Annotated in this window: 46 protein-coding genes and 3 pseudogenes (1 of these 49 cut by a window edge); 43 read left to right on the top strand and 6 right to left on the bottom strand. The window is 47.8% G+C overall.

All coding sequences use genetic code 11. From position 1 onward, the window contains the following. From DW205_RS02640 to DW205_RS02500, 29 genes and pseudogenes are all read left to right on the top strand, one after another. The coding region (locus tag DW205_RS02640; RefSeq protein ID WP_121963050.1) for a transcription termination/antitermination protein NusG at positions 1–765 on the top strand (765 nt) is incomplete at its 5' end. 54 nt (positions 766–819) lie between these two features. Then, positions 820–1,209: a hypothetical protein gene (locus DW205_RS02635; RefSeq protein ID WP_005868272.1), complete on the top strand. Its 390-nt coding sequence runs from the start codon at positions 820–822 to the stop codon at positions 1,207–1,209. Positions 1,210–1,752: 543 nt separating this feature from the next. After that, on the top strand, positions 1,753–1,899 hold the full coding sequence (locus DW205_RS22225) for a hypothetical protein (RefSeq protein WP_005856415.1): 147 nt from the start codon (positions 1,753–1,755) through the stop codon (positions 1,897–1,899). Positions 1,900–2,067: 168 nt separating this feature from the next. Next, positions 2,068–2,331 (top strand): annotated as a pseudogene (locus DW205_RS02625) (sugar transferase); the annotation flags it as partial. Positions 2,332–2,381: 50 nt separating this feature from the next. Further along, positions 2,382–2,492, top strand: a pseudogene (locus DW205_RS22755) (DNA-binding domain-containing protein); the annotation flags it as partial. 300 nt (positions 2,493–2,792) lie between these two features. Next, positions 2,793–4,232: a lipopolysaccharide biosynthesis protein gene (locus tag DW205_RS02615; RefSeq protein WP_005868276.1), complete on the top strand. Its 1,440-nt coding sequence runs from the start codon at positions 2,793–2,795 to the stop codon at positions 4,230–4,232. Positions 4,233–4,274: 42 nt separating this feature from the next. Next, entirely contained in the window at positions 4,275–6,203 is a 1,929-nt protein-coding gene (locus tag DW205_RS02610; protein ID WP_005868277.1) for a hypothetical protein, read from the top strand. Between the two features lie 38 nt (positions 6,204–6,241). Next, positions 6,242–7,063 carry a glycosyltransferase family 2 protein gene (locus DW205_RS02605; protein WP_005868278.1) on the top strand — a complete coding sequence of 274 codons (822 nt, stop codon included), beginning with the start codon at positions 6,242–6,244 and terminating at the stop codon, positions 7,061–7,063. Further along, positions 7,063–8,094: an EpsG family protein gene (locus tag DW205_RS02600; RefSeq protein ID WP_005868281.1), complete on the top strand. Its 1,032-nt coding sequence runs from the start codon at positions 7,063–7,065 to the stop codon at positions 8,092–8,094. Before DW205_RS02605 ends, DW205_RS02600 begins: the two co-directional genes overlap by 1 nt. 13 nt (positions 8,095–8,107) lie before the next feature. After that, positions 8,108–9,226, top strand: a complete 1,119-nt coding sequence (locus DW205_RS02595; protein ID WP_005868283.1) for a glycosyltransferase family 1 protein — start codon at positions 8,108–8,110, stop codon at positions 9,224–9,226. Between the two features lie 33 nt (positions 9,227–9,259). Beyond that, positions 9,260–10,717, top strand: coding sequence for a radical SAM protein (locus DW205_RS02590; protein WP_005868285.1), 1,458 nt, complete (start codon positions 9,260–9,262; stop codon positions 10,715–10,717). Positions 10,718–10,732: 15 nt separating this feature from the next. Beyond that, a complete protein-coding gene (locus tag DW205_RS02585; RefSeq protein WP_005868286.1) occupies positions 10,733–11,485 on the top strand; it encodes a glycosyltransferase family 2 protein in 753 nt (250 codons plus the stop codon). A gap of 230 nt (positions 11,486–11,715) precedes the next feature. Next, positions 11,716–11,895, top strand: a pseudogene (locus DW205_RS02580) (AAA family ATPase); the annotation flags it as partial. 185 nt (positions 11,896–12,080) lie between these two features. Next, entirely contained in the window at positions 12,081–13,199 is a 1,119-nt protein-coding gene (locus tag DW205_RS02575) for an acyltransferase family protein (protein WP_005868291.1), read from the top strand. Positions 13,200–13,206: 7 nt separating this feature from the next. Continuing rightward, positions 13,207–14,343, top strand: a complete 1,137-nt coding sequence (locus tag DW205_RS02570) for an acyltransferase family protein (RefSeq protein WP_005868292.1) — start codon at positions 13,207–13,209, stop codon at positions 14,341–14,343. Between the two features lie 27 nt (positions 14,344–14,370). Next, positions 14,371–15,582 carry an L-serine ammonia-lyase gene (locus DW205_RS02565; RefSeq protein WP_008771936.1) on the top strand — a complete coding sequence of 404 codons (1,212 nt, stop codon included), beginning with the start codon at positions 14,371–14,373 and terminating at the stop codon, positions 15,580–15,582. A gap of 39 nt (positions 15,583–15,621) precedes the next feature. After that, positions 15,622–16,626, top strand: a complete 1,005-nt coding sequence (locus tag DW205_RS02560) for a glycoside hydrolase family 43 protein (protein WP_005868294.1) — start codon at positions 15,622–15,624, stop codon at positions 16,624–16,626. A gap of 132 nt (positions 16,627–16,758) precedes the next feature. After that, positions 16,759–17,388, top strand: coding sequence for a TetR/AcrR family transcriptional regulator (locus DW205_RS02555; RefSeq protein ID WP_005856435.1), 630 nt, complete (start codon positions 16,759–16,761; stop codon positions 17,386–17,388). Positions 17,389–17,425: 37 nt separating this feature from the next. Continuing rightward, positions 17,426–18,712 carry a TolC family protein gene (locus DW205_RS02550; protein ID WP_005868296.1) on the top strand — a complete coding sequence of 429 codons (1,287 nt, stop codon included), beginning with the start codon at positions 17,426–17,428 and terminating at the stop codon, positions 18,710–18,712. Positions 18,713–18,739: 27 nt separating this feature from the next. Continuing rightward, the gene (locus tag DW205_RS02545) at positions 18,740–19,630 is read left to right on the top strand and encodes an HlyD family secretion protein (RefSeq protein ID WP_005856439.1); all 891 of its coding nucleotides are present in this window, start codon (positions 18,740–18,742) and stop codon (positions 19,628–19,630) included. Further along, the gene (locus DW205_RS02540; protein ID WP_008778292.1) at positions 19,608–20,528 is read left to right on the top strand and encodes an ABC transporter ATP-binding protein; all 921 of its coding nucleotides are present in this window, start codon (positions 19,608–19,610) and stop codon (positions 20,526–20,528) included. The genes DW205_RS02545 and DW205_RS02540 overlap by 23 nt, the downstream gene beginning before the upstream one ends. A gap of 268 nt (positions 20,529–20,796) precedes the next feature. Further along, a complete protein-coding gene (locus tag DW205_RS02535; RefSeq protein WP_005868299.1) occupies positions 20,797–21,531 on the top strand; it encodes an ABC transporter ATP-binding protein in 735 nt (244 codons plus the stop codon). A gap of 3 nt (positions 21,532–21,534) precedes the next feature. Beyond that, the gene (locus DW205_RS02530) at positions 21,535–22,620 is read left to right on the top strand and encodes an ABC transporter permease (protein WP_005868300.1); all 1,086 of its coding nucleotides are present in this window, start codon (positions 21,535–21,537) and stop codon (positions 22,618–22,620) included. Between the two features lie 3 nt (positions 22,621–22,623). After that, on the top strand, positions 22,624–23,715 hold the full coding sequence (locus tag DW205_RS02525) for an ABC transporter permease (protein WP_005868301.1): 1,092 nt from the start codon (positions 22,624–22,626) through the stop codon (positions 23,713–23,715). Between the two features lie 63 nt (positions 23,716–23,778). Beyond that, a complete protein-coding gene (locus DW205_RS02520) occupies positions 23,779–25,098 on the top strand; it encodes a gluconate:H+ symporter (protein ID WP_005868302.1) in 1,320 nt (439 codons plus the stop codon). Positions 25,099–25,116: 18 nt separating this feature from the next. Further along, entirely contained in the window at positions 25,117–25,638 is a 522-nt protein-coding gene (locus DW205_RS02515; RefSeq protein ID WP_005856451.1) for a DUF4833 domain-containing protein, read from the top strand. Between the two features lie 40 nt (positions 25,639–25,678). Continuing rightward, positions 25,679–26,152, top strand: coding sequence for a RidA family protein (locus DW205_RS02510; protein ID WP_005868303.1), 474 nt, complete (start codon positions 25,679–25,681; stop codon positions 26,150–26,152). Positions 26,153–26,155: 3 nt separating this feature from the next. Then, complete coding sequence (locus DW205_RS02505; protein WP_005868304.1) at positions 26,156–27,259, top strand: D-TA family PLP-dependent enzyme; 1,104 nt, start codon at positions 26,156–26,158, stop codon at positions 27,257–27,259. A gap of 47 nt (positions 27,260–27,306) precedes the next feature. Continuing rightward, complete coding sequence (locus tag DW205_RS02500) at positions 27,307–28,389, top strand: dipeptidase (RefSeq protein ID WP_005868306.1); 1,083 nt, start codon at positions 27,307–27,309, stop codon at positions 28,387–28,389. Between the two features lie 116 nt (positions 28,390–28,505). On the opposite strand, the gene DW205_RS02495 is transcribed toward DW205_RS02500, so the two are convergent. After that, positions 28,506–30,050: a HAMP domain-containing sensor histidine kinase gene (locus tag DW205_RS02495; protein WP_005868308.1), complete on the bottom strand. Its 1,545-nt coding sequence runs from the start codon at positions 30,048–30,050 to the stop codon at positions 28,506–28,508. A gap of 196 nt (positions 30,051–30,246) precedes the next feature. On the opposite strand from DW205_RS02495, the gene DW205_RS02490 reads away from it, so the two are divergent. After that, positions 30,247–32,118 carry a glycoside hydrolase family 127 protein gene (locus DW205_RS02490; RefSeq protein WP_005868312.1) on the top strand — a complete coding sequence of 624 codons (1,872 nt, stop codon included), beginning with the start codon at positions 30,247–30,249 and terminating at the stop codon, positions 32,116–32,118. A gap of 15 nt (positions 32,119–32,133) precedes the next feature. On the opposite strand, the gene DW205_RS02485 is transcribed toward DW205_RS02490, so the two are convergent. Then, positions 32,134–33,021 (bottom strand): AraC family transcriptional regulator, encoded by an 888-nt coding sequence (locus DW205_RS02485; RefSeq protein ID WP_005856470.1) that lies wholly within the window; start codon positions 33,019–33,021, stop codon positions 32,134–32,136. A 94-nt stretch (positions 33,022–33,115) separates the two neighbouring features. On the opposite strand from DW205_RS02485, the gene DW205_RS02480 reads away from it, so the two are divergent. The 7 genes from DW205_RS02480 (at position 33,116) to DW205_RS02450 (ending at position 44,404) form a co-directional block, all read left to right on the top strand. Beyond that, positions 33,116–34,537, top strand: coding sequence for a rhamnulokinase family protein (locus DW205_RS02480; RefSeq protein WP_005868314.1), 1,422 nt, complete (start codon positions 33,116–33,118; stop codon positions 34,535–34,537). Positions 34,538–34,575: 38 nt separating this feature from the next. Continuing rightward, positions 34,576–35,835: an L-rhamnose isomerase gene (locus DW205_RS02475; protein WP_005868316.1), complete on the top strand. Its 1,260-nt coding sequence runs from the start codon at positions 34,576–34,578 to the stop codon at positions 35,833–35,835. Then, positions 35,835–36,860, top strand: a complete 1,026-nt coding sequence (rhaT, locus tag DW205_RS02470) for an L-rhamnose/proton symporter RhaT (RefSeq protein ID WP_085931216.1) — start codon at positions 35,835–35,837, stop codon at positions 36,858–36,860. The genes DW205_RS02475 and rhaT overlap by 1 nt, the downstream gene beginning before the upstream one ends. Positions 36,861–36,871: 11 nt before the next feature. Next, positions 36,872–37,672, top strand: a complete 801-nt coding sequence (gene rhaD / locus DW205_RS02465) for a rhamnulose-1-phosphate aldolase (RefSeq protein WP_005868318.1) — start codon at positions 36,872–36,874, stop codon at positions 37,670–37,672. 3 nt (positions 37,673–37,675) lie between these two features. After that, positions 37,676–39,424 carry an alpha-L-rhamnosidase C-terminal domain-containing protein gene (locus DW205_RS02460; protein WP_005868321.1) on the top strand — a complete coding sequence of 583 codons (1,749 nt, stop codon included), beginning with the start codon at positions 37,676–37,678 and terminating at the stop codon, positions 39,422–39,424. Positions 39,425–39,444: 20 nt separating this feature from the next. Further along, positions 39,445–42,042 carry a family 78 glycoside hydrolase catalytic domain gene (locus DW205_RS02455; protein WP_008778319.1) on the top strand — a complete coding sequence of 866 codons (2,598 nt, stop codon included), beginning with the start codon at positions 39,445–39,447 and terminating at the stop codon, positions 42,040–42,042. Positions 42,043–42,184: 142 nt separating this feature from the next. Then, positions 42,185–44,404, top strand: a complete 2,220-nt coding sequence (locus DW205_RS02450) for an alpha-L-rhamnosidase C-terminal domain-containing protein (protein ID WP_005868324.1) — start codon at positions 42,185–42,187, stop codon at positions 44,402–44,404. Here the strand turns inward: DW205_RS02450 and DW205_RS02445 are convergent. The 3 genes from DW205_RS02445 to DW205_RS02435 all read right to left on the bottom strand — a co-directional run bounded on the left by DW205_RS02445 (position 44,401) and on the right by DW205_RS02435 (position 46,030). Then, entirely contained in the window at positions 44,401–45,042 is a 642-nt protein-coding gene (locus DW205_RS02445) for an HU family DNA-binding protein (RefSeq protein ID WP_005868326.1), read from the bottom strand. The genes DW205_RS02450 and DW205_RS02445 overlap by 4 nt on opposite strands. 239 nt (positions 45,043–45,281) lie before the next feature. Further along, a complete protein-coding gene (locus DW205_RS22435) occupies positions 45,282–45,488 on the bottom strand; it encodes a cyclophilin-like fold protein (protein ID WP_008778320.1) in 207 nt (68 codons plus the stop codon). A gap of 5 nt (positions 45,489–45,493) precedes the next feature. Further along, positions 45,494–46,030, bottom strand: a complete 537-nt coding sequence (locus DW205_RS02435; RefSeq protein WP_005868328.1) for a flavodoxin family protein — start codon at positions 46,028–46,030, stop codon at positions 45,494–45,496. Between the two features lie 122 nt (positions 46,031–46,152). On the opposite strand from DW205_RS02435, the gene DW205_RS02430 reads away from it, so the two are divergent. The 6 genes from DW205_RS02430 to DW205_RS02405 all read left to right on the top strand — a co-directional run bounded on the left by DW205_RS02430 (position 46,153) and on the right by DW205_RS02405 (position 55,333). Continuing rightward, positions 46,153–47,190 (top strand): DUF1848 domain-containing protein, encoded by a 1,038-nt coding sequence (locus DW205_RS02430; RefSeq protein ID WP_005868330.1) that lies wholly within the window; start codon positions 46,153–46,155, stop codon positions 47,188–47,190. Positions 47,191–47,344: 154 nt separating this feature from the next. Beyond that, on the top strand, positions 47,345–48,358 hold the full coding sequence (locus tag DW205_RS02425) for a DNA/RNA non-specific endonuclease (protein WP_121963049.1): 1,014 nt from the start codon (positions 47,345–47,347) through the stop codon (positions 48,356–48,358). A gap of 93 nt (positions 48,359–48,451) precedes the next feature. Continuing rightward, positions 48,452–49,501, top strand: coding sequence for an efflux RND transporter periplasmic adaptor subunit (locus tag DW205_RS02420; protein ID WP_008778321.1), 1,050 nt, complete (start codon positions 48,452–48,454; stop codon positions 49,499–49,501). 10 nt (positions 49,502–49,511) lie between these two features. Next, entirely contained in the window at positions 49,512–52,556 is a 3,045-nt protein-coding gene (locus DW205_RS02415) for an efflux RND transporter permease subunit (protein WP_005868335.1), read from the top strand. A 5-nt stretch (positions 52,557–52,561) separates the two neighbouring features. Beyond that, positions 52,562–53,854 carry a TolC family protein gene (locus DW205_RS02410; RefSeq protein WP_005856505.1) on the top strand — a complete coding sequence of 431 codons (1,293 nt, stop codon included), beginning with the start codon at positions 52,562–52,564 and terminating at the stop codon, positions 53,852–53,854. A gap of 189 nt (positions 53,855–54,043) precedes the next feature. Continuing rightward, positions 54,044–55,333, top strand: a complete 1,290-nt coding sequence (locus DW205_RS02405) for a nucleotide sugar dehydrogenase (RefSeq protein WP_005868338.1) — start codon at positions 54,044–54,046, stop codon at positions 55,331–55,333. A gap of 211 nt (positions 55,334–55,544) precedes the next feature. Here the strand turns inward: DW205_RS02405 and DW205_RS02400 are convergent, their stop codons facing one another. After that, positions 55,545–56,107 carry the 3' portion of an STN and carboxypeptidase regulatory-like domain-containing protein gene (locus DW205_RS02400; protein ID WP_005868340.1) on the bottom strand. 994 nt of this gene lie beyond the right edge of the window, so 563 of the gene's 1,557 nt are visible here — the last part of the coding sequence; its start codon lies off the right edge, out of view; the stop codon is at positions 55,545–55,547.

Genomic DNA, 56,107 nt, shown 5'->3' with positions numbered 1-56,107 from the left:
CCCCGGGTCTCTTCCGGAGGCATGACTCATTTCCCTTATCTGTCGGATGACGAGATGGGGAATTTACGTTGGGTGGCGGAATCTTATTCCAACGAGCTTCCGGTGTACGTACCGGACAGCGACCGCTTGCTGAAGGGAGACCGTGTGCGTATCACGTCCGGTTATTTTACCGGTATGGAGGCGGAGGTGGTGATCCAGCCGGGTGGCGGTCATAAAGATGTGATGGCTCGTATCCTCGATTGCATGTGGGTCCCCTTGTTGGAGGTGAAGCCGGGCGAGTATGAGCTGATCGAGCTGAACACAAAGGGTAAGCACGTCTATACCCATCTGGATAACGACCGTCTGCGGGAGGGTTTGCACGATGCCTTGGGACGTTACCATGCCTCCGGCAGCGTATCAGAGGAGGATACCCGCTTGGCCCTTGAGGTGTTGAGATCCTACGGTTCGCTCCGTGCGGAGACGGACGTGATGCGTTGCAAGATCTACTCATTGCTTCTTTCTGCCTACAAGTTGTTGGGCGATGAGGAGGAGTTCACACGTTTGCATGACACGATGCGTGGTATGCTCCCGGTGTTGAAAGCTCCGCAATCCCGTGCTTTGTTGCTTGTGACGCTCTACGGTTGCACGGACAGCGCCCTTTACCGGCAGATGGCGCATGAGGTGGTGGATCCTTGGCGGGGTGAGTCCTCGCCCAAGAAAAGCAAGTTATCCTTGATCCGCCGGCTGGACGATTGCGATCGCTGGCTGAAACACGAAATCAGTTGACAGTTGACAAGTGACAGTTGACAGTTTAAATCAAAAATCATAAATCAAAAAGAAATGTCTTCCCTTCCTTCTGGCGTTCGTTTGGTGGCGTTGCTGAACGAGCATTTGAGTGATATCATGAGCCGCGAGCGAACGAACACTGCTTCCATCCATTTGTATTGCACGGGTCCTTACTGGGTGGCGTTCGAGTACTCAGCCTATCAGTTGCGCCGTGCGTTCCCGGACAGCGAGGTTACGCCGATGCGCTTGCTCGGCTACCCGTTTCCTGTGGTGATGGTATCCGTGACGGATCGTTCGCTCCGCTCGTATGCCCGCAAGCACATCTTGCGAAGAGACGATAAGGATTACAAGCAATTGACCGTCCCCGGTTTTTCCCTGTCTGATTACCAAGGCTGGCATAAGAGAGAGGTGGAGGGATTGCCATTGCTAAGCGAGACCGTATGAGTGTGGCATACGTATAAGGGCATCGTTTTACACATATATCGACGTCGCCCCACACGTATATCGGTGTAGGCCTATACGAACGTAGGCGTGAGTCGATGCCGATATACGTGCGGGATGGAACCGATGCCGGGGAAAACAGGTGCAAGTAATGCAAGTAATGCAGCACCTTTTTCCCACACACGCACGTGTACATTATATATGTCGAATCAAACTTTCATACGGCTATCCAGCGTTTCTCATCCGGATCGTTCCATGCCTTGTTTGTGATCGTTTAGTGTAAAATTCTTGTTCTATATAACGTACGCACGTGTGTGGGAAAAAGGTGCTGCATTACTTGCATTATTTGCATTACTAGGGCCTATCCATAAGGACATAGATGTATAAAAATAATAACAAACCAGACATGTATCACAGACAATCATTTCCCCGTTTGGGCGATTACATCGCCACGGTTTTACAAGTCACCAGACTGACCAAGTCCATTATCCGCGTAAGCGGAGGCATTGGCAGTGACACTTACAATTCTTTTAAAAAGGCAAGGACATGCACTTTAGCGTTTACTATCGTTTGGTAGATCTCCTTTGGGACCATCTGTCGGACGAGGAACTTTTCCGCCGTCTGGCACGTGAGGCCTTGGAGCGGTATATCGATTATAAGAAAGAGGAGGAAATGAACGGAGGAAAGAAATAATTTAAGGATGGGCTATGCAAATGAGATTAAGTTTTAACCTCGTGCCTGCCTTCATCGACTAATTAACTAGCCATGATTTTAGAAGAGAGTTTTGGAAAATCTACTGATTTTATCTCAGATGGGATGAACGCCTTCGAGCGTAACGTGAAGCGTATAGGGGACTGCCTTTTGGCCTTCATCGGCCCCCGTCCGGAGCGCAAGTTCTACATTGACCAGATCATGGAACGCGATCCCCGCTATCGTTTCTTGTACCAGATCCGTCCGGGGGTGACCTCGTATGCCACGCTCTACAACGGCTATACGGATACGCTGGAGAAGATGCTTCGTCGATTACGCTATGACTTGTTCTATCTGGAGCACCGCTCGTGGTGGTTCGATTTCAAGATATTGGTGAAGACGTTCTTGAACATTGCGTTCGGGAAGAAATTCTAGACAAAGAAAGCAGGGAATGGTGATTTCGCCCCCCTTTAAGTCAAAATACCATGAAGAAAGTATTGAAAGGCTGGCTCATCGACAATTCGGTGACCACCGACAACAAGACAGACAAGATCTTGTTACTGGCTTCGGCTGGAAGTTTAACTTTGGATGACGTGCCGGTGTCTTGCTTTTGCGTGTTGCAAGCCCAATACAACTTCATGCGAGGATCTAAAGCTATGGTTAATAGCGTTTAAAAGAGAAATATCTGTTTTAAATGAATTGACAGTTTGATTGCGGAAGGTCGAAGGGATTATGAACTCATGACACAAGAAATTTTGTGTTAAAATCAAATAATTTACAAATTAATCCAATCTTATGGTACTTCTCAACCCCCAGTGAACACTGGGGCTAAGAGGTATGGCCATAGGGGTTGGATGCTTGCTTTTAGAATTCTATTAATTGTCAAAACATAATATATGTCGGAATCCATAAAAAATAAGGCGATACGAGGTGTTGCATGGAGTGCGGTTGAGAAGTTCGCCCGCCAGGGCCTCATGGTCTTTTTCTCCATATTGATCGCTAGGCAGTTGTCGCCGGCCGACTATGGGCTGGTGGCGATGCTGACGATCTTTCTCGTGGTGGCGCAGATCTTCGTGGACTCCGGCTTCGTGGAAGCTCTGATCCAGAAACGGGATCGGACGGAGGTGGATTTCTCGACCACCTTCTGGTTCAACATCGGAGTGGCGGCGGCGATCTATGGCGTGTTGTTCTTACTGTCTCCGCTGATCGCTGGGTTCTATGGGGAGCCGTTACTGGAGGAGCTGACAGTATGGATGGGCTTGATCTTCGTGATCAACTCGTTCCGGACGGTGCAACAGGCGAAACTGAACATCGCAATGGATTTCCATCGGCAGGCGTGGATCTCGTTAGTAGCCATCTCGGTGAGCGGCGGGACGGGTGTCTGGATGGCCTATCGGGGATTCGGGGTGTGGACGTTGGTCTGGCAGGCCTTGCTGCAAAACCTGCTCAACGTGGCGTTACTTTGGGTATCGGCGGGCTGGATGCCCTCGCTCGTGTTCTCCCGCCGCTCGTTCCGGTATTTCTTTAATTTTGGCTCGAAAATCCTGATAACACGAGTCTTGCATACGTTGTATATGAATGGGAGTTATTTGTTGGTCGGTAAGTTTTACTCACCGGCCTTGACGGGATTATATAGTCAGGCGGTCCAGATGACGAGCTTACTACCTAATTCGATCGATGAGACGCTTTCTCGCGTGGCCTATCCTATTGAGTGTGAGTTGCAGAACGACAACGAGGCGTTACGGCATACCTTTTATCGGTTTGTCCGTCTCAATGCCTTCATTGTTTTTCCGCTGATGACGGGACTCGCCGCGTTAGCCGAACCGTTAGTGAGATTGCTGTTGATGGAGAAATGGCTGGATGTGGTCCCTTTGATCCAAATACTCTGTTTTGGATGGATCTGGCAACCTCTTTCCGGTTTGAACTGGCAGATATTGAACGTGAAGCATAGGAGTGATTATTACATGAAGTCGGAGATCTTCAAGAAGATCATTGCGTTTACCATCTTGTTCTCCACCCTCTTCATGGGGCTGGTAGTGCTCTGCGTAGGTTGGGTGATTTATTGTATCATTGATTTGTATGTCATTACGCTATACACCCGAAGACTCCTTCCGGCTATTACGTTCAAAAACGAGATGCGTGTCTTGGTACCTATCTTGTTGCGGGCTCTGTCGATGGGTGGTGTCGTCTATCTATTGAACTACGCAGTTGATTCGGATATTTTGCGGATCGCCTTGGGCGTACCACTTGGATGTGTCCTCTATACGGGTATCTCCTTATTAACTCGGTCCGAGGAAATACACTACTTGATTGACATGATCAAAAAGAGAAAATAACAATCTCTTTGATATATGATTTATACCATCACGCATTGATTTATGAAAAGGAATACACGTGTGATTTATTCATTCGATCTATTCGACACCTGCTTTATCCGGGCTTGCGGTGCCCCTCGTAACGTATTTGATCTTCTGGCTTATCGTGTTCTTGGAGCGAATAGCGACGAGAGCGCACGGGCTGATTTTGCGTTGGAACGGGTTAAAGGGGAGCGGAAAGCCCGTGCCTTGTCTCAGGTAGAGGAAATAACGCTGGAGGCTATTTACGTTTGTTGTGACTTCATGGCGTTGACCGCCCAATCAAAGACTGAGATCGCACGTTTGGAGATGCAGGTAGAGCGGGAGCAATTGGTTCCCGTGTATGCCATCCGGGAGAAGATAAAAACGCTGCATCGGGAAGGGCATAGCGTTTATTATATCTCAGATATGTATCTGCCGCGAACGTTCTTGTCGGAATTGCTGATCGAGCATGGCTTTTGGCGGGAAGGGGATAAGCTATATGTCTCCTCGGCTTGTGGGAAAACCAAGCATACGGGAAACCTGTATAAGCATATAGCGGCAGAAAACGGACTACGCTTCAAGGATTGGTATCATTGGGGAGATAACCGGCATAGCGATTATCGCATACCGCGTCGTATGGGGATCAAGGCCTCGCTTATTCATCATGTGTATTCCGTATATGAGCGTTTCTTGGTACGGCAGGATTATTTCCCCGGCTTTTTCGTCAACCAGCACCTGGCTGGTTTATCGAGGGCCGTACGGCTTGCGTTTCCTGACGAGCCGCGTTACGCTTTCGCTGCGGACTTGATAGCCCCGCTATATGTGGCCTTCGTTTATCATGTCTTGCGAGATGCCGTCAGCAGGGGGATCAGAAGCCTCTTTTTCCTCGCACGTGATGGCTATATCCTTTATCGGATAGCGAAAGAGTTGGAAGGTGAATTTCCCGGCTTGCGTATGAAGTATCTTTATGTATCCCGCTCATCCTTGTATTTACCCGGGTTGCCGGCGATCACTCCGGATAGCCTGTTGTCTTTGAGAAAGACAATGTTCGGTTTTACGGATGAAACTGAGCTTGACATATTAGGGAACTTCATCACCTCAGAGACATGGCATGAGGTGGAATGCGTCATGCGAAGTGGAAGTGGAAGCGGAAAAGGAGAAGAGCTGTTCGCCAATCCGGAGGTGTTGGCGATATTGTCTCGTTATCATGACACGCAAAGAGACCTTATTTTGAGATACTTCATACAAGAGGGATTGGCGGATCCGATTCACAAGACGGTCGTGGTAGATATCCGGGGTACACGTTCTTGCCAACAAGCGATAAACGCTATTTTGAGACAAGGGGGATTCAGGCCAGCGGAAGGGTATTATCTGGAGGTGGTGGATGAACGGAAACCGATCCAGGAGGCAGGAGACTACCATGCCTTATATTACGCGGAGCGTATGCGCCTCAGTTCGTCTTTACGATACATCAGTGATGAGTTGGGTAGTATTCTCGAACAGTATTTTTCCGTTTCTCCACATAAGCGGACGATCGCTTATCTTGAAGATGACGGGCGAGTACGGCCCGTATTTGAAAATGGAGAAAAGGAGGGCGATACACGGGATCTCATGACCTGTCACGAGGAGACCGTCGCTTTGTTTACCCGTTTATTCATGAGGAATTATTTATACCTGCATTTACCCGTAACACTTGCGCTTGCGACCCAATCGCTCGCTTATTTCAGCCAACGACCTGTATATTCTTATTTGAAAGCCCTACGTGCGATAAGGGTAAATAGCAAAAAGGGCCACTACGCCTATATCGTAAAAAGATTGTCGCCTATGGAATTGAAGCGACATACAGTTAATTGGCGTAGAGGATCCGTCTATTTTACTCTCAGGACAACGATGGGTTATAGATATATAAATAGAGTATTCTTGTTCGGAGTGGAGGCTCTTAAAAGATTACTGAGTCACTTAAACGGGTAAGGGAACGGAATGAATCATACACTTAATTTTACGACGTAATGATATCTTTAATTACCGCGACCTATGGGCGCACGGAAGAAGTACGAACGTTATTGGGTTCTCTCGCGAGGCAGAGCTACAAAGACTTTGAGTTTATATTGGTCGACCAGAATCCGCATTTCATATTGCGGGAGATGGTTGCGGAGTACGCTTCCCGCTTAACGATCCAATATATCCGAAGCGAGGCAAAAGGGCTTTCCCTGAACCGAAATATCGGTCTGGATTATAGCCGGGGAGAGATCGTCGCTTTCCCTGATGATGATTGCTTTTACGAGGAGGATGTCTTGGAGAAGGTCATCGATGTTTTCCAGCGGCAAAAGGATATTGTTCTTGTCGCCACGGCTGTCAAGGACGCTTTTGATGGAAGGGTTTGGAAGGTTTCGGAGAGAGAGCTAATTTCACGTAACAAGACATTAAGATATTGTTTTTCAAATAATATTTTTGTCCGAAAGACGGAGGCTCGTTTCGATGTCCGTTTGGGTGTAGGTGCCTATTGGGGATCTGGTGAGGAAAGCGACTACCTGTGGGAGATCCTTGATGAAAAAGATGTCGGGATATTTCTGCGGGACACTTATATTAATCATCCATATATAGCGGATGTATTCGTTAACATCCCTAAGGCCTATGCTTATGGGTTGGGATTCGGAGCCTTGTTCAAGAAAGAGGTGGTAGGACGTAAACATTACGCTTTCCTGTTTAGGTTTATTTATTATGTACTTCGTTCGGTCGGCGGTTGCTTGCTGAGTCGGCATACGAAGTATTATTATTATACGTTGCGAGGCCGTATAATGGGCTTTGTTACATTTCCTGTATCCATGTGATGATTTATTATACGCTTCCCATATTATCTTTCGTCATAGCGTTTATTCGTCTTAACAAAAGGCGGTGTACCCCTCTTGTCGTCATTCTGCTATTGCTTTGTTTTGTCGTTGGCGCATTACGGGGCGAGGGTGTCGGAGCCGATTACTATGCCTATTTACGTATTTTCCTGCATGGGGACGAAACCATGGAGGCGGGATTCTCTGAACTTATCCGGATCATTAAGTGGTTCGGAGGAGACTATTTTCATCTGATCGTATTGGTGTTTTCCTTGTCCTTCTTTACGAAATACTATGTGTTTCGTAAGATGTCCCCCAATCCATATTTGTCTTTGATGATTTACTTGGGTTTCTGGTTCTTGTCTTATGAGATGAATGGTATCCGTCAGGGACTTGCGTTGGGATTTATTGGTGTAGCCGTTTATCACGCATGGAAGGGGAAGATGTTCTTTTATTGGATATTTATAGGGTTAGCCATATCGGTTCATAATTCGGCTTTGGTATTCCTTCCTTTTGCGTTTTTTGTGGGCAGACCTTGTACGCAAGGTATACAGCTCATATTCCTGTTCATTTATGTTGTCTTGCTGTTTGTCGATGTCTTAGATCCTTTAATAAGCAAGATTGGAGGAGATCTGTATGCGGTGAAAAAGGTCATGGATTATAGTATGGATGACTTTTACAATGGAAATATTCTTTATTCTTTTAGTACGGTTCATCGAGTCATGATCACGGGGTTAATCGTTTACGCTGTACCTCGGATGAAGATCGATGATCGACTAAAGAATATCTTTCTTTGGAGCGCATTATTTAATATGGCTATTTATCTATTGTTTGGGCAGATAGAAATCGTGGCTACTCGCCTCTCCTTGAACTATCGGTTTGTAGAATGTATGACCTTGGCAGGTTTACCCAGTTTGCCCTCACGTAAAGAGAACCGTTTGATCATAGCATATCTCTTGTTTGGATATGTCTTGATACAGGTATATTCAGTGTTATCAATTCCAGACGGAAAACTGATACCGTTCCATTTCTAGTTAATCCAATCATATGAATATATTGTTTGACCTGTCCGGTTGCAATCAACCGTACAACGCGATTACCGTATACGGTTTACGTATATTGGCCGGATTTAAAGAAAACGGCTATAAAGATATCTCGATTCTCTGTGATGCCCGGATATACGATCATGTGCACGTCACGTTTCCGGAATATCCTTGTTTGGAAATCGCTTTTGATACGGGGAGGAATCCTATGACTCTTTTGCGGAATTTCCGACATTGGAAGAACACTGTAAAGAACATAGAACATGATGTTCTTTTTGTTCCTCATGTATTTCCCCCGAACTTCTGTTTTCACAGACGGGATAAGACGGTTCTTGTTCTCCATGATTTACAGGGGTTACGAATCTATAAAGGGCTTCGCTTATGGGCTTGCCGTTTCTTTTATCCCTTGGCCTTATGGAGATGCAAGGCTTCGATTGTCATTTCCGACTTCGTGAGAGAGGACGTGCGCAAGACTTATCCGTTCATTTCTCCCCGAAAGCTAAATACCATCTATAACGGGGTTGTAGTCGATCAACTTCCCCAAAAACGGGATACGCTTCCTGTTAAAGGGAAATATTTACTGTACGTCAGTTCCTTGATGGAACACAAGAATGTGATGACCTTACTGAGAGCGTTTAATCGCCTAAAAGATAAAATTCCTCACACCTTGGTGATCATCGGAAAGACAAGGCCCGTCTGGACCGAAAAAGCGTTACCTTTTATCCAAGAAGAAAACCTTTCATCCCGGATTTACCATGTAACGAAACCTGTTTCTGACGAGACTTTGGCTCAGTATTACAATCAAGCGGATTTGTTTATCCATCCGTCCTTGATGGAGGGATTCGGATATACCCCTATCGAGGCGGCTATCTATGGTACACCGGTATTGACGAATAAGGAAACGGCTTTGTTCGAGACGACGATGGGGCTCTTGAATTATTATGAGCCGGCTACGGACGACAAGGCGATGGCGAATGAGATAGAACGCTTGTTGACGAACCCGATATCTCTTGACAGATTATCGGAAATAGCGAGCACTTTTCGGGAGCGATACGATAATACGAAGCAGGGCAAGAAAATATATGACTTGCTGATTTCATTATCCATGGATTCCAAAGGATAAGATTATATACTTAATAAGTAAACTTGATAAATCATGAACATCTATTTCATTAATCCCCCTTTCAAAGCTGAGTATGGAAAATTCTCTCGTGAGTCCCGTAGTCCGGCAATTACGAAAAGTGGGGCTTTATATTATCCTCTATGGCTGATTTATGCGGCTTTGTATTCAAGCAAACAGGGACATAATGTCTCTTTTTTGGATGCTCCAGCTAAACAGTTAAATGAGGAACGGTCTTTAAACATTATTCGGAAGACGGATAATGAGCATTCATTGTTTGTTTTAGATACAAGTACGCCTTCCATTAAAAGTGACGTTGCTTTTGCCGGGAAGCTGAAGGCATTGTATCCTCACTCGTTTGTCGTGCTTGTGGGGACTCATCCTTCGGCTTGCGCAGAAGAGACGTTGGGTTATTCGAATGCGGTGGATGCGGTCGCTATTGGGGAATATGATTGTATCGTGAATGAGCTAGCGAATGTTCTGGACGCAGGAAAGGATCTGCGGGAGGTTCGAGGGCTTTGTTTTTGGGACGGGAAGGAGTTTGTACGAACCGCGCATATGCCACCGATGAAGAATTTGGATGATCTTCCTTTTGCCTCACAATTTATCAAGGAACATTTAAATGAGAGGGATTACTTTTTCGCTGCTGCCACATATCCCTCTATCCAGATATTTACCGGGCGTGGATGTCCCTTCCGTTGTAATTTCTGTGTCTATCCGCAAACGATGCATGGGCATGCTTTTCGGGCACGATCCGCAGAGAATGTGGTGGCCGAGTTCGAATACATTGCCGCTAATTTCCCAGATGTGAAGGAGGTAGTAATCGAGGATGATACATTTACAGCCAATAAGAAGCGAGTATTGGACATTTGTCGTTTGTTAGTGGAAAAGAAATTGAATAAACGGCTGAAATGGTTATGTAATGCTCGTGTGGACCTTGATTTGGAAACGATGTTGGCTATGAAAAAGGCCGGATGTCGTTTGATTATTCCGGGTATAGAGAGTGGTAGCCAACAGATATTGGATAACATCAAGAAAGGAACGAAGGTGGAATATTTCTATCAGTATGTTGCCAACGCTAAAAAGGCGGGCTTGTTAATACATGCTTGTTATATGGTCGGTAACCAAGGCGAAACCCGGGAAACCATGGAAGAGACTCTTCGGTTAGCGTTAAGGTTGAATACGGATACCGCCCAGTTTTTCCCGTTGATACCTTATCCCGGTACGGAGGCTTATCAGTGGGCGAGGGAAAATAACTATATAGAGACGGATTATGAGAAGTATTGTTTGCCGGATGGTACACATAACACCGTATTGTCTTTACCGGATCTTTCCGCAGGGGAAATGGTTGATTTCTGTAATAGGGCACGGAAGAAATATTATTTACGTGCCAGTTACATTTTACACAGGCTGAGAGTCGGTTTGCGTAATCCTTCAGACTTGAAACGTTCGCTTAAGGCATTCGCTAAGTTGAAACGTTATTTATTTAAATAATCATTTGTATTTAACGTGTTGCCTCTTGTATCCATTATAACCCCGTGTTATAATGCGGCTCCTTTTATATCCCAAGCGATTGAGTCCGTATTGGCTCAATCGTTTGGGGATTGGGAGATGATTATTGTGGATGATTGTTCTAGTGATGATTCACTCTCAATCATTCAAAAGTATGCGAGAATAGATTCCCGTATTCGATATTTACGGACGGATAAACCATCCGGTTCGCCTACGTTACCCCGTAATATGGGAATAAAGGAAGCGAAAGGACGGTATATTGCTTTCTTGGATAGCGATGATATATGGTTACCGAATAAGCTAAGCGATCAGTTAAAAGTCTTCGAGAAATCCGAGGTCGCTATTGTTTTCTCTAACTATGAGAAAGTAAGTCTAGGCGGAGAGCGATGCGGGCGTGAGGTAATGGCTCCTTGTGAGGTTGATTATCGTTTGTTGTTGAAAGGGAATTGTATAGGATGCTTGACAGCCATGTATGATTCAGCCTTGACGGGAAAGATATTTTTCAAGGAAATTGGGCATGAGGATTATGTATGTTGGCTTTCTATCTTAAAGCAAGGGTATAAAGCGCGGAACACAAATACGGTGACGGCTCTTTACCGAGTTGGTGACCATTCGGTCTCTTCGAATAAATTAAAAGCCATGCGTTGGCAGTGGAACATTTTGAGAAATGAGATGGATTTGCCGGTGTATAAGGCTGTTTATTATTTTATTCATTATGCGATTAGAGCTTTTGCTAAGGCTATGAGGTGATCTTACTCAGTGAAATATTTGTATGCCTTAGATCTAGTGCTTACTCATAGACAAACTGTCTTGTAAAATAGAGGGCGATATTCTACTTCCAGCTTATGGAAAGTAAAATATCGCCCTCTATTAGTGTAGAAAAAATTGAGTATTTCATAGAATGAAAGCTATAATCGGAGGCTTGTTCCGGAAAAAAGTTCTATCTTTGTTCAACAACAGGTGTAGTAAGAAAAAAGGTTATGACGACTATGCGTAAATTACCGATAGGAATACAGAGTTTTGAAAATATTCGGAATGAGAACTATTTATATGTGGATAAGACTGCCTTGATTTACCAATTGGTGACGAAAGGTAAGCCTTACTTTCTGAGTCGTCCTCGCCGTTTTGGGAAAAGTTTATTGATATCTACGTTAGAAGCGCTATGGTTTTCTGAACTTTATAACTCCTTTTTATTCATCTATATCTGATGAGGAAAGAGGCGTACGCTGAAAAACTGGAGGCTAAATGCGAGGGGAAAGATTAGGAGCGTCTTTTATGTCAAACCCCATTCGTATGTAAGTGAGTTTGAGTATATTTGTGTTGACTTTAAATGTAAATAGATTATATGGAAAAACAAAAACAACAACCCCAGCGGTTGCAATCATTGGATGCCCTTAGGGGTTTTGACATGCTCTTTATTATGGGCGGTGCTTCTTTATTTGTCGCTTTGGCGACATTGTTTCCGAATCCTTTTTTTCAGGCGATAGCCGGGCAGATGGAACATGTGGAATGGAACGGATTGGCGCATCACGACACGATCTTCCCATTGTTCCTTTTTATTGCGGGTATCTCGTTTCCGTTCTCACTAGAGAAGCAACGAGGAAAAGGTATGACGGAAGGGGCGATTTATAAGAAGATCGTCCGTCGGGGGATTACCTTGGTTTTCTTGGGATTGGTATATAACGGGCTATTGTCGTTTGAATTTGACCACCTGCGTTGCGCAAGCGTGCTGGCGCGTATCGGGTTGGGATGGATGTTCGCGGCCTTGTTGTTTGTCCGTTTCGGTTGGAAAGTGCGTGCGGGGATAACGGTTCTTATCTTGGTTGGCTATTGGCTGGCGATGGCTTTTGTGCCTGTGCCGGACGCCGGTGGAGCGGGGCCGTTCACGCTCGAGGGGAACTTGGTGGGGTATATTGACCGCCTGTTTCTTCCCGGACGTTTGCACGAGACTGTTTTTGATCCGGAGGGTTTATTCTCCACCGTTCCCGCAATTGCCACGGCAATGTTGGGTATGTTCACCGGTGAATGGATTAAGTTACGGAAAGAGGGGCTGACCGACCGAAAGAAAGTGCTTTGTTTAGTAGGAGCGGGAGCTGTATTGTTGATCGTCGGCTTGTTATGGAGCTTGGTCTTCCCTATCAATAAGAAGCTATGGACAAGCTCTTTTGTCTGTGTGGTAGGTGCTTATTCCGTTTGGATGTTTGCTTTGTTCTTCTATATCATAGATGTATTGGGGTGGCGTAAATGGACCTTGTTTTTTACCGTGATCGGCATGAACTCTATTACGATCTATTTGGCACAGCGTTTCATCCGTTTCTCCTATACTTCCGAGGCTATATTCGGAGGGTTGGCGAAATTGATGCCCGAGACCGCCCAGCCTTTGGTTAGCGCTATCGCATATATCGCTGTTTGTTGGGGATTCTTGTATTTCTTATATCGCCAACGTATTTTCTTGAAAGTATAATAGACGGATGGAGAAGAAGAAATTAAATCGGTTGGAGTCATTGGACGTACTCCGTGGCTTCGACCTTTTTTGCTTAGTGGTGTTGGAGATGGTGTTGCATCCGCTGGCCCATGCGATCGATATGCCTTGGTTTAATTCTTTTATGTGGGGATTCTCGCATGTGGAATGGGAGGGATTCTCTACGTGGGATCTCGTGATGCCCTTATTCTTATTCATGGCGGGAGTTTCTATGCCTTTCTCTTTGTCTCGTTATAAGGATATGCCCGATAAGATGGCGGTATATCGGCGGATCGGGAAACGGGTGCTACTGCTTTGGGTCTTCGGTATGATGTGCCAAGGTAATTTATTGGCTTTGGACCCGGATCGGGTTTATCTGTATTCAAATACTTTGCAGTCGATCGCTATGGGGTATTTGATTGCTTCCTTGTTATTCTTGCATGTAAGGATACGGGTACAGATCGGTATAGCGGCATCTCTTTTATTAATCTTTTGGGGAGCGATGGAGTTTATTACGGTCGGTAACTATGGGGGAGGTTCGTACACACCGGATAGTAATTTGGCCGAATGGATCGACCGCACTGTACTGGGACGTTTCCGGGATGGGGCGACGGTGGAGAACGGGGAGGTGATCTTCGCTACTTGGTATCGTTATACATGGATACTGAGCAGCTTGAATTTCGGGGTAACCGTGTTGACCGGGTTGTTCGCCGGATATATCCTAAAGAACAAATTATATTCCGAGCGGCTCAAATTACGGATGTTATTCGGTATTGGTCTGGGTATGGTTATCGCCGGATGGCTTTGGGGTATCGAGCTTCCCGTTATTAAGAAACTGTGGACTAGTTCGATGGTATTGGTGAGCAGTGGGTACTGTTTCTTGCTTATGGGGTTGTTCTATTATTGGATCGACTATAAAGGGCATCGAAAGTATACGACTTGGCTGAAAGTGTATGGCATGAATTCAATACTGGCTTATATGCTCACTAACGTGGTAAGTTTTAGGTGTATCGGCGAATCCTTGTTTTTCGGAACCCAGCAATATTTAGGAAATTATTATCCGGTGCTCATTGCCATGTGCAATGTATCGGTAATTTATGTACTTTTGTATGCGTTTTATAAACATAATATTTTCCTTAAAGTATAGAAACAAGAAAACTTAGATCGAAGAAAGATGGAATCAATCAAACAAATATACCGGATGGGTCATGGCCCTTCAAGTAGTCATACTATGGGGCCGATGCGTGCGGCACAAATGTTCTTGGAACGTAACCGGGGCGCTGTTCGTTTTAACGTAACCTTATATGGTAGTCTGGCGGCTACGGGAAAAGGCCATATGACGGACGCAGCTATTCTTGAGGTATTACAGCCGGTCGCGAAGACAAATATTACTTGGGAACCCAAGACTTTCTTGCCGTTCCACCCGAACGGGATGTTGTTCGAGTCGTATAATGAGAGTGGCGAGGAGCTGGATACGTGGACCGTATATAGTATCGGCGGGGGAACCTTGGCGAACGAGTCTTTCAATGAGTTGAGGACGGAGCAAGTATACGATATGCATACGATCAAGGAGATACAGGCTTGGTGTGAGAAGACTGGCCATTCCTATTGGGAATATGTCGAGCAGCACGAAGGCCCTTCTATCTGGGATTATCTGGCTGAGGTATGGGAAGTGATGCAGGATGCGGTTCGTCGTGGCCTGGAAGCGGAAGGCATCTTGCCGGGAGGTTTGGGCATTCGTCGTAAGGCTTCCGATTATATGATCCGTGCGAAAGGTTATGGCAGCAGTATCAAGAGCCGGGGAATGGTGTATGCCTATGCCTTGGCGGTGTCTGAGGAGAATGCGTGCGGTGGGAAGATCGTGACCGCTCCGACTTGTGGTTCTTGCGGTGTAATGCCTGCGGTCCTTTATCACTTGAAGGAGACGCGTGAGTTCCGTGATTCCCGTATATTGCGTGCGTTGGCTACGGCAGGCTTGTTTGGAAATGTGGTGCGTACGAATGCCTCCGTATCGGGGGCAGAGGTAGGTTGCCAAGGTGAGGTTGGCGTGGCTTGCGCTATGGCTGCCGCTGCCGCCAGTCAGTTGTTTGGTGGTACGCCCGCGCAGATCGAGTATGCCGCCGAGATGGGATTGGAGCATCACTTGGGATTGACTTGCGATCCTGTTTGTGGCTTGGTACAAATCCCTTGTATCGAGCGAAACGCTTTTGCTGCTGCCCGTGCGCTTGACGCGAATACGTTCTCGAACTTCTCCGACGGAAAACACCGGGTAAGTTTTGATCAGGTGGTTGAGGTGATGCGCCAGACAGGTAATGATTTGCCCAGTCTTTATAAGGAGACCTCGGAAGGTGGTTTGGCGAAGAACATGGAGAACTCGAATAATTAAAAGATACTATTTGATTTACTAATAAATAATCTACTATTGATGATAAACGGAAAGAAAAGCCTGTTTTACACAGTATTGATGGCCGGTGCCTTGATGTCCTGCGGCGGTCCTAAACAGGCTCCAAGCGAAGAGGTAGCGAAGAGTGGTAATCCTGTATTCGAGGGTTGGTACGCCGATCCGGAGGGAATTATTTACGGGGATACCTATTGGATTTACCCGACTACGAGTGATTTATATGAGAAGCAAACCTTCTTCGATTGCTTCTCTTCCAAGGATTTGGTGAATTGGACCAAGCATACCGCCATTCTTGATACGGCAGAGGTGAAATGGGCGAAGATCGCTATGTGGGCTCCTTCGGTAATCAACAAGGACGGTAAGTATTATCTTTTCTTTGGGGCGAATGACGTGCACGAGGGAGAAATCGGAGGCATCGGTGTTGCCGTGAGCGATCGTCCGGAAGGGCCTTATAAGGATTTGCTGGGTAAGCCGCTGATCAACGAGATCGTGAACGGGGCGCAGCCGATCGACCAGTTTGTTTTCCACGACGCTGACAATGATGAGTATTATATGTATTACGGTGGTTGGAAACACTGCAACATGGTACGCTTGAATAAAGACTTTACCGGACTTATACCGTTCGAGGACGGAATGATTTATAAAGAGGTAACTCCCAAGGATTACGTGGAAGGCCCGTTTATGTTTAAGAAGAATGGTAAATATTACTTCATGTGGAGTGAGGGTGGTTGGACCGGACCGGATTACAAGGTCGCTTACGCCATCTCCGATTCTCCTTTTGGCCCGTTCAATCGTATCGGGGAGGTCTTGCGGCAAAATTTCGATATCGCCAACGGAGCGGGTCACCACTCGATCATGCATGTGCCGAATTCGGAAGATTACTACATCGTGTACCATCGCCGGCCGGCCGGGGTCAAGACACGTGACCACCGGGAGACTTGTATTGAGAAGATGACATTTAACGAGGAGGGATTGATCAATCCTGTGGAGATTACGACCGAAGGAGTTGAGGCTCGCACGATCCAATAATTATTTAAGAAGGATTACATAGCAAGAAAACTTAGGTTTTACTTGCTATGTAATTTTTTTATACTACTTTTGACGCATATGTCAAACTATAATGACAAACGATAGTGACAAAACAAAAAATAACATTTAATTATGGAAGCGAAAGACATGAATGAGATGGAGCCTCGCATCATAGAAGCGGCGAAGCGAGTGTTTGTCCGAAAGGGGTACGAGGCGGCTACCATGAGTGACGTGGCGGCAGAAGTGGGTATTGGCAGGACGGCCTTACATTATTATTATAGGACGAAAGAGATTCTGTTCGACGCTATTTTCGGGCAATTGCTTTCTTCATTGTTGCCGAACATCGATCGGGTTTTGGATGAGAAGAGTACGATGCTGGAGAAAATGCCGGTGATCGTTGATCTGTATATGGGAATTGTTCGTGCGAACCCGATGTTCCCGAATTTTGTGGTGGGCGAGTTAAACAGAGATCCGGAACGTTTATTCCAGACCGTGCTGAAAGATCCGAAAAAAATACAGCCCATCTTGCGTCTTCGTCGTCAGATAGAGGAGGAGATGGACAAGGGGCTTCTACGGAAGATGCCTGTCATAGATTTGGTTTCGACCTTGGTGAGCCTAGTGGTCTTCCCGTTGTTGATCCGCAAGCCACTAGCGGCGGCTTTTTTGGATAACGATATGGGGCGGTTTGAGGAATATATGGATAGGCGCAGGGATTTGATCGTCGAGGTAATAACCCAGCTGATGGTCCCGGATGCCAGATGATGGATTTGTTCAATTTAATAAACATATCATAGAGTATATGAGAGGTGTATATGTATTATTGTTAATTAGCCTGTTGGGTTATGCCGGAAGGGTTGGCGGACAGGAATCGGTCACGATCACCCAATGTTACGAGTGGGCGAGGGCGAATTATCCGCAGATTCATCAAATGGGTTTGATCGATCAGACGGAACGTTATAGCTTGAGTAATGTGGGCAAGGCTTGGCTTCCCCAGCTTTCGGTAAGCGGTAAGGCAAGCTATCAGAGCGACGTGACGAAGTTGCCTTTGGATGGCGATAAGATCTCCTCGCTTCTTCCCGGCTTTGAGATCCCTAGCTTGAGCAAGGATCAGTATCAAGTCGTGGCGCAGGTGGACCAGACGATTTGGGACGGCGGTAGCACCCGTTCGGCCCGTGCCTTGACTCGTGCCGAGGCGATCGCCAACCGGGAGCAATTGGAAAGTGAGTTGTATGCGCTGAACGACCGGGTGAATCAAATCTACTTCGGTTGCCTGCTGCAAGACGAGTTAATACGTCAGAACGCTTTGCTTCAAAAGGAGTTGCAGGTCAATATCGAGCGTATCAAGGCGATGATGGACAATGGCGTGGCGAATCAATCGGATCTGGAAAGTATGGAAGTGGAACTGCTGAATGCCCGCCAAAATGAGATTGAGCTAAGAGCGTCTCGCACGGTATATCGGCAGATGTTGGCGACCTTTATCAATAAACCGTTGACGGATCAAGTCGTCTTGAAGACTCCGGAGTCACCCGAGCGTTCATTGTCCACGCAAATCAACCGTCCGGAATTACGGGCCTTGGATGCTAAGAGCGAATGGATCGAGACGCAAAACAAGCAGGTAACGGCGGGCTTGATGCCTCGTATCGGAGCTTTCGTACAAGGTGGTTACGGCCGGCCGGGCTTGAATATGCTGGAGGATAGTTTCGAGCCTTATTATGTGGCCGGTGTCCGTCTTTCTTGGAATCTGGGGAAGTTGTACACGCTGAAGAACGACCGGAGGAAGATCGAGGTAAGCCGTCGCCAGATTGATGTGCAACGGGAGACCTTCTTATTCAATACCCGCCTGCAACTTTTGCAGCAAAACACGGAGATAAAGAAAATGACGGACCTGATGCGTGCCGATGACGATATCATCCGTCTGAGAACAAGCATCAAGCAGGCGGCGGAGGTGAAACTGGAGAATGGCGTGATTTCCGTCACGGACCTAATCCGGGAGATCAACGCCGAGGACATGGCCCGGCAAACCGCCGCGGCGCACCGTGTACAGCGCTTGATGACCATTTATAATTATATGTATACAACGAATTAAATAGAGTATGACAAATACAATTGATTTATGAGACATTTGATTTTTATCAGCTTATGTAGCCTTCTATGGACGGCTTGCGGTAATACAGACAATGATTTTGACGCTTCCGGTACCTTTGAGGCAACCGAGATCTTGGTATCTTCGGAAGCCAACGGAAAGATCATGGAACTGAATATCGAGGAGGGCGATCGTTTGGATGCCGGCGCCATCGTGGGTTACGTGGATAGCACCCAGCTTTTTCTGCGGAAGATGCAACTCTCTGCCAGCCTTCGCTCGGTAGATATTCGCAAGCCGGATATCCGTAAGCAGATCGCTGTCTTGGAACAACAAATCGCCACGGCTAAGACCGAGCAACAGCGACAAGAGAATTTGGTGCGTGCGAAAGCGGGTAACCAAAAGCAACTGGACGATATCGTGAATAACATCAAATATCTCCAGAAACAACTGGATGCCCAATACTCCTCCTTAAGCAAGACGACGGGAGGTGCCGACGCCGAGGCGGAGGGCCTGCAATACCAGATCATGCAATTGGATGATCAACTGATGAAAAGCCGTATCCTCAATCCCCAGACCGGTACGGTATTGGTGAAATACGCCGAGCCGGGAGAGGTGACGGCGGCAGGCAAACCGCTTTACAAGATCGCCGATACGGACTTGCTTTATCTCCGTGCCTATGTGACGGCGGATCAGTTATCCCACCTGAAACTAGGGCAATCTCTCAAGGTCTTCGCCGACTATGGGAATGATCGCCGGGAATACCCCGGTACGATCACGTGGATCTCCGATAAATCCGAGTTTACCCCGAAAGGTATCCAGACGAAGGACGAACGGGCTAATTTGGTATATGCCATCAAGATCGCCGTCCGCAACGATGGTTATCTGAAGATCGGGCAATATGGGGAGATTAAATATGAATAATGAGATTCATATAAATCATATCACCAAGCGTTATGGCGATGTCGAGGCCCTGCGGGATCTGTCGCTGGAGATCGGCTCGGGTGAATTGTTCGGGTTAATCGGTCCGGATGGGGCGGGAAAGACCACCCTGTTCCGTATCCTGACCACGTTGTTGCTGGCCGATAGCGGTACCGCCTCTGTCTGCGGCTTGGACGTGGTGAAAGACTTGAAGGAGATCCGTCGGCGGGTAGGATATATGCCCGGCCGCTTCTCGCTCTACCAAGACCTGACAGTAGAGGAGAACTTGAACTTCTTCGCTACGGTCTTCAATACGACGATCGAGGAGAACTACGATCTGGTACGGGATATCTATAGGCAGATAGAGCCGTTCAAGCATCGGCGGGCGGGGAAGCTGTCCGGTGGTATGAAGCAGAAGCTGGCTTTGAGTTGCGCCTTGATCCATCGTCCGGATGTCTTGTTCTTGGATGAGCCTACGACGGGGGTCGATCCTGTCTCCCGCTCTGAGTTCTGGGATATGCTGGATCGTCTGAAACGGCAAGGCATTACGATACTTGTCTCTACGCCTTATATGGATGAGGCCTCCCGTTGCGACCGTATCGCTTTGGTGCGTTCTGGGGAATGCCTGTCTATCGATACGCCGGTAGGTATCCGTACCTCATTCGATAGGCGGCTATACGCGGTGCGATGTGCGTCGATGTATAAGTTGTTGGGAGACTTGCGGGAGTTCCCGGATACAAACTCGTGTTTCGCTTTTGGAGATGCTCATCATCTTACGTTGAGGAGGGATGGGGAGGATGTCATGAGGCGATTACAGGAATATCTGAAAGGCAAAGGTTACGCAGATGTAAGCATCGAACGCCTTGAGCCAAGCGTTGAGGATTGTTTCATGGCCTTGTAAGAGAGGGGATGTGTCGCATTTCCCCAAGATTCGACCTCGCGTCGGGTGCGAAGTCGAATCTTGGAAAAATACGGGGCTCGCGTCAGGTGCGAGGTCGAATCGCGGAAAAATGCGAGGGCTCGCGTCGGGCGCGAGGTCGAATCTCGGGAAAATGCGGGGCTCGCGTCGGGCGCGAGGTCGAATCTCGGGGAAATGCGGGGCCTCGCATTGGGCGCGAGGTCGAATCTTGGGGAAATGCGGCATTGTAATTATGAAATAAGGATAAAAAATGAAAGCGATAGAAGTAAAACAACTGACCAAACGTTTCGGCACCTTCACCGCCGTCGATCATATCAGTTTCGAGGTGGAGCCGGGCGAGATATTCGGCTTCCTCGGGGCAAACGGGGCAGGGAAGACCACCGCCATGCGTATGCTCTGCGGCCTGTCGGTCCCGACATCCGGCGAGGCCCGGGTAGCCGGTTTCGATGTCTACCGGGAGAGCGAGTCCATCAAACGGAATATCGGATACATGAGCCAGAAATTCTCCCTATACGGCGATCTAAAGGTATGGGAGAATATCCGTCTCTTCGGCGGTATCTACGGCTTGTCTAAACGGCAGCTGTCCCAGAAAACGGATGAGCTGCTGGATATCCTCGGGCTGGAAAAGGAGCGGAACACCTTGGTCGATTCCCTGCCCTTGGGGTGGAAGCAGAAGCTATCCTTCTCCGTGGCGATCATCCATGAGCCCAAGATCGTTTTCTTGGATGAGCCTACCGGAGGCGTCGATCCCGTCACCCGCCGCCAGTTCTGGGAGTTGATCTATGAAGCGGCTGCCCGGGGGATCACGATCTTCGTCACCACCCATTATATGGATGAGGCGGAGTATTGTAACCGTGTCTCCATCATGGTAGACGGAAAGATCGAAGCGTTAGACAGTCCCTCCGCCTTGAAGCGGGATTTTAAGACAACGAATATGAACCAAGTCTTCCACGCCTTGGCTCGAAAAGCAACGAGAGGAGAATAAACGATGAAACAATTCATATCCTTTGTTAGAAAGGAGTTCTATCACATTTTCAGGGACGCACGCACGACAATGATCCTCTTGCTCATGCCCGTCATCCTGATCATCTTGTTCGGATATGCCATCACGACTGAGATCAAGCGTGTGCCGATCGCTATTTTCGACCAAAGCCGGGATGAGCTGACACTGAAGATGACAGACCGCTTGAATGCCAGCGAGTACTTCGAGCTGTATACGACCGTCGATAGCTATGAGGATGCCGGGGCCTTGTTTCGGCAAGGAAAGGTACACGTCATAGTTGTCTTCCCCCCCGGGTACGCTTCCACGGCCGATGCCCAAGTACAAGTCTTGGCGGACGCTACCGATCCGAACGAGGCCACGCAGCTAATCGCCTATTGCTCGGCGATCATTGCGGAACAGTTGAAAGGCGAGTCGGCGGTTGAGGGTAAAGCCGTGACCCCGGTTACCACTTTGCTCTACAACCCTCAAATGAAAGGTGCCTACAACTTCGTGCCCGGCGTGATGGGTTTGATCTTGATCCTTATATGTGCCATGATGACCTCGATCGGCATCGTGAAAGAGAAGGAGATGGGAACGATGGAAGTCCTGCTGGTCTCCCCGTTGAAACCCATCTACATCATTCTGGCCAAGGCGATCCCATACCTATTGCTGAGTATGGTGAATATCGCTACGATCTTGCTGCTATCCTATTTCCTGCTGGACGTTCCGATAAAAGGCAGCCTGCTGTTGCTGGTTTCCGTATCCATCCTGTATGCGATCGTATCCCTCTGTCTGGGCCTGCTGATCTCCACGGTAGCCGATACCCAGCAGGCGGCTATGTTGATCAGCGGTATCGCCTTGATGCTTCCGATCATGTTGTTGAGCGGCATGATGTTCCCGATAGAGAATATGCCGGATATCCTGCAATGGTTCTCCCATATCGTTCCGGCCAAATGGTATATCATCGCCGTGAAGGACGTGATGATCAAGGGGCTTCCCGCCGTGTCGATCTTGAAGGAGATCGGGATACTGTCGTTCATGGCGGTCGTGCTGGTATTCTTGAGTGTGAAACGTTTTAAAATACGATTATAAGCTATGTTACGATATTTGTTAGAGAAAGAGTTCAAGCAGATCCGTCGGGACCGGTTCATGCCGAAGATTATCTTCATCATCCCGATCATGCAGTTGATCATCTTACCTTTTGCCGCTAATTTCGAGATGCGAAATATCAACCTTAGCATTGTGGACAACGATCATTCCGTCACCTCCATGCAATTGGTAGATAAGGTACTATCCTCCGGATATTTCCGCCTGACAGACCGGTCGGATCGTTACGACGAGGCGCTGACCTCGGTGGAGAGCAATGAGTCCGATATCATTCTGGAAATCCCCTCTGATTTCGAGCGGGACTTGGGTAAGGAGGGCAGGGCGGGCGTGATGATCGCCGCTAACGCCGTGAACGGAACTAAGGGCGGCTTGGGTAGCTCCTACCTCTCCTCGATTATACAGGATTTCAATAGGGAGAAAGGTTTCGCCTCTATGGGATCGGGCAGGGGAGTGGCTTCGATTAACCTGTTCAATCCCCACTTGAGTTACAAGATCTATATGGTTCCCGGCATCATGGTATTCTTGCTGACGATTATCGGGGGATCGATCTCCGCCTTGAATATCGTGAGCGAGAAGGAGAAAGGGACGATCGAGCAGATAAACGTCTCGCCCGTACCCAAGTCCCTGTTCCTGCTGTCGAAGCTGATCCCTTTCTGGGTGATAGGCTTTGTCCTGCTGACGGTGGCGATCCTCATCGCTTGGCTGATCTACGGCTTGGTGCCGGAGGGGAGTTTCGGGGTGATCTATTTGTTTGCCGCCGTATATTTGATCGCTTTTACGGGATTTGGCTTGGCGATCTCCTCCTTCTCGTCCACACAGCAACAAGCGATGCTTACGGCGTTTTTCTTCTTGATCATTTTCGCCTTGCTAAGCGGATTGTTCACGCCGATCAGCAGTATGCCGGAATGGGCGCAGAAGATCACGCTGGCGAACCCGGTGCGTTATTTCGTGGAGGTGATGCGTATGGTCTATTTAAAGGGGAGCGGCTTTGCCGATTTACGGGGACATTTTGTGATTGTCTGTCTATTTGCTGTTTTTTTTAATCTGTTAGCGGTAATTAGTTATCGTAAAAAGGGGTAGTTCGGAAATAAATGTTTTCTTTGTATCCCGTTTACGGATTATAAACTAATACAGCGAAAAAACATGTCATTTATCATTGTCGTACTTTGTTTGGCCTTATTGATTGTCTTGATATCCTACTTTAAGGTGGATGCTTTCATTGCGTTTCTGATCTCCTCTATCTTGGCGGGCATCGCTTTGGGCATTCCGTTGGAGAAGCTGCCGGACTCGGTGAATAACGGTATCGGGAGTATCTTGGGTGGGTTGACGTTGATTATCGTATTAGGCGCTATGCTAGGCAAGTTGGTGGCCGAGAGCGGAGCGGCACAGAAGATCGCTTCCGTGATGGTGTCACTTTTTGGTACTAAGCATATACAATGGGGGCTGATGGTGACAGGTTTTGTCGTGGGTATTCCGTTATTTTATGGGATCGGATTTGTGTTGTTGGTGCCATTGATCTTCTCGATCGTGTATAAATACAAGCTTCCGGCGGTCTATATCGGGTTGCCGATGTTGGCGGCGCTGTCCGTGACGCATGGATTCCTGCCCCCGCATCCGTCTCCGGTAGCCTTGGTGGTACAATTCAACGCGAATATCGGCCTTACGCTGATCTACGGTTTATGTTTGGCGATTCCGGCTATCATTATCGCCGGGCCGGTGTTCGGCAGTCGGTTGAAACATATAAAATCCGGTCCGGTCACGTTGTTCGAGCAGAAAGAGGATAGCGGGAGATATAGCATACCGGGCAAGGCGAATAGTTTTATCAGCGCTACGTTGCCTGTCTTTTTACTGATTATCGTGACGGTTATTCCTTATTGCTTTAAGGATATGGGCGAGATGGCGAGCGGGATAGTCTCTTTTATTGGTGCTCCTTCCATTGTAATGCTGATCGCCTTGTTGTTCGCTACATATACGCTGGGCATCCGGCAGGGACGTAGTATCAAGTCGGTTATGGCAGTCTATGGGGAGGCCGTGAAAGATATCTCTATGATCCTTTTGATCATTGCGGGTTCCGGTATCTTCAAGCAGATCATGGAGGATAGCGGGGTAAGCAATGAGCTGGCGACAAGTCTGGAGCAATTGCCCGTTCATCCGTTGATCTTGGGTTGGTTGATCTCTGCCGTGATCCGTTTGTGCGTGGGATCGGCTACGGTGGCGGCGTTGACGGCGGCGGGCGTGGTGATGCCTTTAGTTACGCAAACGGGTGCGAACCCGAACTTGATGGTTTTATCTTTAGGAGCGGGTAGCTTGATGTTCTCGCATGTCAACGATTCCGGCTTCTGGATGTTCAAGGAATATTTTAACCTAAGCATAAAGGATACGATCTGCTCATGGTCTATCATGGAGACGATCGTGTCGGTCGTAGGATTGATCGGGGTAATGATCTTAAATATGATTGTATAATAAAAGAATGATTGAGCAATGAGAAAGAGATGGCTGCTTAGTATCGTTATTATGCTTTTCCCTTTCGTCGCCTCGTTTGCGGCGGACCCGGAGGAAGGTACTTATCCAACGGTCGGGAGGCTTTTTCATATAGCACGAAGCGTGAATAAGAACTTGGTTTGTTACGATGTGAATCTGAGGGATGGTAAGCTGGATACACATGATCCCTTGAACGTTTATTGGGTCAATCGGGAAAAGCATCCGGGGGAAACCAATGGCTTGAGCTATATCCAACGGAAAATGGCTTATGGGTATAAACTGATCTCGGCGAGTGATAATGCTTGTGTATGCTCATTGACCGCTTATCCCTCCCGCCAGTTGACGATTACCAAACGTGATTCCCGCTATGTATGCTACATAACGATCAACAACCAACAGGCGATTCTCCAATCCCTCTACGTTAAAGCCAGCTCCAAGAATCCTTTAAGCGTCGAGTATGTAGAGCTACAAGGAATCTCTGTCGCCACGAATCAACCGGTAACGGAAAGAGTCAGGAAATAGACCAATATATTTTTTTACTAACATATAAATGAAAGAAATTATGAGCATGATTAACGCAGATGAGAATTTTGAGAAATTAGGGTTGACCTTACCTCCCGCACCGGCTCCGGCCGGAGTTTACAAGCCTTGTGTGATAGATGGCAAATACCTGTATCTTTCCGGTCACGGGCCTGTGCGGAATGATAAGTCCTTGATCATCGGACGTATCGGTAAGGACTTGACGATGGATGAAGGCAAATTCGCCGCCCAGCAAGTAGGACTTACCATGTTGGCGACCATCCAGGCGAACCTTGGTAGCTTCAACAAGATAAAGAGAGTGATCAAGGTATTGGGTATGGTAAATTGTACGCCCGATTTCGGAAAGCATCCTTATGTGATCAATGGCTGTAGCGAGTTGTTCGCCGCCGTATGGGGGCCGGATAACGGTGTAGGTACCCGTAGCGCCGTAGGATTCGGTTCTCTTCCCGATAATATTCCTGTAGAGATAGAGGCTTTGTTCGAATTATACGAATAAGCCATGGACGATTGGTACGTCATAAGTAATGTAGACCGGATAGACTCGCCAGCCTTGGCGTTCTATCCGGATCGTATTTCCGGCAATATCGAGTTGGCCAAGAGGATCATAGGCGATACGAACCGGCTTCGTCCGCACGTGAAGACGAATAAGGCGGCTGAGGTATCCCGCATGCTGCTGGATGCCGGAATCCGGAAGTTCAAGTGCGCTACGATTGCCGAGGCCGAGATGCTAGGGCATATTAATGCCCCCGATGTATTATTAGCCTATCAGCCGGTAGGCCCGAAGATTTCCCGCTTATTAGATTTGATAAAGGCATATCCCGCCACCCATTACTCCTGCTTGGTAGATCAAGCGGAGAATGCCCGTGCGATCTCGGCTCTTTGCGAGGCCGGGAATATCACCTTGGATGTCTTTATCGATCTGAACGTGGGAATGAATCGTACCGGAGTCCTCCCGGAGAGAGCGGAGGCGCTGGTGGATGCCATCCTGCCGCTGAAGTCTCTGCAGATTATCGGGTTGCATGGCTACGACGGACATATACATGACGCGGAGCTATCGGTACGTTGCCAAGGCGCGGATGCCGCATACGCCTTGACCGAACGTGTGTTCCGGGAGATATCCCGCAAGTTTGCCTATCCATTGGTAAAGGTGATGGGAGGTACTCCTACATTCCCGATGTACGCGAAGCGGAAGGATTGCGAATGCAGTCCCGGCACGTTTGTGTTCTGGGATTGGGGGTATGGAAACGCTTATCCGGATATGCCGTTCAAGGTAGCTGCCTTATTGATAACTCGGGTCATTTCCGTGCTGGATGAGCATCATGTTTGTGTAGATCTTGGTTACAAGGCGGTAGCCTCGGAAAGTCCTTTGCCCCGTGTGTTTTTCTTGAACCATCCGGAGGCGAAACCTATCTCCCAGAGTGAGGAGCATCTGGTCTTGGAAGTCCCGGACAGTCGGCTCTATCCATTAGGTTCCGTATTCTATGGCATTCCCGTTCATATTTGTCCTACGGTCGCTTTATACGACAAGGCTTATGTGATCCGGGATCGTGAGGCGATCGGCGAATGGCCTATCATTGCCCGTTCACGTCGCATCACCTATTAACGGTAATCAAATTTTCAATTATCAATTATCAACTCTCAATTAATAAAATGAATAAGCCATTTATTATCGACGCCCATCTCGACCTTAGCATGAACGCTTTGGAGTGGAACCGGGATTTGCGTCAACCCCTAAAGGAAATAAACCGGAGAGAAATCGGTATGACCGATAAGCCCGACCGTGGAAACGCCACTATATCGTTTGAGGAACTGCGTAAAGGAAACGTCGGGTTAGTAGTCGCCACCCAGATCGGTCGCTATGTAGGGCCGGATAATCCACTTCCCGGTTGGCATTCCCCGGAACAAGCTTGGGCGCAGACCCAAGGCCAACTTGCTTGGTATAAGGCGATGGAAGAGGAGGGCCAGATGGTCATGATCCGGGATAAGAAGGCCTTGGATACGCATCTGGCTCTTTGGAAAGACGGTGAACCCGCCGACAAGAAGCCGATCGGTTATGTATTAAGTATCGAGGGAGCCGACTCGTTCATCACGGTGAATCATATGGAAAGGGCGTATGCTTATGGCTTGAGGGCGGTTGGCCCGGCACATTACGGCCCCGGAAGATATGCCAACGGTACGGATTCTACCGGTCATCTGAATGCCATGGGGAAAGAGTTGTTGCGTACCATGGATCGCTTGGGTATGATTCTTGACGTGACCCATTTATGTGATGAGGCTTTCTGGGATGCGTTGGATTTGTATAAGGGACCGATTTGGGCGAGCCATAACAACTGTCGGGCCTTCGTAGATCACAACCGCCAGTTTAGCGACGAGATGATCAAGGCGTTGATAGAGCGTGGCGCCGTGATCGGTATCGCCCTAGACGCTTGGATGATGGTACCGAACTGGGTGCGAGGCGAGTCTACTCCAAGAGGCATGAACTGTGGAATGGAGATTATGGCGAACAATATCGATCATGTCTGCCAATTGGCCGGAAACGCGAACCATGTGGCTATCGGCAGTGATCTGGATGGTGCTTTCGGTACGGAGCAATGCCCGTATGACCTAGTAACGATCGCCGATCTCCAAAAGATATTCCCGATCCTTCAATACCGTGGCTTTACGGACGATGCTATCAACCGTATCGCCTCTGGTAACTGGATTGAGTTCTTACGGAAGCATTTGCCGGAATAAGCTACTGCAACCCGGGTTGCAGTGATACCGCGATGTGGATGCAGTGTTACTGCAACCTGGATTGCAGCGTCACTGCATCCGTATCGCGGTAAAAAGACAAACACGGTGAGTCTATTTTATATCTGCAATACCAAGACGAACCGGCATCCCTTCTTATATTCCTTATCGATAGATAGGGTTCCGTTTAATTTACTAACCATCAGTGCGCAGATGGGTAATCCCAAACCATCGCCTTGCGCTAGATCCTTCGCCTCATTGAATGGCTTGAATAAGTTCTCTTTTAGATCATCCGGTATGCCTGTACCATTATCGGTAATGATAAATTGGCAAACATGAGCGCCTTTCCGTTTAAATTCCAGACGGATGTTACCGCTGGAAGTATATAATGCGGCATTCTTTAACAAATGCAATAAGACTTGTTCCAGATGCTCGGCGTTCGTCTTAATCTCCAATTGGGGCACGTCTGTTACGAGATTGACCTCCGGTTGAATATCCCCTTTAACCTTCTCCACGATTTTCTTACTGAAGTTTCCTACATTAAAAGAACTAACCTCATACGGTTCCATCAACGTATTCTCCAAGGAGGAAAGCTCTTGGATATGAACCGTAAACTGTTTCAAAGCCTCTACCCGTGTCCATACATCCTCGGCCTGCTTCGGAGCTACCGCCTGTAATTCTTTGGCGGATGCGCTAAGCTTGTTCAAGGTAGGCTCCATCTGAACCGATATGTTTTGGATGAATTGGGCTTGTTGTTCGCTATGCTCGTTTGTCGTCTGGATGATTTTCTTTAATTTCTTGTTCAGCACAATAAAGCGTAATAGAAGGAATCCCAAGAAAAGCAAGGCGGCTATCAGGATTACCACGAATGTGATAAGTCCGACAATCATATATTGCTTAACAGACAATTTATCGTCTTTCTCCTGTATTGTCTGTAGGCTCTGATCGTATTTTTGTTGTAATGCCCCTAGTTTATCCTCTGCCGTAAGAGCTTTTACGGAATCCGTCCATACGATGTATTTGTCGTAGGTACGTTCCATCAGTGGGGCGTTGTTTGCCTTACGAGCGATAGAGATCAGGTTCCGGTAGCAATCGTTCACCTTCTCATATTCTTTTTTCTCCTTATACTGGTTGATCAGTTTCTGGAAAGCAGCATCCCCCTGCTCGTTTTGCCCGAACGTATAATAATAACCTGCTTGGGTATATAATAAATTGTTCGATAACTTCTCATCGCCCGCTTGGCTGGCCAGATTATCTAATGTATTGAGTTGAACTTGCGCTTGGGCGGCGTTCTTTAGCTTAATATACATTTCCAACCGCTCTTTCGTTACTTGGAAGCGTTGCTCATAGAGCGATTTCTGCAACTTCTGTTCCTCGGTTAAGATGAATTGGTTCATCTGGCGGCAAAGATCGAATGCCTCTTGGTAATAATTCTCGCGATAATATAGATAAGCCGCCTGCGTACCGGCATCGATCGCCTGTTTGTAATCACCTTTTTGGGATAAGCTCTTGTAAGCTTGTAAAAAAAGATAACGAGCTTTGGTGTAGTCTTTTTTTTCCAGGCTGCTTTGTGCCTGTGTCATAAATTGATTCGTCGTGTTTTGCGCCTGTGTGACAGGGTAGAAACAAAGCATAAAAGATAGTAAAAGATAAATGACCCTCATAACTTAAATTTTTTTGAAGTAAAAATATGTATTTACTGGGATTCATACAAAATATATCAGGGGAAAAATAATAGATATTTTATTTTAAGATACGATTTGTGTGTCAATATTCATATTTATTTTGTCAATTCTGAAAGTTCCGAACAAGTGGAATGTGCTATCTTTATCACATTTATTAACCTTAAGAATTGTGTTTATGAGTATATCCGTATTAACAAAAGGCATGTCGTGTCTATTCTTTTGTTTTTGTGTTTGTTGTATGAATGCGCAAGTAAGAAACACTGATCCTGTACGTCACTTGAGGATATCCGGTTATTTGGGGCAACGGATCGACGCTTGTATCGAGTATCGAGTGAAAGCTCAAGATGTGGATCATTTGGTGGAACCTTTCCGGCATAAGGAAGAGACCTCGCGCTGGCAATCGGAATTTTGGGGAAAATGGATACAAGGGGCGATCGCCTCATACCGTTATGATAAAGATCCTGAGTTGTACAAGATTATTAAGAATGGAGCGGAGTTGTTGATGGAAACCCAATTGCCGAATGGATATATCGGTAACTATTCCGAGGAAGCGCAGTTGAACCAGTGGGATATATGGGGGCGAAAATACACGGCTTTAGGTTTGATCGCTTATTATGACTTATCCGGGGATCGAAAAGCTTTGGATGCCGCCTGCCGGGTGATCGACCATTTGATGACGCAGGTGGGACCCGGAAAAGTGAATATCGTGACGACCGGTAATTATATAGGAATGCCAAGCTCTTCGGTACTTGAGCCGGTGATGTATCTGTATAATCGTACCCGGCAAGATAAATATCTGGATTTTGCCAAGTACATCGTAAAGCAATGGGAGACTCCGGAAGGCCCTCGATTGATTAGTAAGGCGATTGCGGATATTCCTGTCGCCGGACGTTTCCCACATCCAAAGGTTTGGTTCTCTCCGGAGAATGGACAAAAAGCATATGAGATGATGTCTTGTTATGAGGGCTTGTTGGAACTTTACAAGGTCACTAAGAATCCATTATATTTATCTGTGGTGGAGAAAACGATGAATCATATAATCAATGAGGAAATCAATGTGGCCGGTTCTGGTAGTGCATTCGAGTGCTGGTATGGAGGCAAGGCGTTACAGACCTATCCTACTTATCATACGATGGAGACTTGTGTGACGTTCACGTGGATGCAGATTTGCGACAGGATGCTTGGACTAACCGGAAATTCCTTATATGCGGACCAGATCGAGAAGGCTATGTATAACGCTTTACTAGCCTCGCTGAAAGCGGATGCCTCACAAATAGCGAAATACAGTCCGTTGGAGGGCTGGCGGCATGAAGGAGAGGAGCAATGCGGTATGCATATCAATTGTTGCAATGCGAATGGACCTCGTGCTTTCGCGATGATTCCGCGGTTCGCTTATCAGGTAAACGGCAGACGTATCGATGTCAACCTATATGCGGCTTCGAGCGTGGAGGTAGAGTTGGATAAAAAGACGAGGGTGTCGATGACGCAGGAGACGGACTACCCGATAGATGGGCAAGTCCGGATTGTGGTGGAACCGGAGAAGACGAGTGATTTTACGATCGCCTTGCGTATCCCGGCGTGGAGTGAGCGAACTGTGGTGTCTGTCAATGGTGAGCCTTTAACGGATCTGTTGGCTGGAGCATACCTACCGATTCATAGGACTTGGGAGAAAGGGGATGAAATTACGGTGGAGTTGGATATGCGGGCTCGCTTGGTGGAGCTGAACGAGGCTCAAGCGATCGTAAGAGGCCCTTTGGTGCTGGCTAGAGATAGCCGCTTTAAGGATGGAGATGTGGATGAGGCTTCCGTGATCGTCAGCAAGGATGGTTATGTGGAATTAACTCCGGTACAAGCCCCCGATTTCGCTTGGATGGCTTTTACCGTTCCTATGGTTTTAGGAACGGATTTGGAAGGAAACGGCAAGGCTCGCCCGATTCATCTGTGCGATTTCGCATCAGCTGGTAATACGTGGAATCAGGCAGAACGTTATAGAGTGTGGCTACCAAAAACATGGAATGTCATGCGTACGCCTTATAAACCTTATTGAGCGGTTCACTCCAGCTCAATGTGTCCGATCCCTGAACTCCGAGGGCGTGACCCCTTCTTTCTTCTTGAAGAATGTGGAGAATTGGCCGGCATTCTCGAAATGTAGGCTATAGGCGATCTCGGAGATCGTCAAAGGGGTGCTAGTCAGAAGCTCTTTCGCACGAAGGAGCTTCTGTTGTAATTGATATTGGGCGGGGGAGACGCCGGTGTATTCCTTAAACATCCGGCGAAACCATGAATAACCTAAACCAAGACGGGCAGCGATCTCTTCCGGACTTAATGGGTCCTCGATGTTCTCCTTCATTAATATACGTGCCTCGTTGATTTTATCTACGACATAGGTGTTCGTGAAGGAGTTGTTCTTTTCCTTATAATATACGGAGCCTAATATATGAAGCACGATACTGGAGATCATCTGTTGGTAACCGGATTTCTCCTCCGAGGCGAACTTCAGTATATCCTCATAAAGTCCGACGATCGTAGCGCTCAGCCCGATCCGGTGTAGCGGCTCTTCCTTGGTAAAGAATTTCTTCTCCACACGTTTATCGATATGAATGCCCCGGAAACCTACCCAATACTCATCCCATCCCGTTTCCCGGTCCGGATAATAACTATGCCATTCCCCGGGGAAAAGGAGGATCATCGTCCCTGCGTTTATCTTTTGCGATTTACAAGACTGGGAGGAAAAGTACCCGCTACCTTTCGTTATATATACCAATTGATACTCATTCAGGATGCGCCCGGTCTGAGGCTTGAAATTATACTTCTCCGGATGCCGGGAAAGTGGATAGGCGCAACCCGGCGGGATGAATTGATATCCGACCGTCGTGACGACGATTCCCCATTCCTCATCCGTAGCGCTGATCGTCAAGTAACGTAGTAAATCATTCCGCAGTTCGTTCATGTCAGATTTGAAAGGTTTAAAATCATTTTCGTAAGCAAATATAGCAATAATGCTTCTACTTTTGCTTTCGTCAAACAAATAACTTTGTTAAGCCATGAAGGAATATAATTTTCTAGCCTTTGATATAGGGGCTACCAGTGGACGGGCCGTGCTCGGGACCTTAAAGGATGCCAAATTTGAAATGAAAGAGATCCATCGGTTCCCGAATCCGATGGTGGAATTACACGGACGGTTTTATTGGGATATCTATCATCTTTATACTTCTCTTATAGAAAGCTTGACGATATGCGCCCGGCAAAGAATCCGGTTGCACTCGATCGGAATAGATACATGGGGGGTGGATTTTGGGTATGTGGCTTTGGATGGCTCTTTATTGGGCTTACCTCGTGCTTACCGAGATCCTTATACGGACGGCGCTCCCGAGGACTTTTTCAAACGGATTCCCAAGGAAGAGGTCTATAAGCGGACAGGTATTCAAGTGATGCCGTTTAATAGCTTGTTCCAGCTTTTCAGGGCGGGGCAAGACTCGTTTATACCGCAGGAAGTGGCGGAAAAGATATTATTCATACCGGACCTTTTGGCTTATATGTTGACGGAGCGTATGGTATGTGAATATACGATCGCTTCCACGTCTCAATTATTGAACCCGGAAACCCATAAATTCGATTACAAGCTCTTGGAGGCCGTGGGTGTATCTCCTACTTTGATGTGTCCGGTGGTGATGCCGGGGACGTTGATCGGGCGGTTGAGCGAGTCGATCGCCCGTAAGACAGGAATCGGGGAAATCCCGGTAATCGCCGTGGCTGGTCACGATACGGCGTCGGCGGTAGCCGCTGTTCCTGCTTCTTCTCCTAATTTCGCTTACTTGAGTAGCGGTACTTGGAGCTTGATGGGTATCGAGGTGGAGAAGCCGATCATCAACGAGGTCTCTTTCAAGAATAATTTCACGAATGAGGGGGGTATCGAGGGTACGACCCGCTTTTTGAAGAATATTACAGGTATGTGGATCTTGGAACGTTGCCGGGAGCAATGGAAGCGGTCCGGATTGGATTATTCGTACGATGATATGGTTCGGATGGCGGAGTTGAGCGAATTTACTTCTTTGATCAATCCGGATGATCCCCGTTTCGCCAATCCAGAGAATATGCTACGTGAGATCACGGCCTATTGTGAGGAAACCGGACAGGCTGTTCCCGCTTCGGACGCCGATTATGTACATTGTATATTTTATAGCTTGGCGAATCGTTATAAAGAGTTGCTGGAAATACTCAAATCGATGTCGCCACATCCGATCGAACGATTGCATGTGATAGGTGGTGGCTCTCGGAACGATCTGCTGAATCAATTGACAGCCAACGCTATCGGTATTCCCGTATTAGCTGGCCCGTCTGAGGCGACAGCCATTGGAAATTGCTTGATACAGGCTAAGTCGGCAGGATTACTGACGGATTGTTGGGAGATGCGAAGACTGATATCCACCGCATTCCCTCCCAAGGAATTTTATCCGGAAAGGTGATACACATTCAAATCATATAAATTTAAAAACATCATACCATGACAAAAGACAGTTTAATTCAACAGGCATTTGAAGTAGCGGCAGAACGTTATGCGGCCGTAGGTGTAGACGTTCGTAAAGCATTAGAGGATATGAAGAAAATATCCCTATCCCTGCATTGCTGGCAGGCCGATGACGTAAGCGGTTTCGAGAACCAAGGCGGCTCCTTGACCGGTGGTATACAAGTGACCGGCAATTATCCGGGACGTGCCCGTACTATCGACGAGTTGCGTCGGGATGTATTGAAGGCGAAATCCTATATCCCCGGTAATCATCGGCTTAGTCTGCATGAGATCTACGGGGATTTCCAAGGGGAGAAAGTAGATCGTGACGAGGTAGAACCCCATCATTTCGAGAGCTGGATACAATGGGCGAAAGAGAATGATTTCAAGCTAGACTTCAACAGTACCTCTTTCTCGCACCCTAAAAGCGGAGATTTGACCTTGGCGAACCCCAGCGATGATATCCGTAACTTCTGGATCGAGCATACGAAGCGTTGTCGCTGGATCAGCGATGAGATGGGTAAAGCCCAGAACGATCCTTGCATGATGAACCTTTGGATACATGACGGGAGCAAGGAAGTACCGGCCAGCCGCTTACGTTATCGCCGTATCTTGGAGGAATCGCTGGATGAGATATTCGCTACCGAATATAAATGGATGAAAGATTGTATCGAGGCGAAACTCTTCGGTATCGGTCTGGAAAGTTATACGGTAGGTTCCTATGATTTCTATTTGGGTTACAGGGCGAAAAAGAACAAGATCGTTACCTTGGACACCGGCCATTTCCATTTGACGGAAAGTATCGCCGACAAGGTTTCCTCGTTATTGCTGTTTACGCCCGAGATCATGTTGCACGTAAGTCGTCCGATCCGTTGGGATAGCGATCATGTCGTGATCTTGAATGACGATGTGCAGGATTTAGCCCGTGAGATCGTGCGTTGCGACGCCTTGGACCGGGTACATATCGGTTTGGATTATTTCGACGCTACCATCAATCGTATCGGTGCTTATGTCATTGGTAGCCGTGCCACGCAAAAAGCCTTTATGCTCGCTTTGCTGGAGCCGATCGCCTTGCTTCGCCAGTACGAGGATGAGGGTAAGTATTTCCAGCGTCTTGCCTTGCAGGAGGAAGCGAAGAGTCTGCCTTGGGGTGCGGTTTGGGATATGTATTGTCTGCAAAGTGGGGTCCCCGTAGGAGAGTCTTATATCGCTGAGATCGAGAAATATGAGTCCGACGTTACCTCAAGACGGCAATGATAGAGATCGGGATCGGGTTGTTGATCATCGCGATCGGCAGTTTCGGGCAGAGTAGCTCGTACGTGCCGATCAATAAGATCCGGGATTGGAGTTGGGAAAGCTTTTGGCTGGTGCAAGGTATCTTCGCTTGGTTGGTTTTCCCTTATCTCGGAGCGATGTTGGCGGTACCGGAAGGGAGTACCTTACTGGAGCTATGGTGTTCGCCGGGTAGCTTGGGAGCGGTTATCTATGGCATGCTCTGGGGTGTCGGCGGGTTGACTTTCGGGTTGAGTATGCGTTATCTGGGCGTAGCTTTGGGACAGAGCATCGCCTTGGGTACATGCGCCGGTTTCGGTACGCTCTTCCCGGCTTTGTTCGGTGGAACGAATCTGTTTGAGGGAACCGGATTGATCCTGTTGACCGGTGTTTGCATTACCTTAGCGGGTATCGCCGTGATCGGTTACGCCGGAAGCCTGCGGGCCCGGAATATGAGTGAGGAGGAGAAGAAAGCGGCGGTGAAGGATTTTGCCTTGACTAAGGGCTTGGCGGTAGCCTTGCTTGCCGGTGTGATGAGCGCCTGCTTCAATTTGGGTTTGGAATCGGGAAACGAGGTGCTGGCGAAAGCGAAAGAGGCGGGAGCTAGCGATCTGTTCGCCTTGAATCCCGTGATACTGTTGGTTACTTTGGGCGGCTTTTGTACGAACGCTGTGTATTGTATTTTCCAGAACGTTAAAAACGGGACGGGCAAGGATTATTTCTCGGTATCGGGAGGTACATTGCTGAATAATGTCTTATTTTGCGCTTTGGCAGGCGTGCTTTGGTACTCGCAGTTCTTCGGACTGGGGATGGGAAAGAGCTATTTCTCGGATTCCCCGGTTATGCTGGCTTTCTCGTGGAGTATCCTGATGTCGTTGAATGTTATTTTCAGTAATGTCTGGGGCATCTTATTAAAAGAATGGAAGGGCGTGGATCGCCGGACGATCGTGGTATTGATTACCGGCATGTGTATCTTGATCCTTTCCTTATTATATCCAAATATAGTTTAATTAAAATAGACATGATAACACTAAGAAACAATGAACGCCTGATGGCGGAAATAGATCGTATCGCCGAGGTCGCCGGCTATTTGTGGACCAAGGGTTGGGCTGAGCGAAACGGCGGGAATATATCGGTGAACCTGACTACTTTATTGAGCGAGGAGGAGAAGGCGTTGCCGGCTTTGGTTTCCTCGATTCCCTTGCAAGAGGCGATGACGGCCTTATGCGGGCACGTCTTTTATGTGACGGGTACCGGAAAACGGATGCGTTACGTGGCGAAAGATCCATTCGCCAACGGCTCTTTGATCCGTATCGCCGCCGATGGGAAATCGTATGATATCCTAGCGGAGCAACCGATCCAACCGACTTCCGAGTTGCCTTCCCATTTGTTGATGCACAATTTCTTGCGTGCGAAGGGACGGGATAACCGGGTGGTATTGCATACGCATCCGACGGATATTATCGGCATGACGCATTGTAAGCCGTTCTTGGATTCGGAGAAGATTACCCGCACGTTATGGCGTATGATCCCGGAATGTCGGATTATCGTGCCGAAAGGGGTCGGTATCGTTCCTTACGAGATACCGGGCACTTTGGCGTTGGCGCACGCTACGATCCGTCAGTTGGAGGAGCACGACGTGGTGTTCTGGGAGAAGCACGGTATCCTTGCCGTCGGTGAGGACCTGATCGAGTGCTTCGATGCGATCGATACGTTGAGTAAATCCGCCCAGATCTATTTCAGTGCCCGCATGACCGGTTACGAGCCGGAAGGTATGACGGAGCAGCAATTGGATGACTTGGTTCCGGCTTTTGGACTCTAGCGTATGCGAAAGAAATTAATCATTCTATTCATAGGGATCGGTTCGTTCACGTTGTTCGCCCAGCAGCGAGACCATCGGACACGGGAGTATATCGCTCCGGTCCGTATTGTCTGGCAGCAAGATAGTTCGCAAATTACGGGAGCGAACCATTTGCTTGTTCCGGGCAACGGACAGTCGGATTTGGCGAATAATCGGTTGTGTGTGTTGAAAAGTACGCCAACCGAACATCCCGCTTTGCTGCTTGATTTCGGGAAGGAGTTGCAAGGCGGCCTTCAGCTGGTGACCGGTATGCCGCCGTCTCACGATCCGGTTTCCGTGCGGGTTCGTTTCGGCGAGTCCGTTAGTGAGGCTATGTGCGAGATAGATGGCGCGAACGGGGCGAGCAACGATCATGCGATGCGGGATTTCGTGGTATCGCTCCCTTGGCTGGGCGTGCAGGAGATCGGTAATTCCGGTTTCCGTTTCGTGCGTATTGATGTATTGGGTGATTCTACGGAGTTGCAATTAAAAGAGGTCCGTGCGATCTCCACGTTCCGGGATATTCCTTATCTGGGCTCTTTCCGTTGTAATGACGAGCGGTTGAACCGGATCTGGAAGACAGGTGCGTACACGGTCCACTTGAATATGCAGGAATATCTATGGGACGGCGTAAAACGGGATCGTCTGGTCTGGGTGGGGGATTTACATCCGGAGGTAATGACGGTCAGTACTGTCTTCGGTTATAATGAGGTGGTTCCTAAGAGCTTGGATTTGATTCGGGATATTACGCCGCTGCCTAGTTGGATGAACGGTATCAGTTCGTACTCGATCTGGTGGTTGTTGATTCAGCGGGATTGGTATTATTATCAAGGGAATCTTGCGTATCTACAAGAGCAACGCTCTTATATGACTGCTTTGTTGCGTCACTTGATCTCGAAGGTTGACCCAAGCGGACAAGAGAGACTGGATGGGAACCGTTTCTTGGATTGGCCTTCCAGTGAGAATACACCCGCTATCGATGCCGGCCTTCAATCGCTGATGATACAAGCCATGCGTGCGGGAGAGGAGTTATGTACTGTTTTAGGCGAGGATGCGTTGGCCTCGGAGTGCCGTATGGTAGCTTCCAAGGCTATTGAGTTTTCCCTTTGGAAGAAATCCCGGTTCCCTTCGGAGAAAGATCGGATTACGCCCGGGGATAAACAGGCCGCCGCCTTGATGGCTCTGGCGGGTATTATGGATGCTAAGGAGGCGAACGAGCGTTGCTTGGCGGTGGACGGGGCGAAAGGCTTCTCTACGTTTTACGGGTATTATATGCTACGGGCGATGGCGTTGGCTGGTAATTACCAAGGTGCGTTAGATGTGATCCGTACGTATTGGGGAGCTATGCTGGATGTAGGTGCTACGACGTTTTGGGAGGATTTCAATATGGAATGGCTTCCTGACGCAGGGCGTATTGATGAGCTGGTCCCCGCTGGAAAGAAAGATATTCATGGAGATTATGGGGCGTATTGCTATCAAGGTTTCCGCCATAGCTTGTGCCATGGATGGGCTTCGGGTCCCACATCGTGGTTAAGCGAGTACGTATTGGGTGTACAAGTGGTGGAACCGGGTTGCCGTACGGTACGTATCATCCCACATCTGGGAGATCTCGAATGGGTGGAAGGTACGTTCCCCACGCCTTACGGGGTGATTGAGATCCGGCATGAGAAAGGTGCGGACGGTAAGGTGATAAGCCATATCAACGCTCCTGAAGAGATACGAGTTACCCCATAGCTCTTATACTTAGTTGTAGAATGTATATAATTATAGAATATATGAAACAAACTATTTGCATCTACGCTTTCGCCGCCCTCTTATTAGGCGGTTGTAAAAGCAATAATGAATTAACGATACCTACGAATCTCCGTACGGAATACCTTACGGAGCCTATCGGCTTGGATACTTCGTCTCCTCGCTTTACATGGGAATACTCCGGAAATGAGGAGGGCTTTAAGGCTTCCCGCTATGAGGTACGGATCGGTACGAGTCCGGACGACTTGCGGCCCTATGCGGAAGGAATGGCCCTGAAACCTCATACCCGTTATTACTGGAATGTTACGGTATGGGATGGTGAAGGGCGTCCGTGCGCTACCTCGGAGACGGCTTCTTTCGAGACCGCTAAGTTCGATCCCTCGGATTGGTCCGCCTCTTGGATTACCGATCATAAGGATAAGGAGTTCGAGCCTGCCCCTCTGTTCCGCAAGTCTTTCCCGGTAGGCAAGGAAGTGAAGGATGCCCGTGTGTACGTAGCATCTGCTGGGTATCATGAGCTATTCATCAATGGCGAGCGGGTCGGAACGAATTATCTGGACCCAGGGTATACGCATTTCGATAAACGTATCTTGTACGTGACGCATGATGTTACCTCTTTGCTGGAGCAAGGCGACAACGCCGTGGCCGCTGTTCTGGGAAACGGCTGGTACAATGAGCAGTCCGTGGCGGTCTGGAATTTTCATGAGGCACGCTGGCGGAATCGTCCCCGCCTGCTATGTGAGTTACGTATTACCTATACGGATGGTACGACGGAGGTGATTGGCTCGGACGAGACTTGGAAGACTTCCACCGGGGCCTATACCTATAATAATATATACAGCGGCGATAAATTCGATGCCCGGCTGGAAGAGGCCGGATGGAAAAACGCTCATTTCGACGATAGTAAATGGGAAGCGGCACTTCCGGCGCAGGCTCCGGCACCTCTGTTGGTAGCCCAGCAAATGCCGGGAATCCGTATCACGGAAGAGGTGAGGCCCGTGTCGATGAAACGTTTCTCCGATCAGTTATATGTATATTCTTTCCCGAAGAACATGTCCGGCCTTTGCCGCTTGAAGGTGAAAGGTGAGGCGGGAACCCGTATCACGTTAAAACATGGTGAGTTGTTGAAGAAAGACGGTCGCTTGGAGCAAGGCAATATCAATGTATATTATCATCCGGTCAAACCGGACGAGGTATTCCAGATGGATGTCTTTACCTTGAAAGGTACGGGAGAGGAGGAGATCTTCATGCCTTCCTTCTCTTATCACGGTTTCCAATACGTGGAGGTGGAGAGCAGCCGTCCCGTTACTTTAACGGAAGAGAACTTGACCGGCTTGTTTATGCATACCGATGTCCGTCCGTCCGGTTCCTTCGCTTGTTCGAATCCTCTATTGAATAAGATATGGGAGGCTACGATGCAGGCTTACCGCAGTAACCTGCACAGTATCCCGACCGATTGTCCGCAACGGGAGAAGAATGGCTGGACAGCCGACGCGCATATCGCGATCGACCTCGGTTTGCTGGGCTTCGATGGTATCACGCTTTATGAGAAATGGATGGATGACATTATCGACAACCAGCGTGAGGCGGGTGAGATTTCCGGTATCATTCCTTCCAGCGGTTGGGGATATGGCGAGTGGCCGGGTCCGGTTTGGGACGCTGTCATGTTCATCATCCCGAACGCCTTGTATGATTATTATGGAGAGTCTCGCAGTATAGAACGCTTATATCCTACGATGCTGCGATATCTGGATTATTTGAAGACGAAAGAGAAAGACGGTTACTTGCCTTTTGGCTTGGGTGACTGGGTGTATTGGAAAGCTACGACGAATAATGAATATACCTCTACCGCCTACTATTATCTGGATTATAAGTTGATGGCTCGCTTCGCCTCTTTACTGGGCAAGGATGCCGCTCCTTATCAAGAGAAAGCGAATACGCTCAAATCCTTGATCAACCAGAAGTTCTTCAAGGCCGAGACCAGTGTGTATGCCGAAGGAACCCAAACGGCGCAAGCCTTGGCCTTGTATCTGGGACTTGTACCGGAAGGAAAGGAACAACTCGTGGCGGATAAGCTGCGTGAGGTGGTAGCGGGAAATAACTATTTCTTGGATTTTGGTCTATTAGGCAGTAAGACCGTTCCGGCCATGCTTACGAAATATGGCTATATCGAGGATGCCATGAAGATGATCACGAAGACCGAGGCACCTTCTTGGGGATATTGGGTAGAGACGATGGGTTACTCCACATTGCCGGAGACGTGGACACTTAGTCCGAAGTTTGCCGACGCTTCCTTGAACCACGTCTTTATGGGAGATGTCTCCGCTTGGATGATGAACCAGCTGGCCGGTATCAATCATGACGACTCGGCTCCGGGCTTCCGTCATATCCGTATCACGCCTCATTTCGTGAAAGAACTGGATTGGGCGAAAGGTGAGTACCATTCCGTACGCGGCCGTATCGCCAGCGAATGGAAACGGGAAGGGGATAAGGTTATGCTTACCGTGACGATTCCGGCTGATTGCTCCGCCGATATCGTGGTAGGCGATCAGACCGAGACCGTATCCGCCGGTACGCATACGTTTTCATATCCGGTGTGATAAGAACCGTATGACTTTAGTAAGCCGGTAATGACATCGCCTATATTGGCTTATTTTACCCAGTTGTAGAGACGGGGCGTGCCCCGTCTCTACAACTGGGGATTTCGAAAGCAAATAATTGAGAACCTTAAAGATTAAACGTATGAACAAGCTACTTCTTGCTCTTCTATTGTTTCTCCTATCTTTCAGCTGGATAAAAGTGACTGCCTCGGACAGTTGTCCCGCTTCCTTCCCTTGGAAAGCCCAATGGATCAATACCGAGCGTTGCCAAAGCGCTACGAATACTTGGTTGATCTACCGTAAATCATTCGCTGTGACGAATGTCCCGAATCAACTCATCGCCCGTATCGCCGCCGATTCCAAGTATTGGCTTTGGATCAACGACCAACTGGTTATCTTTGAGGGTGGCTTGAAAAGAGGACCTTCTCCTTCCGGGACTTATTACGATCCGGTAGATATCGCCCCTTACCTGACAAAAGGCTCGAACACCATCGCTATCTTGCTCTGGCATTTCGGGAAAGATGGTTTCAGTCATATCAACAGCGGGAAAGCGGCTTTGTTATTCGAGGCGATTGCTCCGGGACTGGAGATCGTCTCCGATGCGAGCTGGCAGTGCGCCTTGTATGAGGCCTATCAAAATACCGAGGCCCCTTTCCCGAATTACCGTATGCCGGAGAGTAATATCCGCTTCGATGCCCGTCAAGCGATAACAAACTGGAACCGTACGAGTTTCGAAGGTTCCCTTCCGGGGGCGGTCTGCGTCGGTAAGGCGGGGAAAGCTCCTTTCGGGGATCTGGTGGAACGTCCGATACCCCAGTGGAAAAACAGCGGCCTGTTATCCTATGTATCCGTCCGGGAATCCTTGAGAGGTGATACCCTGTTCTGTCGTTTGCCCTATAATGCCCAGATCACTCCGTATCTAAAAGTAGAGGCGGAAGCCGGGAAAACCATCCACATACGGATGGATAATTACGAGGGAGGAAGCGAGCGCAACGTACGTGCCGAATATATCACCCGTGAGGGTGAGCAGGAATACGAAAGCTATGGCTGGATGAACGGCCATGAGGTCTATTACATCATCCCCGAGGGCGTGAAGGTGCTGGATGTGAAATACCGTGAGACCGGTTACAACACGGACCTCGCCGGCTCTTTCCATTGTGACGACCCGTTCTACGACGAGCTTTGGCAACGTTCTGCCCGCACCTTATACATAACGATGCGTGATAATTATATGGACTGTCCGGATCGTGAACGTGCCCAATGGTGGGGTGACGAGGTGAATGAGCTAGGCGAGGCTTTCTACGCCCTTTCTCCGTCCGGGCAGAAACTAGCCGTAAAAGGCATCCATGAATTAATGAATTGGCAGCGGGAGGACGGAACGCTCTACGCTCCGGTTCCGGCGGGTAATTGGGATAAGGAGCTTCCTTTACAGATGTTGGCGTCTATCGGTTGGTACGGTTTTTATACGCAATATTATTATAGTGCCGACAGTAGTTTCGTCCCGGTGATATACGACCGGATGCGCCGTTACCTGCACGAGGTTTGGCAAGTCGATAAGAGTGGCTTGGTGATCGAGCGTCAAGGCGCTTGGAGCTGGGGCGACTGGGGCGAGCATGTCGATATGGGTGTATTGACCAATTGCTGGTATTATCTGGCCTTGAAAGCGGAGCGAGCCTTCGCCCTGCAACTCGGCAAGGATAAGGATGCCGATGAGATCTCCCGGATGATGCGTAGCATAGAACGTTGTTTCGACACGAAGTTCTGGACAGGTTCCGCCTATCGCTCCCCCGGCTATAAAGGGGAGACGGACGATCGCTCCCAAGCCATGGCGGTTGTTTCCGGGCTGGCCTCGAAAGATAAGTATCCGGCGCTGACGAAGGTACTTAAAAAGGAGTATCACGCCAGCCCTTATATGGAGAAGTATGTCCTAGAGGCTCTTTTCCAGATGGGCGAGCCGGCGTTTGCCTTGGAACGGATGAAGCAACGTTACACCCGTATGCTGGATTATGCCGAATACACGACCTTGTTCGAGGGATGGGGCATCGGAGCCGAGGGCTTCGGTGGCGGCACGATCAATCACGCTTGGAGCGGTGGCCCGCTTACCTTATTGAGCCAGAAGGTCTGTGGTATCGAGCCAACCTCTCCCGGCTTCCGTACCTTTAAGATCTCGCCTCAATTGGGTTCCTTATCGGAAGCCTCTGCCAGCCTAGAGACTCATTATGGAACCATCCGAGTAAGTATCAAGAAGAAAGGCAAGCGATTGAAGTTCGATCTCCAAATCCCGGAAGGCACCTCCGCCGAACTGATAAGACCGAACGGCACTCGCAAGCATCTCGACCCGGGGCACCATCAAGTGGATTAGTGATCGCCCTCTGTTTTCCTGCGGACATACACCCGGTGGCTTCCATAACCCGATAGGGTGATTCCACTCGTCGGGTCGCTACTGAGGCGTAGTAGCTCACGGTTTGCGCTACTACGTTTTAGTCCGGTGACAGCCATGTAGTCTTGTATGCGCAAGAATGGGTGTTCATCCAGGTAATCCAATGCCCGTGTCCGGCGTTCCTCTTCGGTGAAGGGCGATTTCCGGACACGGCTGATACCTCCCCGTCTTAAATCGCAACGCAGGTTAGTCTCCCGTATCAATTCCTTGTTGGCCCGGTAGTTGATACCATTCACCTCGATGCTCCGTGCGTTACGCTTCGGTTCGTCACCATCCAGCGAGTCGATCTCCTTGTCCTTCGCTACGCCTAGGCGGGGCGTGAACGTACCGATGCCATCCAACGTGACCGACTGCCCTTCCGCCATGCAATAGGCCAGATGTTCCGCTACTGTCGTCATCACCTGTATTACGCTACCCCTGCTCAAGCCCGATCCGGGGTAGGTGATCCGTTCCACGAAATCCTCCATGTCCATGTTCCGTTGTATCTTCATCCGATAATACACCGGCTTTTCCCCCGTCCCGTTCAGGTCGCACATCTCTTGCTTGATATATTCTGCCATAACTGCTACTAGGTATAATTGTTTGTATCTTCAAGTTAAAAACATTCTTCTTACTATATACAAATATACTAACTACTTGATCTATTTCCAAATTATCACCGTGGAATATATAGACCACGTCGTGATTTGTATATTCCACGTCTTGATCTGTACAGACCACGTCGTGGTTTGTAGAATTATACAGTATGCGAACAAGAATTCATCTGCTACCGATAAGGTATTTATGCGGTATCGGAGCGTTATTTACTTAGGGAGAAGCGGACAACCCTCACGTTTCCTCTGCCAAGTACGTCGGCCAACCCTGCGGGATTCTCTATCTTCCCTAAACGGGTATAGCTGTAAGACGAGGAAAAGGTCTCGTAGAAAAGGACTACCGTATTCGCTCCCCATAGAAGTAGGTCGCCTGTATGGATTATACCCGGACGGAACGTATTGGTCGCGATCAAGAGTATTATACTCGTTTTCCCTGCTCGTATGCTTGCCTCAAGGTCGGGTTCCCTTCGATCTCGCCCACGTGCCACACACCACCGCAGAATAGCGTTCCTTTCACGGTCGGGTTCTCCAGACAGTCGAGGAATCCCATAAAGTTGGTCACAATGCGATCCATGATGCCGTTATCGTCTTCAGCGGCCGTGGCGATGAAGTAAAACTCCTTGTTTTTCATTTCGGTATAAGGACCGCAGCAACGGTCTATCAGCGTCTTCATCTGTGCGCTCATGGCATAGAAATAGACCGGCGTAGCCATCACGATTACATCGGCGGCAAGCATCTTTCCGATAATCTCTGCCGCGTCATCTTTTTGTGGACAAGGCTTCTTGTATTGGCTGCACACGCCGCATCCCGTGCAGGGGTGAATGGTCTTGTCTCGCAGAAAAACCTTTTCCACACGATGACCGCTTTCGATCGCCCCTTGCATAAACTCATCGCATAGCGTATCGGAATTGCCTCCACGACGGGGGCTGGAAGATAAAATCAATACATTTTTCATGTTTACTGTTATTTATTAGGTTCTACATTCATTTTTAGGATACAAAAATAGCGAGATAATCCCTATCTTGCGGTAGACAAATTACGGATGTTATGACCCTAATTACATAATAATACGGAAGAATGATCACAACGGACTCCGGTGAGCAAGTCGAGGCACTTGCTCCCATCATCATTTCGGCCAGCCGGTCAACGGATATCCCGGCCTTTTATGTCAAGTGGTTCTTTAATCGTTTGGCCAAGGGGTATTGTGTTTGGTATAATCCGTTTAATCGGCGGAAGATGTATGTGTCGTTTGAGCGGTGTAAGGCAATCGTGTTTTGGACAAAGAACCCGAAGCCGATATTACCTTATTTGCATGAGTTGGATAGGAGGGGTATCCATTATTATTTCCAGTTCACGTTGAATGACTATGTGAGCGAAGGCTTTGAGCCGAATGTGCCGAGCGTTACGCAACGGGTGGAGACATTTCGGGAGTTGTCGGAAATGATAGGGAAGGAACGGGTGATCTGGCGATTTGATCCGTTGATTATGACTCCATCTATCACGCCTCGTGTCTTGCTTAGCCGTATTTGGAAGATCGGCAATCAGTTGAAAGGATATACTGATAAGCTCGTGTTCAGTTTCGTAGATGTAAAGGCGTATCGTAAGGTACAGAACAATCTTATAAAAGAGACGAATTGCTTTACGAAAGAGGATGTGGAAACCGCTGAGATGAATGCGACGCAACGTCAAGAAACTGTAGAGGGATTGGTGAAGTTGAGGGAAATTTGGGCTTCTACTGGTTGGAATGTGACACTCGCTACTTGTGCCGAGGATATTGACCTTGCGGTTTATGGCATTGAGCATAACCGGTGTATCGACGGTGATTTAATGGAGCGTGTGTTTGGGGAGGATTATGAATTGGTTTATTATCTTCGAACAGGCCAATTACCCGAACCGGATCTTTTTGGTACGTTTCCCGCTTTACCCGACAAACGCAAAGAGCTAAAAGACAAAGGCCAACGGAAAGCCTGTGGTTGCATGATAAGCAAAGATATCGGTAGGTATAACACTTGCTCCCATTTCTGTGTCTATTGTTATGCCAATACAAGTAGGGAATGCGTACAAAAGAATGCGGTACACTATTCGGACGATAGTGAAAGTTTGATTCGAAGTTAAATTTGAAAGCAAGGTCAAATGAAGCGGCGTATTAAATTAAGCCGTCTTTTATAGTAATCGAGACCAATACTATCCTAGAATAGTGTTGTATAACATGCCGGATTTATCTATTTTTGCGCCCAATACGAAAGGTTAAGAATAGGAAGTTTTAGGTATGGCAAAAAAGAAAGGTAAGCCTCAACCCCGGAAAAACAAGAAGAAGCGGGCATCATCATTCATGTCTTCTGTAAAGAAGATGCTTCTTGGCGCTTTTGCGGTAGTTGTTTGTTTTATCGGTGTATTATTCATATATAACTGGTTTTATCCGGTATCCAAGACACGGCCTGTAGAGAAGAAACAGGATCGGGCGGAGACAATAGTCCGTCCGAAGATCTCAGACAAGGGCGGTTCCGGAACATCGGGTAAGAAAGCCGCGCAAGCGACGAAAAACAAGCAAACGACGAACCCAAAGAAAGGGACCTCCGCTTATACTTTTCAAGAGGGAGCTGAGATACCGAGACTAAAGAATAAACAAAAAGAGCAGGTTATAAAGCATGAGGGCTATACGGTTTCTTATAATTCCGATTATAAGATCGCCAATTGGGTAGCCTATGAACTGACCTCGAAAGAGGCGACAAGTAAGAAGAACGAGCGGTCTAATAAGTTCGTCTCGGACCCCATGGTGAAAGGGGCTAGCGCCACGAACGAGGACTATACCCGTTCCGGCTATGACCGAGGACATATGGCGCCTGCCGGCGATATGAAATGGTCCGCCAAGGCCATGCGGGAATCGTTCTACCTAAGTAATATCTGTCCGCAAAAGCCCGGCTTGAACCGAGGTATCTGGAAAGATCTGGAAGAGCAGGCTCGTTTGTGGGCGAAAGAGAATGGTTCTTTGTTGATCGTGACCGGCCCGGTGATCACGGACGACCTGAAACGGTTAGGTAAGAATCGGGTGGGAATCCCAAAGACCTTTTATAAGGTAATCTGTACGATAACGAACGGTAAACCAGAAGGGGTAGGTTTTCTGTTTGATAATAAAGACTATGGAAAGACTCCGTTGAAATCGATGATGATCCCTATCGATAGCGTTGAGAAGGTTACCGGAATTGATTTTTTCCCTTCTTTGCCTGATTCGATAGAAAATCCGATGGAAGCATACGTGAATGATGGTAGTTGGTCTTTTTAAGGCACGTTATGCTCAACAATCTCTAGGCGAGAATGTTTTATATTTACTGTGAAGAAAAAGAAATCATAATTAAATAACAAAATGCAAGTTATCATGAAAGGAAAATTAATCCCTGTGTTTGTTTTGGCAGCATTGGTTTCCTGTAGTCAACCACCCGTTAAGGAGCAAGGTCCTCGTCCAGTTAAATTGGCGGACGTTACTTCTCTGAACATGGTTGAGAAATCATTCAGTGGAGTGGTATCGCCCGATCAATTCAGTGATTTGGCGTTTAAGATGTCCGGCCCGCTGATCTCATTAAACGTGGATGAAGGCCAGAAGGTCCGTACGGGACAGATCGTGGCCGAGATTGATCCGCTGGACTTTAAATGGGAATATGAGGCGAAGAAAGCGTCTTTCCAGACCGCTGAGGCGCAATTGCAACGTGCGAAGAAGTTATTGTCCAAACAAGCTATCTCCAAGCAAGAGTATGAGTCTACGGAAGCCTCTTACTCAAATGCCAAGGCGGCTTTCGAGTATGCGCAAAATACATTGAACCAGACAAAGCTTCGTGCGCCGTTCGATGGATTTATCCAGAAGAAATATGTGGAGAATTACCAGAAGGTACAGGCCGGACAAGGAATCGTTTGCTTGATCAACCCGAATAAGTTACAGGTCGTGTTTACGATGCCGGAGAGTAATATCAATTACTTCTCTTCTCCTTATTCTGTTTATGTGGAATTCGATAATTACAAGGGCGTTCGCTTCAAGGCGAAGGTGAAAGAATACGTGGAAGCCTCTCCGGATGGTTCCGGCGTTCCCGTGTATCTGTATATCGACGATCCGAACTTTAATTTAGAGAAATATAAGGTAGCCGTAGGTTTCTCTTGCCGTGTGATCTTGAACGTGGATAGCGAGAGTTTCACGCAAGGCGCCGTATTGGTTCCGCTAGCCGCTGTCGTGGCTGACGATGCCAATAGCGATAAGTATGTGTTTGTTTATAATGGGCAGTCTCAAAAGGTTGAGCGTCGCAAGATTACCGAGTCTATGCTGATCGGCAAGGATGGCGTGATCGTAACGGATGGCTTGCGACCCGGCGAACAGGTTGTCTCAGCCGGAGCCACTCGTTTGGTGGATGGACAACAGGTAAAAGTATTAACAGATTAAGAGATAAACAATGAATATTCCAAAATATTCCTTAGAGAATCAGAAGATTATATACTTTTTCCTAGCGGTCATGCTGATAGGAGGTATATATTCTTTCTTTAAATTGCCGAAGAAGGAAGATTCTCCCTTCGTAATCAAGCAAGCGGTTTTGGTTACCCAATATCCGGGAGCGACACCTCAGGAGGTGGAGAAGCTGGTGACTGAGCCGATCGAACGGGAGATTCAGGCTATGTCGGATGTGTTCCAGATCAAATCTGAGTCTTATTTCGGTATGTCCAAGATTTCTATTGAGTTGCAGCCTACCTTGTCTCCGGATTATATGCCGGTCAAGTGGGACGAGTTGCGTCGTAAGGTGGCGAATATACAGCCCCGCCTTCCGTCTGGCGCCTCCTCGATATCCGTTAGTGATGACTTCGGTGACGTATTCGGAATTTATTATGCCTTGACGGCCGATGAGGGATATACTTACGACGACCTGCGTAATTGGGCGCAAAAGATCAAGACGGAGCTATCTCCTGTACCGGGTGTACAGAAGGTCTACCTATTCGGTGAACAGACACAAGTTGTCAACGTAAAGATCTCTATCCCGAAACTGGCTAACCTAGGTATCGACCCGAACGCTATCCAGCAGGTGATGCAAACGCAGAACTTGTTGGTGAATACGGGAGATATCAATACAGGTAATTATCAATTGCGTTTGCGTGCGGAAGGTACGTATAAGGATATACAAGATATCCGGGACCAATTGATCGTGACGAAAAGTGGCGGTGAGGTTCGTTTGGGAGATATCGCTACGGTAGAGCGTGGTTATATGGACCCTCCCTCGAACCTGATGCGTGTGGACGGTAAGCGTGCCATCGGTATCGGTGTCGCTACCGGTTCGAAAGACGATGTGGTTGCCGTGGGTAACGCCGTGGCGGATCATTTAGCGGAGATGGAGCAGCTGTTCCCGGTGGGTATGGACCTGAAAACGATCTATCCGGAGAACAAGATCGCGGATGAGGCGAACAACGGTTTTATCTTGAACTTGATCGAGTCGTTGTTGATCGTTATCGTGATTATCTTTATCGTGATGGGGTCTCGTGCCGGTATGTTGGTCGGTAGTTCGTTGTTGTTCTCGGTAGGTGGTACCTTATTGATCATGTTGATCTGGGGTGTCGGCTTGAACCGAACCTCGTTGGCGGCCTTTATTATCGCTATGGGTATGTTGGTGGATAACGCTATCGTGGTGACGGATAATGCCCAAGTCGGTATCAAGCGGGGACTTTCCCGTTATCAGGCGTTGATCGATGGCGCGACGAAACCGCAGTGGGCGTTGTTGGGCGCTACCTTTATCGCCGTATGTTCTTTCTTGCCGATGTACTTGGCACCGGCATCCGTGGCCGAGATCGTGAAACCGTTGTTTATCGTATTGGCGGTATCCTTGGGATTAAGCTGGGTCTTGGCCTTGACGCAAACGACTACCTTCGGTAATTTTATCTTGAAAGAGGCGAAACCGGGTGAGAGCAAAGATCCGTACGATACGAAGCTGTATCATAAATTTGAGTCGGTATTGGGCCGTTTGATCAAGCGTAGATATGTAACGATCTCTACCGTGGTAGCTACGTTATTCCTTTCCTTGTTCGTGATGAGCATCATGCCGCAGAGTTTCTTCCCGATCATGAGCAAGCCTTATTTCCGTGCGGACTTGATCTTCCCGGAAGGATATAGCATCTACGACGTGGAGACGAACGTGAAGAAGATAGAGGAGGAATATCTCAGCAAGAATGAGAATATCAAATCATACTCGTTTACCTTGGGAGGTTCGCCGGTGCGTTATTACTTGGCCAGTTCTTCTATCGGTCCGAAGCCAAACTTCGCCAATGTGTTGATCGAGACACAAGATCCGGAGGATGCGCAAGCGGAAGAGGGTAAGTTCTACGATTATATGGTCGCTAACTATCCGAATATATTGACCCGTTCGGCTTTGTTCGCCTTGTCTCCGGTTCCGGATGCGGCGATCGAGATCGGTTTTATCGGCGATAACGTAGATACGTTGGTTGCCTTGACGCAAAGGGCGCAGGAGATCGCCCGGAATTATGATCAGGTGATGGAGGTTCGCAATAGTTGGGGTAACAAGGTTCCGGTATGGAAGCCGCTATATTCCCAAGAGAAAGGTTTGCGTCTAGGTATTACCCGTCAACAGGTGGCTTATTCCTTGCGTTCGGCTACGAATGGCGTACCTTTGGGTGAGTATCGTGAGGGTGACGTGTTTATGCCGATCTTACTGAAAGATGCGGATAAGGATTCTATCAGTCTGAATGATATAAAGACTTTGCCGGTTTATAGCGCTAAAGGCCGTTCAGTAAAAGTGGAGCAGGTGATCGATGATTTCTCGCTGGATTATGAGTTTAACGTAGTGAGACGATTCAACCGTGAGCCGTGTATGCTTATGCAGTGTGAGCCGAAGCGTGGCGCCAATACGATGGCTGCTTTCAGTCATTTGTGGAAAGAGGTACAGGAGAAGATTCAGGTGCCGGAAGGATATAAGATGACGTATTTCGGTGAGCAATCCGAGCAAGATAAAGGTAATAAGGCGATCGCCGCTAATATCCCGTTGATGTTCGGTTTGATTTATGTCACCTTGTTATTCTTATTCCCGAAATATTACCGGAAACCGGTATTGATCATGGCGATGCTGCCGTTGATCTTCATTGGTGTGGTATTGGGATTGTTGGTGTTCGGTAAGTCTCTCGACTTCTTTGCTATGCTGGGTCTGTTGGGCTTGATCGGTATGAATATCAAGAATGCGATCGTACTGGTGGACGAGATCGGTTTACAATTGAATGCGGGCTTGTCTCCGGTGAATGCCGTGATAGAGGCAACGAAAACCCGTATCGTTCCGGTGACGATGGCTTCCGGTACGACGATCTTAGGTATGTTGCCGTTGTTGGGTGACGCTATGTTCGCCGGTATGGCGGCTACCATCATGGGTGGTCTGTTCGTATCTACGATCTTGACGATCTTCGTGCTTCCGGTTACTTATTGTGTTTTCTTTAAGATTAAATCAGAGTAAAAGGTATGAGAAATAAAATAATCATAGGTTGTTTATTGTTGGGTGCCTTGTCCGCTAAAGCGCAAGACACCCGGCTATCGGCTGTGGAATATAAGGAACGGGTCCTTGAATACAGCCGTCAGATCAAGCAAAGCTCTGAGGAGCGTATCGCTATGCAGCATGCGATCAAGGCCGCTAAGACCGGTTTCTTCCCTTCGGTGGACTTCTCCGGCAGTTATCAGTATCGTATCAATAAATATGATTTGGATTTCGGACCGGGCATGTCCGTAGAGATGGACCATAATACGTATAGCCTAGGCGCTACGGTGAGCCAGCCCATCTATGCCGGCGGACAGATCTATAATAACTATAAGGCAGCTCAGGTACAAGGCAAGATCACCGAGCAAGCGGAAGAATTGACAACGGATAATATCGTTTATTCCGCCGATTTGAACTATTGGACGGCCGCCGCACGTAAAGGTATGTACGATGTGATGTGCCAGTATGTAGACATTGTCGGGGAGTTGGCGAACGTGTTGACGATCCGTTTCAATGACGGCCAGATCAGTAAGACCGATTTATTGCAAGTGGAGTCCCGCTTGAAAGAAGCGGAATTGAATAAAAGCTCGGCTTATAAGGAATATCAGATCGCGTTACAGAACTTGAACTCATTGATGGGTGTATCTCCGTTAGACCCGATCGAGGTGGAAGATTCCATTACGACCTATCTGGCCTTGCCGTTGCAAGTAGGAGAGGATGTAGCTCTTCGGAATCGTCCGGACTACGCTATTTCCGAGTTGAACATAGAGTATCAAAAGAGACAGATCAATTTGTCGAAGGCGAAATATAACCCGTCTTTGGCGATCGGTTTTCAAGGTACTTGGGGTACGCCGATGTTGAACGTGAAAGGTTCGGACCAGTTGTGGACTCCGGCCGTCTTCGCTTCCTTGAAGATACCTTTGTTCCGTTGGGGAGCCCGTTTCAAGGAGGTAAATTCCCAGAAGGCCATCCTTCGTAGTAAGGAATACGCCTTGGACAATACGCGTGATAAGATCGCTCAAGAGGTAGCGAACGCATGGACAAGCCTAACCGAGTATACGAAACAAATTACCGTTGCGGAAGAGGCTTGTAAGATTGCCGAGGAGAACCTTGATTTGAATACCTTCAGCTACAACGAGGGTAAACTACCGATCTTGGATGTGCTCTCCGCCCAATTGTCATGGATTCAGTCTTACAGTAGCTTGATCCAGACTTGGTATCAGCAAAAGGCTTCTTTAGCCCAATATAACAAGGCTATAGGTATTCGCCGTTTGCAGTAAAAGAAACATATTTATACTTAGAAGACAAGGTCCCTTATTTTGGAAACGAGATAAGGGACCTTCTTTATGAAATAAAACGTCCTTTATTCCGTTAGGTAAACTGAAGATTGCTACATTTGCATACAATCTTGTCTGTTTGGGATACTCGTCGGAATCCGGACTTTTTAAGTAGAATGATGAAATAATAAGATGTATACAAAGTTACTAGATAAACAAACAAAACTTGCCCTAATCGGACTAGGATATGTCGGGCTTCCTATCGCGATAGAATTCGCTAAACATGTTTCCGTTATCGGATTTGATATCAACGAGGATCGCTTGGACAAGCTTCGGAACGGTATAGATCCGTGTGGTGAGCTTTCCTCTGAGGTATTTGAACATAAGGACATCACATTTACTTCTTCTATAGAGAAGCTAAGGGAGGCTTCTTTTTACGTGATAGCTGTTCCTACCCCGATAGACAGCCATAACGAGCCGGATCTATCCCCTTTGTTGGGTGCGACTCGCACGGTAGGCAAAGTCCTTAAACGAGGCGATTATGTAGTATACGAATCTACCGTATATCCGGGATGTACGGAAGAGGATTGCATCCCGATCTTGGAGGAGGTTTCAGGGTTGAGAGTAGGAGAGGACTTTAAGGTTGGATATTCACCGGAACGAATCAATCCGGGTGATAAGGTACATACCTTGGTAAATACCGTGAAGATCGTTTCCGGCTGCGATGCCGAAGCTTTGGAAACGATATCGGAAGTCTATAAGCTGGTCGTTCAAGCGGGGGTGCACCGTGCGCCTAGTATCAAGGTAGCCGAAGCCGCCAAGATTATCGAGAATACCCAGCGTGATGTGAATATAGCCCTTATGAACGAGCTTTCCATTATTTTCGATCGAATGGGGGTAAATACGTTTGATGTCTTGAAAGCCGCCGGAACGAAATGGAATTTCCTGCCTTTCTCTCCCGGATTGGTAGGTGGGCATTGTATAGGGGTAGATCCTTACTATCTGGTGCATAAAGCCAAAGAATTGCAATATCACACGAAGATGATCAACTCTGGTCGCTACGTGAACGATTCCATGGGACGGTATATCGGAAAGAAGGTCGTGAAAAAGATTATCTCGCAGGGGAAAAATATCCTAGGAGCGCATGTGTTGGTGATGGGTATGACTTTTAAGGAAAACGTATCGGATATACGTAACTCGAAAGTAGCCGATATTATCAATGAGTTTAAGGACTTCGGAGCCGAGGTCGATGTGATGGATCCGTTCGCTTCCCCTTTGGAAGTATTGCAAGAGTACGGTATCCGGTTAGTAGAGAGGCCCGGGAAGAAATATGACGCGGTAGTGGTAGCTGTCGCTCATACGACTTATTTGAAGCTGGATGAGTCCTACTTCATGTCGATCACGAACGAACATGCCGTGTTGGCGGACGTGAAAGGAGTCTATCGAGGTAGCATCCATCAGATGATCTATTGGAGTCTGTAATTGTTAAAAAGTAACACAAGCTGCAAAGAAATTTCGATAAACTTAAAAAAATGTGTTGTACAATATCTTTTTTTATTTGCTCAATTATATTAATTAGCCCATCTTTGCATGCAGATAACCTAAACAATCTTTTTGCCTTAAAGACTAATACCTATTAAAAACCTATAAAGAGAGCCTTTGCGAAAAGGCTCTCTTTATGATTTTCAAGGGATTAGTAGTTCGTTTCCTCTATCTTTGAGGTGATTCTGCTAATAGCCTCATTCAGTTTGTCTTCGGGTAATATTACGTTAAAATCTCCCCAGAAACCCTCGTCGTAGTTGAAGTGAGTATCCGAGAAAACCGTGCGGGTGGGAAGGGATTCAATGCGTGAGAAGCGGTTCACATTGGCTGTATCTATCTTACAGGTAACCATTTCGAACCAAGTATGTAAAATATTTGTGTTAAAAAGTTGTCTTCTTTTTTTAATTTTAAAATGCAGATCTCCCCGGATATGGTTAATGTAGTAGGTGCCATTCCATTGCTTGTAAGATACCGTATAGGCTACTTTCTGGGGCGTGATCCGTAAATTCCGGCTTTTTCTCTCGACGAACATGCCGGCCGCTTGCTCGATATATTGGGGATTGACCTCAAAGTTCACCCTTAATAAGGCATTATTTTCCATGTCGATATATATCTGTCCCCGATAAAGCGGTTCATTGATACTCTTTCGTTGCTCGAAAGAGATGACGTTAGCAAGTCGATCATCCACTACCGTGATGTCGGTATGGGCGTATG

It is taken from the genome of Parabacteroides sp. AM17-47 (assembly GCF_003434625.1).
GTDB lineage: Bacteria > Bacteroidota > Bacteroidia > Bacteroidales > Tannerellaceae > Parabacteroides > Parabacteroides distasonis.
The sequence above is the reverse complement of the archived record's forward strand: the minus strand, read 5'-3'. Positions and strand labels throughout refer to the sequence as shown.

Bases quoted from the DNA above. Each gene is read 5' to 3' on its own strand.
- DW205_RS02635 (WP_005868272.1), top strand. From the start codon at position 820: ATGTCTTCCCTTCCTTCTGGCGTTCGTTTGGTGGCGTTGCTGAACGAG.
- DW205_RS22225 (WP_005856415.1), top strand. From the start codon at position 1,753: ATGCACTTTAGCGTTTACTATCGTTTGGTAGATCTCCTTTGGGACCAT.
- DW205_RS02615 (WP_005868276.1), top strand. From the start codon at position 2,793: ATGTCGGAATCCATAAAAAATAAGGCGATACGAGGTGTTGCATGGAGT.
- DW205_RS02610 (WP_005868277.1), top strand. From the start codon at position 4,275: ATGAAAAGGAATACACGTGTGATTTATTCATTCGATCTATTCGACACC.
- DW205_RS02605 (WP_005868278.1), top strand. From the start codon at position 6,242: ATGATATCTTTAATTACCGCGACCTATGGGCGCACGGAAGAAGTACGA.
- DW205_RS02600 (WP_005868281.1), top strand. From the start codon at position 7,063: ATGATTTATTATACGCTTCCCATATTATCTTTCGTCATAGCGTTTATT.
- DW205_RS02595 (WP_005868283.1), top strand. From the start codon at position 8,108: ATGAATATATTGTTTGACCTGTCCGGTTGCAATCAACCGTACAACGCG.
- DW205_RS02590 (WP_005868285.1), top strand. From the start codon at position 9,260: ATGAACATCTATTTCATTAATCCCCCTTTCAAAGCTGAGTATGGAAAA.
- DW205_RS02575 (WP_005868291.1), top strand. From the start codon at position 12,081: ATGGAAAAACAAAAACAACAACCCCAGCGGTTGCAATCATTGGATGCC.
- DW205_RS02570 (WP_005868292.1), top strand. From the start codon at position 13,207: ATGGAGAAGAAGAAATTAAATCGGTTGGAGTCATTGGACGTACTCCGT.
- DW205_RS02565 (WP_008771936.1), top strand. From the start codon at position 14,371: ATGGAATCAATCAAACAAATATACCGGATGGGTCATGGCCCTTCAAGT.
- DW205_RS02560 (WP_005868294.1), top strand. From the start codon at position 15,622: ATGATAAACGGAAAGAAAAGCCTGTTTTACACAGTATTGATGGCCGGT.
- DW205_RS02555 (WP_005856435.1), top strand. From the start codon at position 16,759: ATGGAAGCGAAAGACATGAATGAGATGGAGCCTCGCATCATAGAAGCG.
- DW205_RS02550 (WP_005868296.1), top strand. From the start codon at position 17,426: ATGAGAGGTGTATATGTATTATTGTTAATTAGCCTGTTGGGTTATGCC.
- DW205_RS02545 (WP_005856439.1), top strand. From the start codon at position 18,740: ATGAGACATTTGATTTTTATCAGCTTATGTAGCCTTCTATGGACGGCT.
- DW205_RS02540 (WP_008778292.1), top strand. From the start codon at position 19,608: ATGGGGAGATTAAATATGAATAATGAGATTCATATAAATCATATCACC.
- DW205_RS02535 (WP_005868299.1), top strand. From the start codon at position 20,797: ATGAAAGCGATAGAAGTAAAACAACTGACCAAACGTTTCGGCACCTTC.
- DW205_RS02530 (WP_005868300.1), top strand. From the start codon at position 21,535: ATGAAACAATTCATATCCTTTGTTAGAAAGGAGTTCTATCACATTTTC.
- DW205_RS02525 (WP_005868301.1), top strand. From the start codon at position 22,624: ATGTTACGATATTTGTTAGAGAAAGAGTTCAAGCAGATCCGTCGGGAC.
- DW205_RS02520 (WP_005868302.1), top strand. From the start codon at position 23,779: ATGTCATTTATCATTGTCGTACTTTGTTTGGCCTTATTGATTGTCTTG.
- DW205_RS02515 (WP_005856451.1), top strand. From the start codon at position 25,117: ATGAGAAAGAGATGGCTGCTTAGTATCGTTATTATGCTTTTCCCTTTC.
- DW205_RS02510 (WP_005868303.1), top strand. From the start codon at position 25,679: ATGAGCATGATTAACGCAGATGAGAATTTTGAGAAATTAGGGTTGACC.
- DW205_RS02505 (WP_005868304.1), top strand. From the start codon at position 26,156: ATGGACGATTGGTACGTCATAAGTAATGTAGACCGGATAGACTCGCCA.
- DW205_RS02500 (WP_005868306.1), top strand. From the start codon at position 27,307: ATGAATAAGCCATTTATTATCGACGCCCATCTCGACCTTAGCATGAAC.
- DW205_RS02495 (WP_005868308.1), bottom strand. From the start codon at position 30,050: ATGAGGGTCATTTATCTTTTACTATCTTTTATGCTTTGTTTCTACCCT.
- DW205_RS02490 (WP_005868312.1), top strand. From the start codon at position 30,247: ATGAGTATATCCGTATTAACAAAAGGCATGTCGTGTCTATTCTTTTGT.
- DW205_RS02485 (WP_005856470.1), bottom strand. From the start codon at position 33,021: ATGAACGAACTGCGGAATGATTTACTACGTTACTTGACGATCAGCGCT.
- DW205_RS02480 (WP_005868314.1), top strand. From the start codon at position 33,116: ATGAAGGAATATAATTTTCTAGCCTTTGATATAGGGGCTACCAGTGGA.
- DW205_RS02475 (WP_005868316.1), top strand. From the start codon at position 34,576: ATGACAAAAGACAGTTTAATTCAACAGGCATTTGAAGTAGCGGCAGAA.
- rhaD (WP_005868318.1), top strand. From the start codon at position 36,872: ATGATAACACTAAGAAACAATGAACGCCTGATGGCGGAAATAGATCGT.
- DW205_RS02460 (WP_005868321.1), top strand. From the start codon at position 37,676: ATGCGAAAGAAATTAATCATTCTATTCATAGGGATCGGTTCGTTCACG.
- DW205_RS02455 (WP_008778319.1), top strand. From the start codon at position 39,445: ATGTATATAATTATAGAATATATGAAACAAACTATTTGCATCTACGCT.
- DW205_RS02450 (WP_005868324.1), top strand. From the start codon at position 42,185: ATGAACAAGCTACTTCTTGCTCTTCTATTGTTTCTCCTATCTTTCAGC.
- DW205_RS02445 (WP_005868326.1), bottom strand. From the start codon at position 45,042: ATGGCAGAATATATCAAGCAAGAGATGTGCGACCTGAACGGGACGGGG.
- DW205_RS02435 (WP_005868328.1), bottom strand. From the start codon at position 46,030: ATGAAAAATGTATTGATTTTATCTTCCAGCCCCCGTCGTGGAGGCAAT.
- DW205_RS02430 (WP_005868330.1), top strand. From the start codon at position 46,153: ATGATCACAACGGACTCCGGTGAGCAAGTCGAGGCACTTGCTCCCATC.
- DW205_RS02425 (WP_121963049.1), top strand. From the start codon at position 47,345: ATGGCAAAAAAGAAAGGTAAGCCTCAACCCCGGAAAAACAAGAAGAAG.
- DW205_RS02420 (WP_008778321.1), top strand. From the start codon at position 48,452: ATGAAAGGAAAATTAATCCCTGTGTTTGTTTTGGCAGCATTGGTTTCC.
- DW205_RS02415 (WP_005868335.1), top strand. From the start codon at position 49,512: ATGAATATTCCAAAATATTCCTTAGAGAATCAGAAGATTATATACTTT.
- DW205_RS02410 (WP_005856505.1), top strand. From the start codon at position 52,562: ATGAGAAATAAAATAATCATAGGTTGTTTATTGTTGGGTGCCTTGTCC.
- DW205_RS02405 (WP_005868338.1), top strand. From the start codon at position 54,044: ATGTATACAAAGTTACTAGATAAACAAACAAAACTTGCCCTAATCGGA.